A 51113-nucleotide genomic window follows, 5' to 3' on the forward strand; every position below is an offset into this window, starting at 1 on the left:
CCCGGCGTCAAATAATCCGGGGGGGGCGGGGGCCCCCCCCCCCCCGCCACGCCTGATTTCGCCTTGATCGGCGAGCCGATGTCACCTTCGCCGATGACATCGGCTGGGGATGGCGCGTTTACGTCGCTGAGGTTCGTTCAAGATCTGATTCGATCGAGTCGTCCTCGCGGCCCGGGGTACGCAGATTGAACTTGGTGATGACGAATCGGAACACCACGTAGTAGATCAGTGCGTAGATGATTCCGATCGGGATCAGCCACCAGGCCCTCGATGCGGCTGCCGCGCTGGAGTTCAAGGCGAAGTCGGTTGCTCCCGCCGAGAAGAAGAAGCTCAGGTGGATATCCAGTGCGTTGCAGATCGCCAAGGACAGGCCGGTCATGACGGCGTGGAAGATGTAGAGCGGCCAGGCCACGTACATGAAGGCGAACTCGATCGGCTCCGTGATGCCGGTGAGGAATGACGTCAGCGCTGCGGCGATCATCACGCCGCCCACGACCTTCTTTTGCGACGGCCTGGCACACTGCCAGATCGCCAGAGCCGCGGCGGGCAGCGCGAACATGAAGATCGGGAAGAACCCGGTGGTGAACCCGCCCGAGTTCACGTCGTTGAGTTTGAAGAAGTTGTTGATGTCACCGCCGTCGAAGATGAACCACACCGGCACGTTGATCAGCTGGTGGAGGCCGATCGGGATGAGCAGGCGGTTCAACAGGCCGTAGACGCCGCCGCCGATGACAGTGTTCTGGGTGACCGCGTCGCCGACGGACTGGATGCCGTTGTTGACGTACTTGAACAGCAGGCCGAAGATCACGCCCAGTGCGAGCAGGACGACGGCGTTGATGATGGGGACGAACCGGCGGCCGCCGAAGAACGCCAGGTAAGCGGGCAGCTTGATGCGGTGATAGCGCTGCCACAGCAGGGCGGTCACGAGACCGACGATTACGCCGGCGAGCACGCTGTACGGCCAGTTGATGGGGTTCAGCTCGGTCGCGCCGGCTTTGTAACCGGGCACGCCCGTCAGCGGGAAGATCACCTGGATGACGCTGGTGAACACGAAGAAGCCGACTACTGCCGCGACGGCGGTCGAGCCGTCGCCCTTTCGGGCGAAGCCGACCGCGATACCGACAGCGAACAGCAGCGGCAGCCAGTTGAACAGGGCGCCGCCCGCTCCACCGAGTACCGCAGCGACCTTGTTCCAGCCCAGGCCCTTCGGCCCGAGCAGGTCGTCCTGGCCTAGCCGGAGCAGGATGCCGGCGGCCGGGAGGGTGGAGATGGGGAGCATGAGGCTGCGGCCGAAGCGCTGCAGGCCGGCGATTCCTCCGCCGCCCTTCTTCGCCCCCGTCGCGGTAGTGGAGCTCATAAGGAACCTCCGTAGTGGGAATGGTGACCGGAATCCGGGGTGTTCCGGTCCAACTGCATCGTCACCTGGTAGTGATCGCCCCGGTACCAGGAAGTCATGTCCTCCACCGGCTCGCCGTGCGAGCTGGAGACGCGGCGGAAGACCAACAAGGGGCTGCCGGTCCGCAGGCCGAGCAGGCGTGCGGTTTCGCGGTCAGCCGATTCCGCCCACACCGTCTGCCAGGCGTGGTCTGGGCGGACACCGTATGCCTGCTCGAGCTGGGAATACAGCGACTGGGTGAGATCGAGATCGAAGAACCCCGGCAGCCTGCCGGCGTGATACCAGCCGCGCTCGACGGCCAGCGGCAGCCCGTCCGCGCGGCGCAGCCGCATCAGCCGGTGCGCGGGGGTGTCCGCGCCGATGCCGAGCGCGCTGGCCGCGGGCGCCGGCGGCACCTCGGTGCTGGTGCGCAGCACCTCGGTGGTCGGCGCCATGCCACGGCGTCGCATGTCGTCGGTGAACGACATCAGGTAAAGCTGCAGCTCCATGCGCCGGGCCGCGGTGAAGGTGCCTTTGCCACGAACGCGCGACAAGAGGCCTTCCTCCACCAATTTCCCGATCGCGGAGCGTACGGTCAGGCGCGACACCTGATAGCGCTCGGCCAGCTCGCGCTCGGACGGGATCGCCGCGCCTGGCGGCAGCTCCCGCTCGACCGTGCGGCGCAGGATCTCGCGAAGCTGGGCGTGCTTCGGGGTGGGTCCTTCGATGACCCGGTCGGCCCCTGGGCTGCCGTGCGCTGCCGTGCTGATCGCCCTCACCGTCCTTTCGGGTCGGCCCGCCCGGTGGTACGTTCCGGTCTAGACCAATGTCTGATGGGGCAGGATGCTCCGCTGAGCGGACGGGTGTCAACCACCGTTATGGGTTCGTGGCCCACGGTGGCGGGCATGCGGGCAATCGGCGTAGTAATGACGCGCAAGACCTGTGTGAAAAGGAGACCGCGATGGCGGACGAACGGCCGGAAAAGATTCTCGCGGCGCTCGGTGGTGCCGGAAACATCATCGAGATCGAGGGCTGCATCACGCGCCTGCGCTGTGAGCTCCATGACGGCTCGATCATCGACGAGCCCGCGCTGAAGGCGGCGGGCGCGATGGGTGTGGTGAAACTGGGCGCGGTGGTCCAGGTGATCGTCGGGCCGGAGGCGGACACCATCGCCAGCGACATCGAGGACCTGCTGTGAGCTTGGAGATCTTGAGCCCGGTGAACGGCACCACGGTCGCGATGACCGAGGTGCCCGACCCGGTTTTCGCCGAGTCGATGGTCGGACCCGGCGTCGCCGTGCTGCCTTCCGGCGGGCGGCAGGACGCGGTCGCGCCGATCGACGGCACGGTGGTGACGCTGCACCCGCACGCGTATGTCGTCGCGGCGGCCGATGGCAAGCACGCCGTTCTGGTGCACCTCGGCATCGACACCGTCAAGCAAAAGGGTGAAGGATTCACCCTTCATGTCGTCAAAGGGGAAACGGTTCGCGCCGGCCAGCCGGTCGTCGGCTGGGACCCCGAGGCCGTGACCGCGGCGGGCTATTCCCCGGTGGTCCCGGTCGTCGCGCTCGACGCGACGGCTGACGCGCTGTCCGGGGTGGCCGCGGGCGCCGAGGTCACCGCGGGCGACCCCGTGTTCAGCTGGGGCTCCTGACCCGCACCTGGAAAGACGACTGAAGCCCCTTTGGCCGGAAAACGGCCAAAGGGGCTTCAGTCATACCGGGGATCAGGCGGTGACGACCTTGCCGCCGTCGACCTTCACTTGGACCGCCGGGAGCGGCTGATCGGCTGGGCCCTTCTTGACCGCGCCGGTGAGCGCGTCGAACAGCGAGCCGTGACAGGGGCACTTGAGTTCCGAGCCGGACGGCGCGACCGAGCAACCCTGGTGTGTGCAAATGGCGCTGAAGGCGGCGGCGGTGGTCTCGGTCGGCCGCGCGACGATGACCTGCTGGCCATCGGGCGTTTTCGCGGCGATGGCCTGGCCGACGGGGATGTCGGCGAGCGTGGCCAGCTGGCTGCCACTCGCGGCAGGTGCGGACGGGTTGCCCCCGGCGGGTGTCTTGGTGTCGGAGCCGGAACCGCAGGCGGCCAGCGCGGCCATGCCCGCGACAGTGGCTCCAGTGGACAGGACCGTACGGCGGGTGGGTAGTTCGGCAGTCATGTGTGGAGAAACGACGCTGGACACGTTTTGGTTCAATCTCGACCGGTTTTGAACCGGATCGGTGAACCTCTCGTGGGTAGAGGCGTACGGTTTCCGACGTGGCTTCGAGGAGCGGACCATGATCGCCTGGACAATGCGGATTCTGGTGGCCGCGGGGTTGCTGGGCTCCGCCTGGGTGCACTGGGTGGTGTGGGCGGACTTCATGCGCGACATCGACGTCGTCGGGCCGTTGTTCCTGGTCAACGTCGTCGCCGGGGTGGTCATCGCGATCGCCGTGCTGGCTTGGCACCACTGGCTGCCCGCGCTCGCGGCCATCGGGTTCGGCGTGGCGACGCTGGGCGCCTATGTCCTTTCGGTGACCGTTGGGTTCTTCGACGTGCAAGAACGGTTCACCACCCAGGCCGAGGTCTGGGGTGTGATCACCGAAGCGGTGTGCGTCGTGTTCGGGATCGCGCTGCTGATGGTGCGGCCTGGTCGGCGGGCGTGACCGGAGGCGCCGAAGACCAGTTGATGCGCGCCCTGCACGACGACCACGCGGGCGCGTTGTGGTCCTACGCGCTGCATTTGACCGGTGGCGACCGGACCAGGGCCGAGGACGTGGTGCAGGAGACATTGCTGCGGGCGTGGCGGCATCCTCGCGTGCTCGACCAATCGCAGGGTTCGGCGCGGGCCTGGCTGTTCACGGTGGCCAGGCGGATCGCCATCGACGGCTGGCGGGCGGCCGCGGCCCGCTCGGAGGTCAGCACGGACACTCCGCCCGAACTGTCCATCTCGGACGGTACGGAACGTGCTGTGCAAGGCTGGCTGGTCGCCGAGGCGTTGAACGAGCTTTCGTCGCGGCATCGGGAAGTGCTGGTCCTTTGCTTCTTCCAGGGCGCGTCGGTGGCGGACGCCGCCGCGCGGCTGGGAATCGCAGAGGGAACCGTCAAATCGCGCACGCACTACGCGCTGCGCGCGCTGCGGCTGGTCCTGGAAGAGAAGGGGGTGACTCAGTGACCGCGGAAGAAGACCCGTTCTTGAGTTTCGACGCCGCGTACGTGCTGGGCGCTCTGTCCCCAGAGGATCGGCAGGCTTTCGAACAACATCTGCGGACTTGTGACGATTGCGCCCGTTCGGTGCGTGAACTCGCCGGTTTGCCGGGGCTTTTGTCTCAGATCATGACACCCGAACTGACCGAAGCCGAGCCGCCACCGCCCGAATTGCTTTCTTCGGTGCTTAAGAAGACGAAACGCAGCAGGCGTCGAAGGCTGCTTGTTACGGCGGGCGCGCTTGTTACGGCTGTCGCCGCTTGTCTCGCTTTGGTCGTGGTGGTGACAACAGCATCGCCGGAGGAGCCGGTGCCCGGCGTCGCGATGACGGCGCTCGGGGCGTTCCCGGTGCAGGCGAACGTGATCGTGACCGACCAAGCGTGGGGCATGGAGCTGGAAATGACCTGCAGCTACCGCGGTGGCCGTACCAATGGCGATTACGTGCTGGTCGCCGTGCAGCGGGACGGCAAGACGGCGGAACTCGCGACCTGGCAGGCCGTACCGCAATACACGGCGAAGATCGTAATGGGTACGCCATTGCACCGTGCGGATGTGCGGGCGTTGGAAATCCGGACGAAATCGGGGCTCGCGCTGTTACGGCTGACCACCTGATCGAGCGAATTTCCGGCCGGGAATGGCTGGATTCGCCGGTTTTCGGCGGTATTCCGTCCAAACGCGGCAGACCTTCGTTGCCGTGCTCGTGAAAACGGCGGACTCTGGATCACGTGTTCTGGTTGACGATCGTCTTGTTCGCGGTCGCCGGTGGATTCGCCGGCGCCGCGGGCAGGCGTGCGCTCATCGCGGCCCGCGTGGACGTTTCGGCGTTCTTCTGCGCACTGGCCGCCGCCGTTTGCTGGGCGGTGACCGGGTGGCGGTGGTCGGCCGGGGCATGGCCTTCGTGGTGGCTGCCGGTCGCGCTGGTGGTCACGGCGTTCGCGGTTCCGCTGGCCTACGCGGACCTGGTGTCCTCGCGGCTGCCGTCGGTGCTGACGATGCCCGCGTATCCGGCGGTCACAGTCGCCGTCGGTGTCGCGGCGGCCTACGACGGCCCGCCGATCGCGGTGCGGGCCTTCGTCGGCGCGGTGATGTTCGGGGGTGCGCATTTGGCGGTGCACCTCTGCGCGCCGCGGTCGCTCGGCGCCGGTGACGTCCGGCTCGCCGGGAGTGTCGGCGGAGTGCTGGGCGCGGCGGGCTGGGCCGCGCTCGTGCTCGGCGCGCTGTGCGCGGCGGTCGTCACCGCCGCCCTGTCCTTGGCGGGGCGAAGGTGGCGCGACGGGGTCCCGTATGGCCCCGGACTGCTGCTGGGCGCCTGGCTGATCGCGGAATTCCCAGCTTGTGGAACGGGGGTGGCCATGGCCGGATGAGGGCGGACGCGGGCGAACTCGCGGGCTGTTTGTCGTCGCCATCCAGGTCGTGACAGGATCTGTCAGGTGTTGCGATGGATAACCGCAGGTGAATCGCACGGCCCCGCACTTGCCGCCGTGCTGGAGGGCATGGTGGCCGGCGTAGCGGTCACCACCGCCGACGTGACCGAACAACTGGAGCGGCGACGCCTGGGGTTCGGACGCAGTCCGCGAATGCAGTGGGAGACCGACCACATCGAGTTCACCGGTGGGGTCCGGCATGGTCTCACGCAGGGCGGACCCGTGGCGGTGCACATCGAGAACGCCGAATGGCCGAAGTGGGAAAAGGTCATGGCGGCGGACCCGGTGGATCCGGCCGAGCTGGAAGGCTTGGCGCGCAACGAGAAACTGACGCGGCCGCGGCCAGGTCACGCCGACCTGCCAGGGATGCAGAAGTACGGCTTTGACGACGCTCGCCCAGTGCTCGAGCGCGCCAGCGCCCGCGAGACCGCGTCGCGCACGGCGCTCGGCACGGTCGCCAGGGCGTACCTGCGCCAGCTTCTCGGTGTCGAGATCATCAGCCACGTCGTGTCGATCGGTGCCGCCGAAGCGCCCGAAGGGCCGCTGCCGGTGGCCTCGGACCTCGCCGCGATCGACGAGAGCCCGGTGCGCGCGTTCGGCCAGGAAGGCACCGACCTGATGGTCGCCGAGGTCGACGCCGTGCGGAAGGCGGGTGACACCGTCGGCGGCGTGATCGAGGTGATCGCCTACGGGCTGCCGCCGGGCCTCGGCTCGCATGTGCACTGGGACCGCAGGCTCGACGCCAGGCTCGCCGGCGCGCTCATGGGCGTGCAGGCGATGAAGGGTGTCGAGGTCGGCGACGGCTTCACCACCGCGCGGCGGTGGGGGAGCAAGGCGCACGACGAGATCGACCGCGGCACCGGCCCGGTCGGTGTCACGCGCCGGTCCAACCGCGCCGGTGGGCTCGAAGGCGGCATCACCAACGGCGAGCCGCTGCGCGTGCGCGTCGCGATGAAGCCGATCTCGACCGTGCCCAAGGCTCTGTCCACTGTGGATACCGCGACGGGTGAGCCCGCCGTGGCCATCCACCAGCGGTCGGACGTGTGCGCGGTGCCGCGTGCGGGTGTCGTGCTGGAGTCGGTGGTCGCGCTGATCCTCGCGGACGCCGCGCTGGAGAAGTTCGGCGGCGACTCGCTCGAGGAGAGCAAGCGCAACGCGCAGGGCTACCTGAAGGCGCTCGAGGAGCGCTGGTGAGCCCACGCGCGGTGGTCGTCGGGCCGCCGGGATCTGGCAAGAGCACCGTCGGGCCGCTGCTCGCGGCCGAGCTCGGTGTCGGGTTCCGTGACGTCGACGAAGACATCGTCACCACGGCGGGGAAGTCCATTTCGGACATTTTCGCCGAGGACGGCGAGCCGGTTTTCCGTGCGATGGAAGCCGAAGCGATCGCCGTCGCGCTCGACGAGCATGACGGTGTGCTCTCGCTCGGCGGTGGCGCGGTGCTCGCGGAAGTCACGCGGGAGCGGCTGAGCGGGCATGTCGTCGTTTTTTTGAACGTCGGCATGGCGGAGGGCGTCCAGCGCTGCGGTTTGTCCACCGCGCGGCCACTGCTGGCCGGGGTGAACCCGCGTGCGACGTACAAGGCGTTGCTCGACGCGCGGCTGCCGGTTTACCGCGAGGTGGCCACGATCGAGGTCGACACCGACCACCGCACGCCCGAGGAGATCGTCGCCGAAGTCGGGCGGCGCCTGGCGGAATCCGTTACCGAAGGAGCGCAATGACCGACCCGGTCCGTATCGAGGTCAAGACCGGTCAGCCCTATGAAGTCGTGATCGGCCGTGGTCTGCTCGGTGAGCTGACCCAGGTGCTCGGCGGCGCGTCGAAGGTGGCGCTGATCCACCCGCCGACGCTGACCGCGACCGCCGAGGCCGTCCGCGACGAGCTCATCGCCGCGGGGCTGGACGCGCATCGTGTCGAAATTCCCGACGCCGAGGACGGCAAGGCGCTGTCCGTCGCCGCTTTCTGCTGGGAAGTGCTGGGGCGCATCGGCCTCGACCGGCAGGGTGTCGTCGTCGGACTCGGCGGTGGCGCGGTGACCGACCTGGCGGGATTCGTGGCGGCGACCTGGATGCGCGGCGTGCGTTTGGTCAATGTTCCGACAACACTGCTCGGCATGGTCGACGCGGCCGTCGGCGGCAAGACCGGGATCAACACCGACGCCGGCAAGAACCTCGTCGGCGCGTTCCACGAGCCGACCGCCGTTGTGGTCGATCTGGCGACATTGGAGACCTTGCCCGCCAACGAACTCGTCGCCGGGATGGCCGAGGTCGTCAAGACCGGGTTCATCGCCGACCCGCGGATCCTCGAACTCGTCGAGGCCGACCCGAAGGCGGCTGTCGACCCGGCGGGCGACGTGTTCGCGGAGCTGGTGCGGCGGTCGATCCAGGTCAAGGCCGATGTCGTCGGCGCGGACCTGCGTGAGTCGGATCTGCGCGAAATCCTGAACTACGGGCACACGCTCGGCCACGCCATCGAACGGCGCGAAAAGTACCGGTGGCGTCATGGCGCCGCGGTCAGCGTCGGGCTGGTGTTCGCCGCCGAGCTTGCCCGTCTGGCCGGGCGGCTCGACGACGCGACCGCCGAACGGCATGCCGCGGTGCTCGAATTGCTCGGTTTGCCGACGAAATACGACGCGGACGCGCTGCCGCACCTGATCGAGACCATGAAGGGCGACAAGAAGTCGCGCTCCGGGATGCTGCGGTTCGTCGTGCTCGACGGACTCGCCAGGCCGGGCAGGCTCGAAGGCCCCGACCCGGCGCTGCTCGCCGCCGCCTACTCCGCGGTCGCCGCCGACGCCAAGCCAGGCGGGACGGTGCTGCTGTGAAGGTTTTGGTACTCAACGGACCGAATCTCGGCAGGCTCGGCAAGCGCGAGCCGTCGGTGTACGGCTCGACCACGTACGAGGATCTGGTCGCGTTGTGCGTCAAAGCGGGGGTCGACCTCGGCATCGAGGCCGATGTCCGGCAAACCGACAACGAAGCCGAAATGGTCGGCTGGCTGCACGAAGCCAGCGACAACGGAAATCCTGTCGTGCTCAACGCCGCGGCGTGGACGCACTACTCGATCGCGGTTCGCGACGCCGCTGCCCAGCTGACCGCGCCGTTGCTGGAGGTGCACATCTCGAATGTGCACAAACGTGAGGAATTCCGTCGGCACAGCGTGCTTTCCGACATCGCGACGGGCGTGATCGTCGGACTGGGCGTCGACGGATATCCGCTTGCACTGAAATGGCTGGCCGATAACGTCGCCGGATGAACGTTCCCGACCTGAAGACCGAGCGGCTCCGGCTGCGGATGATGGCCGACTCCGACACCGAGGCGCTGATCAGGGTCTTCAGTGATCCGGCGATGAGCACGTTCTTCCCTTCCGACCTGAGTGAACCCGCGAACGTGCTGGCCACGATCGCCAAGCGGCTGGCCTTCGACGGGCCGGATGGCATGGGGCACTGGGTGATCGAGCTGCTCGACGATCAGCGCACGGGGCTCGACGATCAGCGCACCGGGCTCGACGACCCGGGTGCCGGGGTCGACGAGCGGGACACGGGGCTCGAAGACCCGAGTGCCAGGGGCGACGAGCAGGACATCGGACCGGGCGATCAGAACGCCGGCCTTGACGATCCGGGTGCCGAGGGGCGCATGGGTGGCGTGGATGCCGGGGGTGGCGTGATCATCGGGATCGCGCATTTGCGGCCGTCGTGGGAACTTCCCGGCGATGTGGCGGAAATCGGCTACTCGCTCGACAGCTCGTACGGCGGGAAAGGGTTCGCCACCGAGGCGGCCGCGGCCGTGCTCGACTACGGGCTCAACGGGCTCGGGCTGCCCGCGGTGTGGGCGCTCGTGCACGAGTCCAATGTGGCCAGCCTGAATTTGGCGAAGCGTGTCGGTTTTCTGAACGTCGGGGTCGACGAGTACTACGGTGCGCCGCATCGGGTTTTGGTCGCTTTGCCGTCAAAACATGGGCGGGCGCATCACATCGAGCTGTGGACCGCCGATCTTTCAAGGGCCGAGGCGAGCTTCGGGTGGTTGCTCGGGGAACTCGGGTGGCGGGAATTCCAGCGGTGGCCCGCCGGGATCAGCTGGAAGCGGGGACACACCTACCTCGTTGTCGAACAATCGTCCGCGTTGTCGGCAGGCGAGCACGACCGGACTCGTCCCGGGCTGAACCATTTGGCCTTCCACGTCGACGCGCGGGAGCGGGTCGACGAGCTGGTGGCCGAGGCGGGGCGGCACGGGTGGCGGCCGTTGTTCACTGAGCGGTACCCCCACGCCGGTGGGCGGGATCACTTTGCCGCATACCTGGAAAACGAAGACTCGTTCGAGATTGAGCTCGTCGCAAACGATCACCCGAAAGCTGGGGGTAGCTTCCCCCAAGTGGGTTAGTCAGCCGCTACACTCGGCGATCATGAGGTTGTTTCGTCGTGGGGGACGGCGAGTCACGGTCGTGCCGGTGATCGTTCTGACCGCGGCCGCTTTGGTCGCGGGCTGTAGCGGCGAGACGGCTCAGCCGCTCGCCGAGGGCGGCAGGCAGGGTGCGATCGGCGGCGGGAAGCCAGGGCGCGCCGCCGACGTCGAACTCGCCACCGATGCTGCTCGATCGACCGGCGTGGTGGCGGCCGGTGGGGCCGACGCGGTCTACAACTACGGGCCCGCCGTCATGGCCGAGGGCGGCCGCGTCCGCATGTGGTGGTGCAGCCAGCTGGGCTCCGCGGCACCCGCGGGCGACGACATCCTGTACGCCGAGGCGCCGACGGCCGACGGGCCGTTCGCCGAACCCAAGGCCGTCTTGTCCGGCAATCCCGGGGCGTTCGACGGGGTGCACACCTGCGATCCGTCGGTGCTGCGCGTCGGCGGGACCTACTACCTCTACTACACCGGCGCCGCTGGTGATCACGCGTTCGGCAACGCGATCGGGCTCGCCACCAGCACGGATGGCGTCACTTGGACGCGCGCGAACGGCGGTGGAGCGATACTCGGCCCCGCGCGTGACGTGCATCGCGACAACGTCTACGGCGCTGGTCAGCCGTCCGTCGTCTTCCTCGACGGCTGGTACTACCTGATGTTCACCGACACGACGGGCCGCGCGGCCGGGTGGAACGGCGCAGGCCAATTCGTCATCCGCTCCCAGGATCCGGCGTTCACCAAGGGCGTCGAGGCGCTCGGCGAGCGCGGGTTCGAGCACGCGTCGGGCACCAACGCGCCACGCACCCGCTCGGTCGTCGACGGGTTCAGCGCAGACCTGATGTGGGTCGAGGCGCTCGACGCCTTCGCCATCGCGCACGAGACCTTCGAGGGCACCACGGTCACCTTCTTCGACCGCGACTTCAAGATGAGCCCGTTCCGCCCGGTGGTCATCCAGGGGCCATGGCAGGAGGGGCCCGGTCTCGTCCGCCGCCCTGACGGCCACGCGCCCTTGTCGTCGGAGAACCCGTGTGACCGGGTGCCGCTCGATGTGGTCCGCGCGACGGTCATCGGCGGCGCGAAGGCGCCGACCGACCTCAAGCACTTCGGGATCGACGTCAAGGGGATCCGCGCCTGCGCCGACCAGAAACGGGCCATGACCGTCCTCGACGGGCTGGCCGTGCCGTCGCCTTCACGGACGATGGACCTGCTGATCGGCGGGAAACTCGTGCGCGTGGATCGCCGGTCCGTCGCCGGTGCGCTGGCCACGCGGGTGCTCGACCGGCGCCCGCCGGAATTCGACAAACTGCCGGTCGCGGCGAGGCTCACGGCCTCGGCCAAGGCCGTTCAGGCGCCGGACCGGGGGATTGGTCTCGTGCTCGACGACGGCAAGCTCTGGCCGGTCGGCTCGGCCGATGTCGCCGGGATGAACGATTCGTCGGTCGAGGAGATCACCACGGCGCAGTGGGACGCCTATCCGGCGGGCTCGCGGCTCGCACGCTGAGACGACCGGCGCCGATCAGTCGGCGGAGTCGCCTTTTTCTTCCACAGTCGACGCTTTTTCGGCGGTTTTGGCCGTTTTCCTGCCGGGGGCGTCCATCCGGCCGCCGACGAACATGCCCAAACCCGCCGGGATCAGGACCATGAGCGCGGTGAACGCGGCCCCGCCCGTGAGCGCCTCACCGAGCGCGGACATGCCGGTCTGGTCGACGAACACCGCCTTGCCGATGACGGTGAGCGGTGCGGACACGACACCCGCGACCAGCGCCGCGATGAACCAGGTCCGGCCGAGGTCGGGGTGCCGCAGCCACGCGTCGACCGCGCTCCACAGCGCCGCTGCCCCGATGAGCAGCGCGACGACGATCGAGGAGCTGACCGTGCTGTCGGTCGGATGCAGCACGGCGATCTTGGCGAGAACGGTCGCGGCGGCGCCGTGCAGGACGGCCATCCCGAGTCCGCGGAGCAACCAGGCTGGCATCGTCGCAGTGTAGGCGGTGCGCACCGGCGCCGTCGGATGGTGTGGAGATCACACGGCGCCCGTCGAGCCGACGGCCGGTCCGGCCGTACTCGGCGGTCTAAGGTGGAGGTCGTGCCTGAAACCCATGCTCACCGCCGCGCCGCCCTGGGTGCCTTGATCCAAGAAGCCGGGCTCGACGCGCTGCTGGTCACCGATCTGCTGAACATCCGCTATCTGACCGGGTTCACCGGCTCGAACGCGGCGCTGCTGGTGCACGGCGCCGGCGACGAGCACACCGTGTTCTGCACCGATGGCCGCTACACCACCCAGTCCGCCGCCCAGGTCCCCGACCTCGAGCGGGTGTTGGAACGTGCCAGCGCTCTCGCGCTCGCCGCGCGTGCGGGCGAGCAGAGCCGGTACGGCCGCTCCGGGTTCGAGAGCCAGCACGTCAGCGTCGAGATGTACGACACGCTCAACGCCAAGTTCGGCGGCGAGCTCAAGCGCACGCCCGGCCTCGTCGAGCAGCTGCGGCTGGTCAAGGACGAGCAGGAGATCGACGCGCTGCGCCAGGCCTGCTCGGCGGCCGACCGCGCGCTGTCCGACCTGATCATGCACGGCGGCCTGCGCCCCGGCCGCACCGAGCAGGAGGTCGCCAGGGACCTCGAGAACCGCATGCTCGACCACGGCTCCGAGATCCGGTCCTTCGAGTCGATCGTCGCGGCCGGCGCCAATTCGGCCATCCCGCACCACCGCCCGACCGGCGCCGTGCTCGCCAAGGGTGATTTCGTGAAACTCGACTTCGGCGCGACCGTCGACGGCTACCACTCGGACATGACCCGCATGGTCGTGCTCGGCGAGCCTGCGGACTGGCAGCGGGAGATCTATGACCTCGTGTTCCGCTCGCAGGCGGCCGGTGTCGACGCCGTACTGCCCGGCGCGGAGGTCGCCGCGGTGGACAAGGCCTCGCGTGACGTGATCGCCGACGCGGGCCACGCCGAGCACTTCGCGCACGGCCTCGGCCACGGCGTCGGACTCGAGGTGCACGAGGCACCGAGCCTGGCCACGACGGGCGTCGGTACACTGTCCGCCGGTATGGCGGTCACCGTCGAGCCCGGTGTCTATCTGGCCGGCCGCGGTGGCGTGCGCATCGAGGACACGCTGGTCGTGCGGGACGGCAGGCCCGAACTCCTCACCCTGAGCACCAAAGAACTCGTGGTCGTCTAACGCGGCCCGGAACTACACACAGGAGCATCAACCCGTGGCCACCACCAACGACCTGAAGAACGGTCTGGTCCTCAAGCTCGACAACCAGCTGTGGAGCGTCATCGCGTTCCAGCACGTCAAGCCCGGCAAGGGCGGCGCATTCGTGCGCACCACCCTCAAGCACGTGCTGACCGGCAAGGTCGTCGACAAGACGTTCAACGCCGGCACCAAGGTGGAGACCGCGACCGTCGACCGCCGCAACATGTCCTACCTCTACAAGGAGGGTGAGGACTTCGTCTTCATGGACCTGGAGACCTACGACCAGATCACCGTGCTCAAGGAGGTCGTCGGCGACAACGCCAACTACCTGCTGGAGAACACCGAGGTCCAGGTCGCGGTGCACGAGGGTGCCCCGCTCTACATCGAGCTGCCGACCTCCATCGAGATCGAGGTCAAGCACACCGACCCCGGCCTGCAGGGCGACCGCTCCACCGGCGGCACCAAGCCGGCCACGCTGGTCACCGGCGCCGAGATCCAGGTACCGCTGTTCCTGACCACCGGCGAGATCATCAAGGTCGACACCCGTGACGGGCGCTACCTCGGCCGCGTTTCCAGCTGATGGCCGATTCGAAGCCGGCCAAGCACCCCCAGCGCGGTGGCCCGATCAGCCGCCGCCAGGCCCGTAAACGCGCGGTCGAGATGCTGTACGAGGCCGCTCAGCGCGACGCCGACGCGGTGACGCTGCTCGCGGGCCGGGTCGGTTCGACCGACGTCGACCCGATCGCGGACTACACGATCGCGCTGGTCGAGGGGGTCACCGCCCGGCGCGAGGCGATCGACGAGCTGCTCGCCGAGCACGCGCAGGGCTGGACGATCGACCGCATGCCGCCGGTGGACCTGGCGGTGCTGCGCGTCGGCGTCTGGGAACTGCTGTGGGCCGAGGACGTGCCGGACCCGGTGGCCATCGACGAGGCCGTCGGGCTGGCGAAGGAACTGTCCACGGACGACTCGCCGCGGTTCGTCAACGGCGTGCTCGGCCGCATCGGCACGATCGCCGACCGGCTGCGAGCAGTGCTTTAAGAAGCTTTGAGAAGCGGTTGTTTCGTGAGCGTTTTCGGTCCCCAAACCGAAAACGCTCACGAACCACCTACCTGGTACTGCAGGGGAGCGGTTCAGTCCTCTTTGGACGGGCGAGCCTCTGGCGGCAGCACACCCCAGTCGATCAGCTGCTCGGTCAGTTCCCCAGGGGTCATGTCATAGATGATCGCCAGCGAGCGCAGGTCCTCGGTGCGGATCGAGAGCACCTTGCCGTTGTAGTCGCCGCGCTGGCTCTGGATGGTGGCCGCGTACCGCGCGAGCGGACCGACCTTTTCGGCCGGGAGCTGCTGGAGCCGCTCCAGGTTGATGACGATCTTGGTGGCGGGCTCGGCACCGGACGGAACGCGGCCCTCCGGCAGCAGCTCCACCACGGGGACCCCGTAGAAGTCGGCCAGCTCGGCCAGCTTCTGGACGGTCACGGCGCGGTCGCCGCGCTCGTACGAGCCCACGACGACGGCCTTCCAGCGCCCGCCGGACTTCTGCTCGACCCCGTGCAGGGACAGGCCCTGCTGCTGGCGGATCCCGCGGAGCTTGGCCCCGAGCGCCTTGGCGTAATCGCCCATGTGGTTGTTCTCCGTTTCCTCACAACCCCCCGGGCGGCGGACGACCGCTCAGGGGACTCCTTGAGTCGAATACTCAGAGTAATGGTTACGCATTGTTGTCATCAGGTCAAGCAGATCATCGTCCGACCTTTGGCAGATGCAAGTGACACCACCCGTAAGGCTGAGTGTCCGCTGCTGCTAGTGTCGTCTCGATTTCCTAGCCAAGCAGGGAATCGACGTCCTTTAAGGACCCGTCCAGAGAGGCGGGGAAGGAGGTCCGCCTTGGCGCCACGTACCCGTGGCGCGGCGGAACCGGTCGGTGAGCGGGAGCTGCTCTCCTCCGGCGATGTCGCGCGCACGATCGCCCGAATGGCCCATCAGGTCATCGAGAAGACCGCACTCGGTGCGGCTTCCGCCTCGGTGCCCGTTCTGCTCGGTATCCCCACCAGGGGGACACCGCTGGCCGAACGGCTCGCCGAGCGCATCGAAGAATTTTCCGGCGTCCGCCCGCCCACCGGGGCGCTCGACGTGACGCTGTATCGCGACGATCTCCGTCGCAAACCCACCAGGGCTCTCGAACATTCTCAGCTGCCGCCCACCGGCATCGAGGACCGTGTCGTCGTGCTCGTCGACGACGTGCTGTTCTCCGGCCGGACCATTCGCGCCGCGCTCGACGCGCTGCGGGACATCGGCAGGCCACGCTCGGTCCAGCTCGCGGTCCTCGTCGACCGCGGGCACCGCGAGCTGCCCATCAGGGCGGACTATGTCGGCAAGAACGTGCCCACCTCGCGCGCCGAGGACGTCGCCGTGCTGCTGTCCGAAGTGGACGGCCGGGACGCCGTGCTGCTGCGCAGTAATCCCCAGAGCGATCCCCAGGGAGAAACCGAATGAAGCACCTGCTCGCCACCGACGGGCTGGACCCGGCGTTCGCGACAGCCGTGCTCGACACCGCCGACGAGTTGAAGCACACCCTGCTCGGGCGTGAGGTACGCAAGCTCCCGACGCTGCGCGGGCGCACGGTCATCTCGATGTTCTACGAGAACTCCACCCGCACCAGGGTTTCCTTCGAAATCGCCGGCAAGTGGATGAGCGCCGACGTGATCAACGTCTCGGCGTCCAGCTCCTCGGTGAACAAGGGCGAGTCCCTGCGCGACACCGCGTTGACGCTGGCCGCGGCGGGCGCGGACTGCCTGATCGTGCGGCACCCGGCCTCCGGCGCCGCCCAGCGCCTGGCCGGCTGGCTCTCCCATGTCGGCACGGCCGTGGTCAACGCGGGCGACGGCACGCACGAGCACCCCACCCAGGCGCTGCTCGACGCCGCCACCCTGCGCGAACGGCTCGGCTCGGTCGAGGGCCGCCGGATCGCGATCGTCGGCGACGTCCTGCACAGCCGGGTCGCCCGCTCGAACATCCACCTGCTGGCCGCGCTCGGCGCCGAAGTGGTGCTCGTCGCACCGCCGACGCTGCTGCCGGTCGGTGTCGAAAGCCTGCCCGTCACCGTTTCGCACGAACTCGACGCGGAACTGCCCACAGTCGACGCGGTGATGATGCTTCGCGTCCAAGCCGAGCGGATGGTTGGCGGGGGCCCTGGGCAGAGTTTCTTCCCGTCGGCGCGCGAGTACTCGATCTCTTACGGGCTCAACGAGAAACGCCTCAACCTGCTGCCGGAGCACGCCGTCGTGCTCCACCCCGGGCCCATGCTGCGCGGGATGGAAATCGCCTCGGCCGTCGCCGATTCACCGGCTTCGGCCATCACAGAACAGGTCCGCAACGGGGTGCACGTCCGGATGGCCGTGCTCTACCACCTGCTGGCCGGAGAAGGAGTCGCCGCGTGACCGCCGTGTTGATCAAGGGAGCCAAGCTCTACGGAGAAGGCGACCCGGTCGACGTGCTCATCGAAGACGGCGTCATCGCGCGGATCGGCACGATCGAAGCCGCCGGAGCCGAAGTGATCGAGGCCGGCGGCCAGGTGCTGCTGCCCGGTTTCGTCGACCTGCACACCCACCTGCGTGAACCCGGCCGCGAGGACACCGAGACGATCGCGTCCGGCTCCGCGGCGGCCGCGCTCGGCGGGTACACCGCCGTGTTCGCCATGGCCAACACCGATCCGGTCGCCGACAACGCGGTGATCGTCGAACACGTCCACCAGCGTGGCCGCGAGGTCGGTCTGGTCGATGTGCACCCGGTCGGCGCGGTCACCGTCGGGCTCAAGGGCGAGAAACTCGCCGAATTGGGCACGATGGCCAAATCCAAGGCGAACGTCCGCGTCTTTTCCGACGACGGCCTCTGCGTCGCGGACCCGCTGCTGATGCGCCGCGCGCTGGAGTACACCAACGCGCTCGGCGCGGTCATCGCCCAGCACGCCGAGGAACCCCGGCTGACCGTCGGCGCGCAGGCGCACGAGGGGGAGCGGGCGTCGCGGCTGGGTTACACCGGCTGGCCCGCTTCGGCCGAAGAGTCCATTGTGGCCAGGGACTGCCTGCTCGCCGAGCACGCCAAGGCGCGCCTGCACGTCTGTCACGTGTCCACTTCGGGCACCACCGACGTGCTGCGCTGGGCGAAGGCGCGCGGCACCAAGGTCTCGGCCGAGGTGACGCCGCACCACCTGCTGCTCACCGACTCCCGGCTGGCGACCTACGACCCGATCAACAAGGTCAACCCGCCGCTGCGCACCGAGTCCGATGTGGAGAAGCTGCGCGCCGCGCTGGCCGACGGCACCATCGACTGCGTCGCCACCGACCACGCCCCGCACGCCGTGCAGGACAAGGACTGCGAGTGGTCCGCCGCCCGCCCCGGCATGCTCGGCCTGCAGACCGCGCTGTCCATCGTGGCCGAGACCATGGTCCGCACCGGGCTGCTCGACTGGCGCGGCGTCGCCCGCGTGATGAGCGAACGGCCGGCCGAGATCGGCGGGCTGACCGACCACGGCCGCCCGATCGCGGTCGGCGAGCCCGCGAACCTGACGCTGGTCGACCCGGACGCCGAGTGGACGGTCAGCGGCCGTGAGCTCGCCAGCATCGCCGCGAACACCCCGTACGAGGGAATGCGGCTGCCCGGCGTGGTGACCGTCACCCTGCTGCGCGGGCGGATCACCGCGCGGGAAGGGAAAATCGGCTGATGGACCGTTTACTCCTGACGCTGGCGATCGCCGTCTTCTTCCTGCTGTGCTGCTGGGCGATGTGGCGCGGCTGGAAGCGCAAGGCGCGTACCCAGAGCGTCCAGGTGCCGGTCTTCGCCGACATCCCCGACGATCTCGGCGAGCCGAAGCTCGAAGACTCAGGCCTCTACGTCAGCACCACCACCGCCGGGAACTGGCAGGACCGCATCGTCACCCGCGGCGCGGGCGTCCGGTCCAACGCCACCTGGCGCCTGTACGACTCGGGTGTCGCGATCGAACGTGATGGCGCCCAGGACTTCTGGATCCCCGCCGAGGCGATCACCGGAGCCAAGCTGTCGGGCGCCATCGCCGGGAAGGTGATGGGCATGGACGGCCTCCTCGTCCTCACCTGGCTGGCAGGCGACGTGCCGCTCGACACCGGCTTCCGCGGCGACCCCGACGTCTATCCACAGTGGATCGAAGCGATCCACGCGAAGAGTGAAGGAAGTGCCCAGTGACAACCAGGACCCCTGCCGCGCTCGTTCTCGAAGACGGCCGGGTCTTCCGCGGCGCGGCCTACGGCGCACGCGGCACGACACTCGGCGAGGCGGTGTTCTGCACCGGGATGACCGGCTACCAGGAGACGCTGACCGACCCGTCGTACCACCGCCAGATCGTGGTGCAGACCGCGCCGCAGATCGGCAACACCGGCTGGAACGACGAGGACGACGAGTCCGACCGCATCTGGGTCGCCGGGTACGTCGTCCGCGACCCCGCGCGCACCCCGTCGAACTGGCGCTCGCTGCGCTCACTCGACGACGAGCTCGCCAACCAGGGCATCGTCGGTATCTCCGAAGTGGACACTCGCACGCTCACCCGCCATCTGCGTGAGCACGGCGCCATGCGCGCCGGCGTGTTCTCCGGCGACGCGCTGCGCGAAGACCAGGCGATGCTCGACGAGGTGCTCGCCAGCCCACAGATGAAGGGCGCAGACCTCGCGGGCCAGGTCACCGCCAAACAGCCCTATGTCGTGGCCGCGCAAGGCGAACGCCTCTACCGCGTCGCCGCGCTGGATCTGGGCATCAAGGCGAACACGCCGCGGATGATGAGCCAGCGGGGCATCGAGGTCCACGTGCTGCCGTCCACGAGCACCATCGAGGACGTCCTCGCGATCGAGGCCGACGGGGTGTTCCTGTCCAACGGCCCCGGCGACCCGGCGACCACCGCGCACGCGACCGAGCTCACGAAAGCCGTGCTGCAGCGGGAAATCCCGCTGTTCGGCATCTGCTTCGGCAACCAGATCCTCGGCCGCGCGCTGGGGATGGGGACGTACAAGATGCGGTACGGCCACCGCGGCATCAACATCCCGGTGATCGACGTGGCCACCGGCCGCGTCGCGATCACCGCGCAGAACCACGGGTTCGCGCTCGAAGGCGAGCCCGGCAAGCCGTTCGAAACCCCGTTCGGCTCGGCCCAGGTCAGCCACTACTGCCCGAACGACGGCTGCGTCGAAGGCCTGCGCCTCGCCGACGTGCCCGCGTTCTCGGTGCAGTACCACCCCGAAGCGGCGGCGGGCCCGCACGACGCGGCGCCGCTGTTCGACGAGTTCACCAGCTTGATGGAGAAGGCCAAGTAAATGCCAAAAAGGACTGACATCGAGCACGTGCTCGTCATCGGCTCCGGCCCGATCGTGATCGGGCAGGCCGCCGAGTTCGACTACTCCGGCACCCAGGCCTGCCGCGTGCTGCGCGAAGAGGGCCTGCGGGTCAGCCTGGTCAACTCCAACCCGGCCACGATCATGACCGACCCGGAGTTCGCCGACGCCACCTACATCGAGCCGGTCACCCCGGACTTCGTCGAGAAGGTCATCGCCGAGGAGCGTCCCGACGCGATCCTCGCGACGCTCGGCGGGCAGACCGCGCTGAACTGCGCCGTCGCGCTGCACGAGCGTGGCGTGCTCGACAAGTACGGCGTCGAGCTGATCGGCGCCGACATCGACGCGATCCAGCGCGGCGAGGACCGGCAGAAGTTCAAGAACATCGTCGCCGACATCGGTGCCGAGACCCCGCGCAGCCGCGTCTGCAACACGATGGACGAGGTCCGCGCGACCGTCGCCGAGCTCGGCCTGCCGGTGGTCATCCGGCCGTCGTTCACCATGGGCGGCCTCGGCTCCGGCCTGGCGTACACGCACGAGGAGCTCGAGCGGCTCGCGTCGACCGGGCTCACCGAGTCCCCGGTCACCGAGGTGCTCATCGAGGAGAGCGTGCTCGGCTGGAAGGAGTACGAGCTCGAGCTGATGCGCGACAAGCACGACAACGTGGTCGTCGTCTGCTCGATCGAGAACATCGACGCGATGGGCGTGCACACCGGCGACTCGGTCACCGTCGCGCCGACCATGACGCTCACCGACCGCGAGTACCAGGTCATGCGGGACGTCGGCATCGACGTGCTGCGCGCGGTCGGCGTCGACACCGGTGGCTGCAACATCCAGTTCGCCATCAACCCGCGTGACGGCCGGATGGTCGTCATCGAGATGAACCCGCGCGTGTCCAGGTCCAGTGCGCTGGCTTCGAAGGCGACCGGTTTCCCGATCGCCAAGATCGCCGCGAAGCTCGCCATCGGCTACACGCTCGACGAGATCACCAACGACATCACCGGCGAGACCCCGGCGGCCTTCGAACCGACGCTGGACTACGTGGTCGTCAAGGTGCCGCGGTTCGCCTTCGAGAAGTTCCCCGGCGCGGACCCGACGCTGACCACGACCATGAAGAGCGTCGGCGAGGCGATGTCGTTCGGCCGCAGCTTCCCCGAGGCGCTCGGCAAGGCGATGCGGTCGATCGACACCAAGGCCACCGGCTTCTGGACGCAGCCGGACCCGGAAGGCGCGACGCGCGAGAACACGCTCGAAGCACTGCGCGTGCCGCACGAAGGCCGCCTGTACGAGGTCGAGCGCGCGCTCCGGCTCGGCGCGACCGTCGAAGAGGTCCACCAGGCCAGCGGCATCGACCCGTGGTTCATCGACCAGATCGGCCTGATCCTCGAGGTCGGCACCGAGGTCCGCGACGCGCCCGTGCTGGACGAGCCGCTGTTGCGGCGCGCCAAGCGCACCGGCCTGTCCGACCGGCAGATCGCCTCGCTGCGCCCGGAGCTGGCCGGCGAGGACGGCGTCCGCGCGCTGCGGCACCGGCTCGGCGTCCGGCCGGTCTTCAAGACCGTCGACACCTGCGCGGCCGAGTTCGCGGCCACCACGCCGTACCACTACTCGGCCTACGAGACCGACCCCGCGGCCGAGTCCGAGGTCGCGAAGCAGACGGTGAAGCCCAAGGTCCTCATCCTCGGTTCGGGCCCGAACCGGATCGGGCAGGGCATCGAATTCGACTACTCGTGCGTGCACGCCGCACTCGCGCTGCGCGAGGCCGGGTTCGAAGCCGTGATGGTCAACTGCAACCCCGAAACCGTATCGACCGACTACGACACTTCTGACCGTCTCTACTTCGAGCCGCTCTCGTTCGAGGACGTTCTCGAGGTCGTGCACGCCGAGCAGGAGTCCGGCACGGTCGCCGGTGTCATCGTCCAGCTCGGCGGCCAGACCCCGCTGAGCCTGGCCCAGCGGCTCGCCGACGCGGGCGTCCCGGTGGTCGGCACCCCGCCGGAGGCCATCCACCTGGCCGAGGACCGCGGCGCGTTCGGCGAGGTCCTCACCGACGCCGGGCTGCCCGCGCCGAAGTACGGCACCGCGACCTCGTTCGACGGCGCCAAGCGCATCGCCGACCGCATCGGCTACCCGGTGCTCGTGCGGCCTTCGTACGTGCTCGGCGGCCGCGGCATGGAGATCGTGTACGACGAGGAGTCGCTCGCCGGCTACATCAAGCGCGCGACCGACGTCTCGCCGGAGCACCCGGTGCTGGTCGACCGGTTCCTCGACGACGCCATCGAGATCGACGTCGACGCGCTGTTCGACGGCGAAGAGCTGTTCCTCGGCGGCGTGATGGAGCACATCGAGGAGGCCGGCATCCACTCCGGCGACTCTTCCTGTGCCCTTCCGCCGATCACGCTCGGCCGCACGGACCTGGACGCGGTCCGCCGCTCCACCGAGGCGATCGCGCGCGGCGTCGGCGTGCGCGGGCTGCTGAACGTGCAGTACGCGCTCAAGGACGACATCCTCTACGTGCTCGAAGCCAACCCGCGCGCGTCGCGGACGGTGCCGTTCGTGTCCAAGGCGACGGCCGTGCCGCTCGCCAAGGCCGCGGCGCTGATCATGACCGGCACCAGCATCAAGGACCTGCGCACGTCCGGGGTGCTGCCCGCCGAGGGGGACGGCGGCCACATGCCCGCCGACTCGCCGGTCGCGGTCAAGGAGGCCGTGCTGCCGTTCCACCGGTTCCGCACACCGGAAGGCCACGGCGTCGACTCGCTGCTCAGCCCGGAGATGAAGTCCACGGGCGAGGTCATGGGCGTCGACGTGTCCTTCGGCAAGGCGTTCGCCAAGTCGCAGGCCGCCGCGTACGGATCGTTGCCGCTGAGCGGAAAGGTCTTCGTCTCGGTGGCGAACCGCGACAAGCGCTCGCTGGTGTTCCCGGTGAAGCGCCTCGCCGACCTCGGGTTTGAGATCCTCGCCACGTCCGGCACCGGGGAAGTGCTGCGCCGCAACGGAATCCCGTGCACCGTGGTGCGCAAGCACTCCGAGGGCAGCACCGAGACCGAGCCCAACATCGTGGAGATGATCCGCGACGGCGGCGTCGACATGGTCATCAACACCCCGTACGGCAACAGCGGCCCGCGCATCGACGGCTACGAGATCCGCACCGCCGCCGTCGCCCGCGACATCCCCTGCATCACCACGATCCAGGGCGCCGCGGCCGCCGTGCACGGCATCGAGGCGCTGATCCGGGGCGACATCGGGGTCCGGTCACTGCAGAACCTGCAGGCCGCGCTGCGCGCGAAGTCGTGAAACACCTCCGAGAGGGCTGGGCCAAGTGAGTGAAAAGTTCGGGAAACGGCTGGCCGACGCGGTGGCCGCGCGGGGGCCGTTGTGCGCCGGGATCGACCCGCATCCGGGGCTGATCGAGGCGTGGGGACTCCCGGTTGATCCATCCGGCCTAGAGCGTTTCGCACTGGGAGCGACCGAAATACTGGCCGCGGAGGCCGCGATCATCAAGCCCCAGTCGGCGTTTTTCGAGGCATTCGGTGCCCAGGGGATCGCCGTGCTGGAGCGGGTGATCGAGACCGCTCAGGCGGCGGGCGCGCTCGTGCTGCTGGACGTCAAACGGGGCGACATCGGGTCGACCATGGGTGCCTACACGACCGCTTACGTGGCCGGCCGGACAGCGCTCACGGCCGACGCGATCACCGTCTCGCCGTACCTCGGATTCGGCTCGCTGAAGCCGGCGATCGACACCGCGCGGGCGAATGGGCGCGGCGTGTTCGTGCTCGCGCGAACGTCCAATCCGGAGGCTCACGCGTTGCAGAACGCGTTGCTGCCCAACGGAAAGACCGTCGCTCAGGGAATCGTCGACGCGGCCGCTGAGTGCAACGAGGGCGCGTCGCCGTACGGGGATGTGGGTGTTGTCGTCGGCGCGACCATCGGGGCCGGAGAACTCGATCTGGGGGCGTTGAACGGCCCGATCCTCGCGCCCGGTTTCGGCGCGCAGGGCGCGACCGCCGACGACCTCCGCAAGCTCTTCGGGGACGACCTGAAAGGCGTGCTCGCGGCCTCGTCACGGGACATCCTCAAGCACGGTCCCGACCCGGCCGGACTGCGCGACGCGGTGCGCCGCACCCGTGACTCCCTGCGGCCACCGGGGTGAACGGCGGCTGACCCCGTTCTTGGCTCGGGGTGAACAACCCCTGGAAAACAGCCAATAGCAGGTCCGCGAATCGGCTGTTACCAGCCACCCCCACATTGTGGCGGAAGGTCGCGGGTGGGTACCGTCGCGTCACCCACCCAGATTTGAGAACTACCGGAGGAAAACGTGGCACTTCCCCAGCTGACAGAGGAACAGCGTGCTGCGGCACTGGAGAAGGCCGCTGCCGCTCGGAAGATCCGTGCGGAGCTGAAGGAGCGCCTGAAGCGAGGCGGCACCACTCTGGTCAAGGTGCTGGAAGACGCTGCCGAGAACGAGGTTCTCGGCAAGATGAAGGTCTCCGCTCTGCTCGAGGCTCTTCCCGGTGTCGGCAAGGTCCGCGCACAGCAGACCATGGAACGCCTGGAGATCGCACCCAGCCGTCGTCTCCGCGGCCTCGGCGACCGGCAGCGCAAGGCGCTGCTGGCCGAGTTCAGCGGCGAGTGAACAGCCGGGCAAACGGCAGCGGTGAGCCGGTGACGGGGGAAGTTCCCCGGCACCGGCTCACGGTCGTATCAGGGCCGTCGGGTGTCGGGAAGTCGAGCGTCGTCGGTGAACTGCGGCGGCTGCGGCCGGACATCTTCTACAGCGTCTCGGTGACCACCAGGAAGCCGAGGCCGGGTGAAGTGGACGGCGAGCACTACCACTTCATCGACAGAGCCGCCTTCGACGCGATGGTGGCGAAGGGTGAACTGCTCGAACACGCCGAGTTCACCGGCAACTGCTACGGCACCCCGCGTGCCGCGGTGGAACGGGCGTTGGCCGAGGGCCGCCCGGCCGTGCTGGAGATCGAACTCCAGGGCGCCAGGCAGGTCAGGGCCGCTATGCCCCAGGCCAGGCTGGTGATGCTGATGCCGCCGTCCTGGGAAGAACTGGTCGGCAGGCTGACCGGCCGCGGCACCGAAGCGGAGGCCGCCGTGCAGGCGCGACTGGCCGAGGCGGAGCGGGAACTGGCCGCCGCGGGCGAGTTCGACGAGCGTGTCGTGAACGCCGAGGTGAGGGCCGCCGCCGAGCAGTTGCTAGACTTGATTGTCGGTAAAGATTCTTGACACAGATTTCAGGAGCTGCGCGAGTGACCACGACGCTGGGTGCCTACGGCGAGGAACTTGAAGGCATCACCAACCCGCCGATCGACGACCTGCTCGAGAAGGTCAGCTCCAAGTACGCGCTGGCGATCTACGCCGCCAAGCGCGCCCGTCAGATCAACGACTACTACGCCCAGCTCGGCGAAGGCCTGCTGGAGTACGTCGGTCCGCTGGTCGAGCCGGGCCCGCGCGAGAAGCCGCTGTCGATCGCGCTGCGCGAGATCCACGCCGGACTGCTCGAGCACACCGAGGGTGAGTAAGCCCCGAGTCGTACTCGGTGTAGGTGGCGGTATCGCCGCCTACAAAGCGTGTGAGGTGCTGCGCGGGCTGACCGAATCCGGTCATGACGTCCGCGTGGTCCCCACCGAAGCCGCGCTGAACTTCGTCGGCGCGGCGACCTTCGAAGCGCTCTCCGGGCACCCGGTGCACACCGGCGTGTTCACCGAGGTGCCCGAAGTGCAGCACGTGCGGGTCGGCAAGGAAGCCGACCTCGTGCTCATCGTGCCCGCCACGGCCAATCTGCTGGCGAAGGCGGCACACGGCATCGCCGACGACCTGCTGACCAACACCCTGCTCACCGCGCGGTGCCCGGTCGCCTTCTTCCCGGCGATGCACACCGAGATGTGGGAACACCCCGCCACCCAGGACAACGTCGCGCTGCTGCGGAAGCGTGGCGCCGTCGTCACCGAGCCCGCCGCCGGTCGCCTGACCGGCAAGGACACGGGCAAGGGCAGGCTGGCGGATCCCCAGGAGATCATCGACCTGGCCAAGCTGCTGCTGGCCGAGCCGCACGCGCTGCCCCGCGACCTCGAAGGCGTCCGGGTGGCGATTTCGGCCGGTGGCACGCGTGAGCCGCTCGACCCGGTCCGCTATCTGGGCAACCGGTCTTCCGGCAAGCAGGGTTACGCGCTGGCCCGCGTGGCCGCCCAGCGTGGCGCCGAGGTCACCCTCGTCGCCGCGCACACGGTCGAACTGCCCGAGCCCGCCGGCGTCACCGTCGTCAAGGTTTCGACGGCCGAAGAGCTGCGCGTCGCCATGCACGAGGCCGCCAAGCCCGCCGAAATCGTCGTGATGGCCGCCGCGGTGGCCGATTTCCGGCCTGCCAGCGTCTCCGGTGCCAAGATCAAGAAGTCCGATGACCAGCCGGATCCGGTCATCACGCTGGACCGCAACGCCGACATCCTCGCCGAGCTGGTGACGGACAGGGCGCCGGGCCGGATCGTGGTCGGATTCGCCGCCGAAACCGGCGACGAGCACGGCTCCGTGCTCGACCACGCGCGGGCGAAACTCCGCCGCAAGGGCTGTGACCTGCTGGTCGTCAACGCCGTCGGCGACGGCAAGGCGTTCGAGGTCGAGGACAACGCCGGCTGGCTGCTCGCCTCGGACGGAACGGAACGACCTATCCCATTCGGGTCGAAATCGCAACTGGGTGTCGCAGTGTGGGACGCCGTTGTGGGCTTGCTCAAGCGTTGAGTGTGGCTTTAGCCGCGGTAAGTACCCTGATGGGGTTAAGAAGACGACGAAGAGGGATGTGACGAACGCCGTGACCGCGTCCAACAGCAGGTTGTTCACCTCGGAGTCGGTGACCGAGGGCCACCCCGACAAGATCTGTGACGCGATCAGCGACTCGATCCTCGACGGACTGCTCGCGAAGGACCCGCGCAGCCGCGTCGCGGTGGAAACGCTGATCACCACGGGCCAGGTCCACGTCGCCGGTGAGGTGACGACGGAGGCCTACGCCGACATCCCCACGATCGTGCGCGATGTCATCCTCAAGATCGGCTACGACTCGTCGGCCAAGGGCTTCGACGGGAACTCCTGCGGGGTCAACGTCGCGATCGGCTCGCAGTCGCCGGACATCGCGCAGGGCGTCGACACCGCGTACGAGTCGCGGGTCGAATCCGACGAAGACGAGATCAACCGCCAGGGCGCGGGCGACCAGGGCCTGATGTTCGGCTACGCCTGCTCCGACACGCCTGAGCTGATGCCGCTGCCGATCGCGCTGGCGCACCGCCTGTCGCAGCGGCTGACCCGCGTGCGCAAGGACGGCGTGCTGCCGTACCTGCGCCCGGACGGCAAGACCCAGGTGACCATCGAATACGCCGGTGACCAGCCGGTCCGCCTCGACACCGTGGTCGTTTCGACGCAGCACGCCGACGGGATCGACCTCGAGTCGATGCTCGGCGTCGACGTCCGCGAGCACGTCGTGCAGCCGGAGATCGACGGGCTGGACATCGACACCTCGAACGTGCGGCTGCTGGTGAACCCGACCGGCCGCTTCGTCATCGGCGGGCCGATGGGTGACGCCGGGCTGACCGGACGCAAGATCATCGTCGACACCTACGGCGGCATGGCCCGCCACGGTGGTGGCGCGTTCTCGGGCAAGGACCCGTCCAAGGTCGACCGCTCCGCCGCGTACGCGATGCGCTGGGTCGCGAAGAACGTCGTCGCCGCGGGGCTCGCCTCGCGCGTCGAGGTGCAGGTCGCGTACGCGATCGGCAAGGCTTCGCCGGTCGGCCTGTTCGTCGAGACCTTCGGTACCGAGACCGTCGACCCGACGAAGATCCAGCAGGCGATCTCGGAGGTGTTCGATCTCCGTCCGGCCGCGATCATCCGCGACCTCGACCTGTTGCGCCCGATCTACGCCCCGACCGCCGCGTACGGTCACTTCGGCCGCCCGGAGCTGCACCTCCCGTGGGAGAGCACCGCGCGCGCCGAGGCACTGAAGGCCGCCGCGGGCGCCTGACCTCCGCTTGCCCGAAAGCCCCGCCCGGAACCTCCGGGCGGGGCTTTTTGGGTCAGGCTGGCTCCGGGACTGTCGGGGCGTGCTGGTAAAGATCAGGGGGTGACCAGTCCGGAGACGCCGCCGCTGTGGGACCTCCCCGTACCCTCGCGCGCCCGGACGAAGCCGGTCGACAAGGCGAAGGCGGCCAAGGCCGCGGCCGCGGAACGCCGTGGCCAGCTCAAACCCGCCCCGGAGAACCCGGTGGCGCGGATCGTCGTCGACATCCCGCTGACCCATCTCGACCGGACCTTCGACTACCACATCCCCGAGAAGTTCCACGAGACCGCGGTCGTCGGCTGCCGCGTACGGGTGAGGTTCGCCGGGCAGCTCGTCGACGGCTACATCGCCGAGCGCGCCGACACGACGGCTCACGAGAAGAGACTCGCGTTCATCGAGCGGGTGACGTCGAGCGAGCCGGTGCTGACGCCCGCCTTGTACGCGCTCACCCGATCCGTCGCCGACCGGTACGGCGGCACGCTGGTCGACGTGCTGCGGCTCGCGCTCCCGCCCCGGCACGGAAAAGTCGAATCCGAGCCGCCGGGGGAGCCCGCGCCGGTTCCGCCCGCGCCGGATGTGTCCGCATGGTCGCGGTATCAGCGTGGGCCCGCGTTCCTTGAGGCCTTGGCCGAGTCGAAGCCCGCGAACGCCGTCTGGCAGGCGTTGCCGGGGGAGGACTGGCCCGCGCGGCTCGCCGAGGCCGCCGCGGTCGCGGCCGCCTCGGGCAGGGGCGCGGTGCTGGTCGTGCCGGACCATCGCGATCTCAAGCGCGTGCATGAGGCGTGTGTCGGTCTGCTGGGCGACGAAAGGGTCGTCGCGCTGATCGCCGGGCTCGGGCCGGCCGCCCGGTACCGGCGCTGGCTTTCGGTGCTGCGCGGGCAGGTCAAGGTCGTGGTCGGCACGCGGGCCGCGATGTTCGCGCCGGTCGCCGATCCGGGGTTGTTCGTCGTCTGGGACGACGGCGACGACATCCACTCCGAGCCGCACGCGCCGTATCCGCATGTCCGTGACGTGCTGATGGACCGCGCGCACACGGCCAAGGCTTCGCTGATGGTCGCCGGGTTCGCGCGGACGGCGGAGGCGCAGTTCCTGGTCGAGTCGGGCTGGGCGCAGGCCGTCGCCGGTGATCGGCCGGAGCTGCGCGCGGCCGCCCCGAGGGTGACCCCGGTCGGTGAGGATTTCGACGTCGCGCGCGACGAAGCCGCGAAGGCCGCGCGGTTGCCGTCGGTCGCTTTCGAGGCGGCTCGGCAGTCTTTGGCCGCGGGAGCGCCGGTTCTGGTCCAGGTGCCGAGGCGTGGCTATGTGCCGGGGCTCGCGTGCGGGCAATGCCGGACGCCCGCGCATTGCCGCCGCTGCGCCGGTCCGCTGTCGCTGCCGGGCGGGTCGGAGGGCGGTGTGCCGAAGCCGCCCGCGTGCAAGTGGTGTGGCGTCCCGGAGACCGGGTTCCGTTGTCCCGCTTGTGGTTCCGCGCGGCTGCGGGCGGTCGTCGTCGGCTCGAAGCGGACCGCGGAAGAGCTGGGCCGGGCGTTTCCGGGCGTGCCGGTGCGGACGTCGGGGGCGCAGGAAGTGCTGGAGTCGGTGCCGGGTAAGCCCGCGCTCGTCGTGTGCACGCCGGGTGCCGAACCGTGGGCCGAAGGCGGGTACGGCGCGGCGCTTTTGCTTGACGCGTGGGCCTTGCTGGGGCGGCAGGACCTGCGCGCCGGTGAGGAGACGTTGCGCCGCTGGATGACGGCCGCGTCGATGGTGCGGCCCGCGTCCTCGGGCGGGCGCGTGATCGTCGGCGCCGAAGCCGGGCTGACGGTCGTGCAGGCGCTGGTGCGCTGGGATCCGGCTTGGCACGCCGGCCTGGAATTGGCCGAACGCAGGGAACTCGGGTTCCCGCCCGCGATGCGGATGGCGAGCATCGAGGGCACCCCGGACGCGGTCGCGGCCGTGCTCGACGACCTGGCGTTGCCGGAATCCGGCGAAATACTGGGCCCGGTGCCGCTCGGCGAGATCGACGACGACGGCCGTTCGGAACGCGAGCGCGCGCTGGTGCGCGTCGCGCGCGTCCACGGCAAGGCGCTGGCGGCGTCGATCCACGCCGCCAGCGCCCGCCGGGACGCTCGCAAGGAACCCGAGCCGATCCGTATCCAGCTGGACCCGCTCGCCTTGATCTAGTTCAGCACGGTGCCGAGCACGTCGCGGACGGACGTGGTCGCGTCGGTCAGCTGGGGCAGGGTGTTCGTGGCCGCCGTCGAGCCGGTCGCGCCGGCGGCCGTGGTCACCAGAGCGACGACCTGGTCGGCGATCGCCTTGCGGCGGGCGACGAACGCGTCGTCGGTGATGTCGCCAGGGGCGGTCGCCGTGCCGAGCACCGGGGTGTGCAGGTGCCCGCCCGGCAGGTCGATGCCCAGGCCGACGCGGACGCGGTTGGACCGGTACATGGACTCGTTGGACAGATAGTTGCCGCCACCGCCCGAAGCCGCGATCTCACCCGGTTTGGGCGCGTCGGTGCGGCAGACGGCCGTGCCCGTGCCCGGTTTCGTGCTGTCCGGCCACACACAGAACGACTGGTTGAACTGCACCGGATAGGCGCCCGTGGTGCCGACCATCTGCTGGTACGGCAACGTCGTCTCGATGAACTGGTCGGCCGGTTGCGGCCAGCCGGGCGCCGGCGGGACCTGGCCGACGACGCTCACGTTGTTGTTGTCGGGGAAACCGCCACGCCAGGCGCCCGCCCAGCGTTCGACGTCGAACCGGCCGGGGCGGCCCTGGCTCACGGTCATGATCAGGTCGGGGCGGCGACGGGTGTCGGCGAGCGCCGTGCCGAACGCCTTTTCGACGATCCCGGTGTCGAAATAGCCCCAGACGACCGGGAACGACACGGTCTGCACGATCGCGGGCCCGTCGGCGGTCTGCAGCAGCTTGCCGTCGAGCTGCAGTGCCGAGGCGCCGGACGGGTTGCCGATCCGGATGCCGGCGCCGTCGAGGGTGAACGGGTCGAACCCGCTCATCAGCACCCGCTTGACCTTCCCGCCGATCGGGAACTTGACGTCGTCGAGCCCGCGCGCGCCCAGGTCGAACCTGGTCATGATGTCCGCGCGGGCGGCCGCGTCGAGCTTGAACGACGGCGTCCACTGGCGCAGCGCCTTGCTCATCTGCAGGCGGGCCCAGTACAGCGGCCGGTCGTCATAGCGGTCGAGGGTGCCCAGTTCGGGGCGGCGGCCCTGCGCGCGGTCCACCGCGGTACGCCACAGGTCGTTTCCGGCGGTTTCGGCGAGGTGCCGCGCGTTCCAGCGCGAATGAGTGGCACAAAGACGACGGCCGAAGTCCGCGACGAGCCGGTCGAAACCCGCCTGGCGGACGAGTTCGGGTCCGACGGCCGGTCCACCGGCCGGAAGTGACGCGGTCAGGCGGAGTTCTTCGACGGTCAGCCCGGCCGCCGGGTCTGAGCAGGACTTGGCCTGCGCGACCCCGGGCACCGCGAGCAGCGGCACCGCGATGAGCAGGGGAACCAGTGCTTTCAAAGCTCTGCGTGGCGTGATCACGGCGAGAGTTTGGCGGAAAAGCCGGCAGCCTTGTTAGGGCCACTCGTCTGCTTAGCCGCTTGAAGGGGCTCGTCTACAGGGGCAGACTGCCCCGCATGCCTGCGAACAGCTTCCGGCTAGTGGGTTCTGCCGCCGCCGTGCTCGTCCTGTCCGCCGCCTTCGCCATGCCCGCGTCGGCCGCGCCGCCAACCCCGCCCAAGTCGCCGGAGGCCATCGGCTACTTCGGCGCCGTGTCCAGCATCGACGCCGACGCCAGCGCGATCGGCACCCGGGTGCTGCGCGAAGGCGGCAACGCCGTCGACGCCGCGGTGGCCACGGCCGCCGCGCTGGGTGTCACCGACCCGTTCTCCGCCGGAATCGGCGGCGGCGGGTTCCTCGTGTTCTACGACGCGCGCGCCGGCAAGGTGCACACCCTCGACGGCCGCGAGACCGCGCCGTCGACGGCCGACGCGAACCTCTTCGTCGAAAACGGGACGCCGATCCCGTTCGCCGACGCCGTGACCAGCGGTTTGTCCGTCGGAGTTCCGGGAACGCCGGGTACCTGGCAGGACGCGCTGCGCAAGTGGGGCACCCGCTCGCTGTCGAAGATGCTGCGCCCGGCCACCGACCTCGCGCGCCGCGGCTTCACCGTCGACAAGACCTTCCACGACCAGGTCGCCAACAACGCGGCCCGGTTCGCCGCTTTCCCGTCGACGAAGTCGCTGTACCTGCCCGGCGGGCAGCCGCCGGTCGAGGGCACGACCTTCCGCAACCCCGACCTCGCCGACACCTACGCGACCGTCGGCGCCCGTGGCACCGACGCGCTGTACCGGGGCCAGATCGGCGCGGACATCGTCAAGACGATCCAGCAGCCGCCGGTCGACCCGGCGTCGACGCTCAAGGTCCGTCCCGGCAAGGTCACCGCCGCCGATTTGGCCAACTACCGGACGATCGAGCGCGAGCCGACGCACACGCGCTACCGCGGTCTCGACGTCTATGGCATGCCCGCGCCGTCGTCCGGCGGTCTCACGGTCGCCGAATCGCTGAACATCCTGGAGAACTTCGACCTCAAGAACGCCTCCAAGACCGACTACTACCACTACTTCCTCGAGTCGACGCGGCTCGCGTTCGCCGACCGCAACCGGTGGATCGGCGACCCGGCGTTCAACGACGTCCCGTCGAAGGAACTGCTGAGCCAGTCGTTCGCCGACACCAGGGCCTGCCTGATCAATCCGGCGAAGGCGAACACCAGCCCGGTCGCGCCCGCGGACCCGCGCAACCCGACCCCCTGCAAAGCGGGCACGACCGGCGCGCCGACGCCGTACGAGGGTGAGAACACCACGCACCTGACCGTGGCCGACCGGTGGGGCAACGTCGTCGCCTACACGCTGACCATCGAGCAGGAGGGCGGCAGCGGCATCGTGGTGCCCGGCCGTGGCTTCCTGCTCAACAACGAGCTCACCGACTTCTCGTTCACCCCGGTGACGCCCGGCGTGCCCGACCCGAACCTGCCTGGCCCCGGCAAGCGGCCGCGCTCGTCGATGGCACCGACCATCGTGCTCGACCACGGCAAGCCGTTCTTCGCGACCGGTTCGCCCGGCGGCGCGTCGATCATCACGACCGCGCTGGAGGTGCTGCTCGGCCGGATCGACCGCGGCCTGTCGCTGAAGGACGCCATCGCCGCGCCACGCGCGTCGCAGCGGAACTCGGCGGCCGCCCAGGTCGAGCAGGCGTTCCTGGACCAGACGGTCGAGGTCGCGGCGCTCGTCGCCCGCGGCCAGGGCTTCTCGGCCGCGCCTGCCGAGATCGGCGCCGCCACCGGCGTCGAATACCTCGGCCACGGCAAATGGCTGGCCGCCGCCGAACCGGTGCGCCGGGGCGCGGGCGCGGCCAGGGTGGTCCTCCCCGCCCGCTGAGGCAAAGGTCGTGAGTGTTGCCGACGGTTAGAACCGTCGGCAACACTCACGAGGTGGCCTAGCGGACCGCGACGTCGGGGCGGCCCTAGACTGGCCTGGATGTTCACCGATTCAGTGGTAGTCGCGGCGGGGGTGCGTGGGTAGTGCGCCTTGTGTTCGCCGGGACGCCCGAACCCGCCGTCCCTTCCCTGCGCGCGCTCATCGAGTCGCCGCGCCATGAGGTCGTCGCCGTCGTCACCCGGCCGGACGCCCGGTCCGGCCGTGGCCGTTCGGTGAGCCGTTCGCCGATCGGCACGCTGGCCGACGAGCACGGCATCGAGGTCCTCACCCCGGAAAAAGCCGGTGACCCCGCCTTCCTCGCCCGCCTGGCCGAGATCGCCCCGGACGCCTGCCCGGTCGTCGCGTACGGCGCGCTCCTACCGCAGCGCGCCTTGGACATTCCCGCGCACGGCTGGGTCAATCTGCACTTCTCGCTGCTGCCCGCTTGGCGTGGCGCGGCCCCGGTTCAGGCGGCCGTGCGCGCGGGTGACGAGATCGTCGGCGCCGCGACCTTCCAGATCGTGAAGGCGCTCGACGCCGGGCCGGTGTTCGGCGTGGTGACCGAACAGGTCATGCCGACGGACACGTCCGGCGACCTGCTGGAGCGGCTTTCGGTGTCCGGCGCGGCGCTGCTCAAGTCCACAATGGACGGTATCGAGGACGGCACGCTGCGCGCGGTGCCGCAGCCGGACGAGGGCGTCAGCTACGCGCCCAAACTGAGCGTCGAGGACGCGCACATCTCGTTCAAGCTGCCGTGGGCGGCGGTCGACCGGCACATCCGCTCGGTCACCCCCGACCCCGGCGCGTGGGCGGAGTTCCGCGGCGAGCGGCTGAAGATCGGCCCGGTCAGCTACGCGGACGAACTCGGCATCGGGCCGGGTGAGCTGCGGGTCGAGCGCAAGCGGGTGCTGGTCGGTACCGCGACCAAACCGCTGCAGCTCGGCGAAGTACAGGCTCAGGGCAAAAAACGCATGGCGGCCACGGACTGGGCGCGTGGATCACGGATCGAGCAAGGAGAGCGCCTCCAGTGAGTTATCAGGACCGCAGGCCGGGACGGCCGAGCAGGGGCAAACCGGCCCCGCGCAAGGACGGCCCGCGCCGCCCGCCAGCCGAGGACCCGGCCCGCCGCGCCGCGCTGGACGTGCTCTACGCCGTCCGCGAGCGTGACGCGTACGCCAACCTCGTGCTGCCCGAGCTGCTGCGCGAACGCCGGATCACCGGCCGCGACGCCGCGCTGGCCACCGAACTCGCCTATGGCGCGTCGCGTGCGCAGGGCCTGCTCGACGACGTGATCGCCGCCTGCCTCGACCGCCCGCTGTCCAAAGTGGACGGCAAGGTGCTCGACGGGCTCCGGCTCGGCGCCTACCAGCTGCTGCGCACCCGCATCCCGACGCACGCGGCCGTCGGGTCCACTGTGGACCTGGTGCGCGAGGACGTCGGTTCGCACATCGCCGGTTTCGTCAACGCGGTGCTGCGCACGGTGTCCGAAAAGGACGAAGCGGCCTGGGTCGAGCAGCTCGCGCCCGACCCGGAGAAGGACCCGATCGCCAGCTACGCGTTCCACACCGCGCACCCGCGCTGGATCGCGCGGTCGTTCGCGGAAGCGCTGGGGGACAAGGGACCCGAGCTGAAGGCGGCGCTCGAAGCCGACGACGCCCGTCCCGAGGTCCACCTGGTCGCCAGGCCGGGCGAGATCAGCGCCGACGAGCTCGCCGCCATCACCGGCGGCGAGGTCGCGCCGTACTCGCCCTACGGCGTCCACCTGCCGACCGGCAGCGGCGACCTCGCCGAGTCGGAGCCGATCCGCGAGAAGCTCGCCGCCGTGCAGGACGAGGGCAGCCAGCTCTGCGCGATCGCCGCGGCCAACGCGCCGCTCGAAGGGGCCGACGAGCGCTGGCTCGACCTCTGCGCCGGCCCCGGCGGCAAGGCGGCGCTGATGGGCGCGCTCGCCGCGTTGCAGGGCGCCCGCGTCGACGCCGTCGAGGTCGCACCGCACCGCGCGCGGCTCATCGAGCACGCGGTCAAGGGCCTGCCGGTGACGGTGCACGTCGCCGACGGCCGCGAGTCCGGCCTGGAGCCCGGCTACGACCGGGTACTGGTCGACGCGCCGTGCAGCGGCCTCGGCGCGCTGCGCAGGCGTCCCGAAGCGCGGTGGCGCCGTCAGCCGTCCGACGTCTCGGAACTGACCAAACTGCAGGCCGAGCTGATCACCGCGGCCATCGGACTGCTCCGCTCCGGCGGCGTGCTGACCTACGTCGTCTGCTCACCGCACCTCGCCGAGACCGAAGGCGTCGTCGGCGAGACCGCGCGGCGCAACAAGCTGGAGATCCTCGACGCGCGCGAGCTGTTCCCCGGCGTCCCGCAGCTCGGCGACGGCCCGTACGTCCAGCTGTGGCCGCACCGCCACGGCACGGACGCGATGTTCTGCGCGGTACTGCGCAAGCCGTGAGCCGCGTACTCGGCCTGATCGGCAGCTCGTGCGGCGGACTGGACACCCGGTTCGCCGCCGAGCTGGCGAAACCCGCCGCCGCGCTCGGCTGGCGGCTCGCGATCACGCTCACCCCGACCGCTTATCGGTGGCTCGAGGTCACGGGCGGCCTCGCGGAGCTCGAGGCTTTGACGGATCTGCCGGTGCGGAGCGTGTCCCGGCTGCCTGGGGAGGCCCGGCCGCATCCGGATCCCGAGGTGTTCCTTTTCGCGCCCGCGACGGCCAATTCGGTCGCGAAACTCGCGTTGGGCATCGCGGACAACCAGGCGTTGACCGTCGTCGGCGATGTGCTCGGCTCGCCGCGGGTGTCCATCGTGGTCGCCTACTCGATCCAGGACACCCGTGAGCTGCACCCCGCCTGGCAGTCTCATGTGGACACCTTGGTCCGTGCCGGCGTCCGTGTGCACCGCCTCGGCGAAGCCTGGACGGACGCGGTCACCCTGTTGCCCGCGTTGTAGCGGCTGCCCAATCGGACGAAAAGTCCCGTGCGTCCGGAGTGTCCACCTTAGACTGGCCGCACTGTGACATCGATCTATGTTCCGTCACAGGTGTGGGCAAGGGGAGGACAAAGTCATGAAAACGAGCAAGGTGCTCGTCGCCGTCATCGGGCTCGCGCTGTTCTGCGCGGGCTGTAGCGATAAGTCCAGTGTCAAGCCGGGGTCCACCAGGGAATCGTCCGCGCCGAGCGAAAGCGCCGCCCCGCCGGCTTCCCGCTATCAGAGTTTCGACCAGGTGCCCGGCCCGGTGCTGACCTTCGACCCGGTAACCGACGACACCGGGCTCAAGCTGAAGGTGAAGGCGATGAAAGCCGAGTGGCTGCCGGAGTTCAACGCCGTGCCGGCGCCCGCCGGGCACCATTTCCTGGTGGTGTACGTCGCGGCGACTCCGGAGGCCAAGGATCGCGGCTTCGCCGGCCTCAGGTTGCGTGAACTGAACGTCCGCTATGTCGATCCCTCGTTGCCCGGAGGAAGCAGCAAGAGCTGCCCGTTCGAGGTCGGCGCCCCGGTCGCGGAAAACAAGTACTGCTACCGGCCGAGTAAGCAGCTCGACACCGAGTCGGTCCCGCTCACGAGCGACTGGGAACACAAGGCGCGGTGGATCGAGCGGCGGGCGGGCATGCCGTTCGCCGCGGGCGAGGCCTATGCGAGCGTCGGTATGTACGCGGTCCCGGACAGCGTCACCGGACTGGACACTTTCGAGCTGTGCGGAACGGGTGGGAAGCCAGCCCTTGTCGGCGCGGAGCCACCCGGCCCCTGCGTCAAGCTCGAGGTGCCGCCGCGGACCTGAAGTCCTCATAAAGCCCGAAAGGTGCTTTCGCCAGATTAAGATTTGACGCGAAAGCGCCTATCGGACTGACGAGATCAGCGGAGGCGAAGGGCCCGTTTCAGGATGCCGAACACGTCGGTCTGATTGGACCGACGCTGTTCGCCGCCCGCGGGCCGTCACCCGCGACGCGGACCTGGGTGCGCCCACGGCCGGCCATGTGCGGCGGCCGGCGAACAGCGAGGCCATCGAATCTGCGCTGAGGAAGCCCGCGGGTGGTCAACTCATGGCCCTGAGAAGATCTCCGGGCGTTCGTTCTGTGTCCAACCGCACTTCAGCCGGTTAGCGAGCGTTAGCGGCTGGCTCCTACACTGCGTAGTCGTGGCACATCGACCGCTGATCGCTCCGAGCATCCTGTCCGCCGACTTCGCCAGGCTCGGCGAAGAGATCCACGCCGCCGAAGGCGCCGACTGGGTGCACGTCGACGTGATGGACGCGCATTTCGTCCCGAACCTGACGCTCGGCCTGCCGGTCGTCGAGTCGCTGCGGAAGGTCACCGAGACCCCGCTCGACTGCCACCTGATGATCGACGATCCCGACCGCTGGGCGATCGGGTACGCCGAGGCGGGCGCGTACAACGTCACCGTGCACGTCGAGGCCGCGAAGAACCCGGTCAAGATCGCCAAGGACCTGCGTGCGGCCGGCGCCAAGGCCGGGCTGTCGGTCAAGCCGGGCACCAGGCTCGAGGACCACCTCGACACGCTCAAGCACTACGACACGCTGCTGGTCATGTCCGTCGAACCCGGCTTCGGCGGCCAGTCGTTCATCGCCGAGGTGCTGGACAAGGTCCGCACGGCACGGCGGCTGGTCGACACCGGTCACCTGAAGCTGATCGTGGAGATCGACGGCGGCATCAACGCGGACACGATCGAACAGGCCGCCGAAGCGGGCGTGGACTGTTTCGTCGCGGGCTCGGCCGTCTACGGCGCCGCCGATCCCGCCAAGGCGATCGCCGCCTTGCGCGAGCAGGCCGCCCGAGCCGCGGGTCGGTGAACCCCGAGCCGATGCGGCGGGCGATCGCGCTGAGCGAGACCGCCCGCGGCACCACGAGCCCCAATCCGCCGGTCGGCGCGGTCATCCTCGACGCGCGCGGCGACTTCGCCGGCGAAGGCGTCACCCAGCCGCCCGGCGGTCCGCACGCCGAGGTCATGGCGCTGCGGCAAGCAGGGGAGAAGGCGCGTGGCGCCACTGCGTACGTCACGCTCGAACCATGCGTTCATCACGGCCGGACCCCGCCTTGTGCACAGGCGCTGCTCGACGCGGGCGTGACCACCGTGTACTACGCGGTGCCGGATCCGAACCCCGTGGCGGCTGGCGGGGCGAAGACGCTCGAAGCCGCCGGGGTCGACACGCACGAGGGCCTGCTGCGCGAGGACGTGGAGCGCGGGCCGTTGCGCGCGTGGCTGCATTACGCGCGCACCGGGCGTCCGCACGTGACGTGGAAGTACGCGGCGACACTCGACGGCAGGGTGGCCGCGGCGGATGGCACCAGCCGCTGGATCTCGTCGCCGCAGTCGCGGGCCGAGGTGCACGCGATCCGGGCGACGCTGGACGCGATCGTGGTCGGCAGGGGCACCGTGCTCGCCGACGATCCCGCGCTCACCGCCCGTGCCGCCGACGGTTCACTCCTGTCACACCAGCCACTTCGGGTGGTCGTGGGCACTGGGGAAATTCCGGCGGGCGCGCGGGTGTTGGATGGCAGTGCGGAGACCGTGCACGTGCGGTCGCACGACCCGGACGAGGTGCTCGCGCTGCTGGCCGGGCGTGGTGCCGTGGACGTGCTGCTCGAAGGCGGTCCCCGCCTGGCGGGCGCGTTCGCGGGCGCCAAGCGGATAGACCGGATTCTGGCTTATCTCGCGCCGGCGCTGCTGGGTTCCGGCCCGGTCGCGCTGGGTGACGCGGGCGTGGCGACGATCACCGGGATGCACCGGTGGGCCGTCGAGGGGGTCACCATGAGTGGAAGCGATGTGCGGGTGTCGGCGACACCCGTGCGCTAAGGAGGCTTGAGTGTTCACCGGCATAGTCGAGGAGCTCGGCGAGATCACCGCGGTCGAGCAGCTGCCGAACGCGGCGCGGATCACCGTGCGCGGGCCGCTGGTCACCAGCGACGCGGGCCACGGCGACTCGATCGCGGTGAACGGCGTCTGCCTGACCGTGGTCGAGGTCTCCGGTGGTGAGTTCACCGTCGACGTCGTGCACGAGACGCTGCTGCGGTCGAGCATCGCGAAGATCGCCGTCGGTGACCGGGTCAACCTGGAGCGCGCGATGGCGGCGGGCGGACGGCTCGGCGGGCACATCATGCAGGGCCACGTGGACGGGACCGGCGTCTTCCTCTCGCGTGACGAGCAGGGACTGACCAAGTTCGCGCTGCCGGGCCAGCTGGCCAGGTACGTGGTCGAAAAGGGCTCCATCGCCGTCGACGGCGTTTCGCTGACGGTCGCCGCGATCGGCGGCGGCGAGTTCGCGATCGCGCTGATCCCGACGACGCTCGAACTGACCACCTTGGGCCGCAAACAGCCCGGTGACCTGGTGAACCTCGAGGTCGACGTGGTCGCGAAGTATGTCGAAAAGCTGACGTTGCCCTATTTGGGGGACAATGGCGGTCTGGCTGGAACTGAGGAGCGGGCGTGAGCGAGAAAACTGCTGAATGGACGCCGTGCGGCGCCGGGGCGAAGTTCGACGCCGACGCCATCGACGCGGCCATCGCCGACATCGCGGCCGGGCGGCCCGTTGTCGTCGTCGATGACGAGGACCGCGAGAACGAGGGCGACCTGATCTTCGCCGCCGAGAAGGCCACACCCGAGCTGCTGGCGTTCATGGTGCGCTACACCTCGGGCTACGTGTGCGTCTCGCTGACGGAGAGCGAGGCCGACCGCCTCGACCTGCCGCCGATGTACCACACGAACCAGGACCAGCGCGGCACCGCGTACAGCGTGACGGTCGACGCGTCCGAGGGCATCACCACGGGCATCTCGGCCGCGGACCGCGCGCACACGATCCGGCTGCTGGCCGACCCGGAGGCGGGCCCGAAGGACTTCCGCCGTCCTGGCCACGTCGTCCCGTTGCGTGCCAAGGAGGGTGGCGTGCTGCGCCGTCCCGGGCACACCGAGGCGGCCGTCGACCTGTCCAGGCTCGCCGGTCTGCACCCGGCGGGCGTGCTCTGCGAGATCGTCTCGCAGAAGGACGAAGGCGAGATGGCGCGCCGCGACGAGCTCGAGGTGTTCGCCGCCGAGCACGACCTCAAGGTGATCTCCATCGCCGACCTCATCGCCTACCGCAGGCGCACCGAGAAGCAGGTCGAGCGGGTCGCCGAGGCCCGGATCCCGTTGGCGGCCGGCACTTTCCGCGCCGTCGGCTACGACAGCCTGCTCGACGGGATCGAGCACATCGCGTTCGTCTTCGGCGAGATCGGCAACGGCGAGGACATCCTCGTCCGCGTCCACTCCGAGTGCCTGACCGGCGACGTCTTCGGTTCGCTGCGCTGTGACTGCGGCCCGCAGCTCGACGCGGCACTGCAGGCCGTCGCCGACGAAGGCCGCGGCGTCGTGCTCTACATCCGCGGCCACGAGGGCCGTGGCATCGGCCTGCTGCACAAGCTGCAGGCGTACCAGCTGCAGGACGCGGGCGCGGACACCGTCGACGCGAACCTGGCGCTCGGCGTGCCTGCCGACGCGCGTGACTACGGCACCGGCGCGCAGATCCTCTGCGACCTCGGCGTCCGGTCGATGCGGCTGCTGACCAACAACCCGACCAAGCGCGTCGGCCTCGAGGGCTACGGGCTGCGGGTGTCGGGCCGCGTCTCGCTGCCGATCTCGCCGAACCCGGAGAACCTGCGGTACCTGCGCACCAAGCGGGACCGGATGGGCCACGACCTCGCGCAGCTGGAACACTTCGACCAGGTCGGCGCGACCGAATTCGACGAGACGCGCAGTGGCGGAGGAAACCTGTGAGTGGTGAAGGACGTCCCGAGGTCGGGCTCGACCTCAGCGACTGCCGCAACTTGAAGCTCGCCATCGTGTGCACGCGCTGGCACGCGAAGATCACCGACGCGTTGCTGGACAACGCGCTGGCCGCGGCCCGCGAGGCGAAGCTCGAAGAGGAGCCGACCGTGGTCCGCTGCGCCGGCGCCGTCGAGCTGCCGGTGGTCGCGCAGGCGCTCGCCCGCGACCACGACGCGGTCGTCGCGCTCGGCGTGGTCATCCGTGGTGGCACGCCGCACTTCGAGTACGTGTGCGACGCGGTGACCGCCGGGCTGACCAGGGTCGCGCTCGACGAGAGCACCCCCGTCGGCAACGGTGTGCTCACCTGCGACACCGAGGAGCAGGCGCTGGACCGGTCCGGGCTGCCGGGTTCCAAGGAGAACAAGGGCCACGAGGCGACCGTGGCCGCGCTGGACACGGCGCACGTGCTGCGCGGCCTGCGTCAGCCGTGGACCGAAAAGGGTTTCGTGTGAGTGTGATGGCCGTCGACGAGAACGCCACCGAGGTAGTGTTCCGGCCGCGCAAGGCGCTGGTGCTCTGCAGCGTGCTCGCGGTGCTGCTGCTGGCGGCGTTCACCACGGTCGGCGTGCTGCTGCGCAGCTCGAAGACCGGCGCGATCTTCCAGGCGTCCGACCAGGCCGCGATGATCGGCATCGGGATACTGCTGGCGGCGGGCACGATGCTGTTCGCGATGCCGCGTGTGCGTGCCGACGCCGAGGGCATCGAGGTCCGCAATGTGTTGCTGACCAAGCGTTTCCACTGGCACGAGGTGCTTTCGGTCAGTTTCCCCGATGGCGCTTCGTGGGCCAGGCTGGAACTGCCCGATGACGAGTACTACTCGGTCATGGCGGTGCAGTCCGTGGACCGGTTGCGCGCGGTCGAGGCCGTGCGTGCGCTGCGGAAGCTGCACAGGGCGGCGTGGGAAGGCCACACCGGCAGGATGTAGCGGTCGTACTTTGGACCGATCTGCGCCGGTCCGGCTTCTCGTACCATCAGCGCGTGAACGACCTGCTCCGCTCGACCTGGCACGAGCCGCGTCCGCCCGATCCGCCCATATGGCCGCGGCGTGACCGGGTACTCGTGGCCGTGCTCGTGGCGGCCACCGTGCTCGAAGGCCTGCTCCGGCCAGGCCTGCCGTGGCGGGTGCTTTCCGTGGTCGTCGTCGCCGGGCTGGTGCCGACTTTGCTGTGGCGGCGGACCAGGCCGCTGCTGATGGTCGTGATCGCGTTCGGCACCGGGGCGGTCATGCTGGTGGTGACCGATGGCGCCGCGCCAGTGTCCTACGCGATGGTGTATTTTCTGATCCTGCCGTACTCGCTGGTCAGATGGGGTTCGGGCCGTGAGGCCGTGCTCGGTGCGGCGGTCGTGTTCGGCAAGGTCGCCCTGCTGGCCCTCCTCGGCCAGGCCAGCGTCGGCGACACCTTCGGCGGAGTGGTCGTGCTGTTCGCGACCTTCGCGCTCGGCGCCGCGTTCCGGTATCGGGCGGGCGCACGGCGGCGGGAATTCGACCAGGTCAAGCTGCTCGAGCGAGAACGGCTGGCGCGGGATCTGCACGACACGGTCGCCCATCACGTCTCGGCGATGGCGATCCGCGCGCAGGCGGGCCTCGCGACCATGGAGTCGCGGCCGGAAGCCGCGGCCGAGGCGCTGCGCCTGATCGAGGCCGAGGCGGCGGCCGCGCTCGACGAGATGCGCGCCATGGTCCACGTGCTGCGCCGCGACCAGCCCGCGCAGCTGACGCCGGGCCAGGGCATCGCGGATCTTTCGAAGCTCGCGAGCGTGAGCAAGCCGACGGTCGAGGTGGTCATCTCGGGTGAGGTCGGCGACGTGTCACCGTCGATCGGAAGCGCGATCTACCGTCTGGCACAGGAATCGGTCACCAACGCGCGCAAGCACGCCCGGCACGCCACGCGGATCGAAGTCCAGGTCGCCGCCGATGACGCGTCGGTCCATTTGCGCGTCAGTGACGACGGCGACGGCGGCCCGGTCCGGACGGCGCCAGGTTTCGGGCTGCTCGGCATGATCGAACGCGCGGACCTGCTCGGCGGTTCTTGTGAAGCGGGCCCGGATCCCGGGCGCGGCTGGACCGTGCGCGCGAGGCTGCCGCGTGCCGGTGCGTCGGCATGAGCGTCCGGGTGATCGTCGCCGACGATCAGGAGATCGTGCGCACCGGGCTGACGATGATGCTCGACGCCCAGCCGGGGATCGAGGTCGTCGGCGAGGCCGAGGACGGGCGCCAGGCCGTCGAACTGGCCGGACGCTTGCGGCCCGACGTGTGCTTGTTCGACATCCGGATGCCGGTACTGGACGGCATCGAAGCGACCCGCCTGCTGGCCGGCCCTGAGGTCGCCGACCCGCTCGCCGTCGTCATCATCACGACCTTCGACCTCGACGAGTACGTCTACGCGGCACTCAGAGCGGGTGCTCGCGGTTTCCTTCTCAAGAACGCTGGAACGCAACTGCTTTCGCAAGCCGTCCATGCCGCGGCCGCCGGCGATGCGCTGATCGCGCCGAGCGTCACCGCACGGCTGTTAAACGCTTTCGCGAGCACTGGGCGGGCTAAGCCGAGACAGCCGATCGAGCCGCTCACCGACCGGGAGGAGCAGGTGCTCCGCACGGTCGCCCGCGGGCGGACCAACGCGGAGATCGCCGCCGAGCTCTACATCACGCTCAGCACCGTCAAGACGCACGTCGCGAGCCTGATGGCGAAGATCGGCGTGCGCAACCGCGTCGAGATCGTCATGTGGGCCTACGAGACCGGCCGCGCGGGGTCGTGAGTGGTATGGCCGGTTAGAACCGGCCGTACCCCTCACGAGTCCTTCAGCCGAAAGTACGAGGCGCCTACCATGCTTCCGGCCTGCTCGGCCGGGGCCCTTTCGCCCGATGAGTCAAGGTCGCCGCGTCGCCAGGATTGAGCCCAAGACGCACGACGGACGAAGGGCTCACCCGGTGGCAACGAAAACCGCGGCATCGCGAAAGAGATCGGATTGGCGCATCCTCACGGGCTTGCTGTTGCTCAGTGCCGTTCCGATCGTGGCAGGCTCCATGCGCCTGGCGGAACTGTCAGGCGGCGCACGGATCACGCCGGAGAACGCCCGCTTCTTCGCGGTGCCGGTGCCCGTGATCGTGCACATCGTGGCGGCCAGTTTTTATTGCGTGCTGGGGGCTTTCCAGTTCGCGCCAGGGTTGCGCCGCCGCAGGCTGGGCCTGCATCGCGTTTCCGGGCGCGCGCTGGTTCCGTTGGGGCTGGCGGCGGCTTTCTCCGGGCTGTGGATGACCGTCTTCTATCCGTCGCCGCCGGGGGACGGCGAACTGCTCTTCGTGTTCCGGCTCGTCTTCGGTTCGGCCATGGTCGCCGCGATCGTCCTCGGGACCGCCGCGGTGCTGCGGCGTGACATCCGGCGCCACCGTGCCTGGATGATCCGCGGTTACGCGATCGGCATGGGCGCGGGCACGCAGGTGTTCACCCACCTGCCGTGGGCCGCGGCCTTCGGAGCGCCGGGCGAGTTCACCCACGCGCTTCTCATGGCCGCGGGCTGGGTGATCAACCTCGCCGTGGCCGAGTGGGTCATCGGCCGTCAGATCGCCAGGCCGTCGGCCCTATCGGGCTTCTCCCACGGGTGATCGTGCCTGGCCGCGGTCGAAGAACACGTCGGTCCACGGCTCGCAGAGCGCGCGATACCGTTCGGCTTCGGACTCGCCGCGGAGCCGTCCGAGCAACGCGACGATCAGCGCGTCGAGGTGCCTGCCCGCCGGGTCGACAGCGCTGATGGCGACCAGTTTCTCGTCGCCGCGCAGACGTACCGCGCCCAGCAGGTCCCGGTTGGTGAGCACGCCGGTCCGCAGTTCAGCCATCAGGCGGAAGTACGTTCCGTCCGGGCTGCCCAGCCGGTCCAGTTCGTCGCAGTAGCGGTAAAGCGTTTGCCAGTCCCGCAGCGCGGCGAGGCCCTGGCAGGCGGTGCTCAGCGCGAGCCGGTACAGCTTCTCTGTGCTGAGCAGTTCGCCTGTCCGCGCGCTGTCGCTGGGCAGGTCTCGCAGCGTCTCGCAGAGCGCGACGATCTGGTCGCGATCGAGCACCGGCAGGCCGTCGCGAAGCGTGTAGTACCACCAGCGTGGGTTGTCCGGGTCCTGTGCACGAGCGGTCTCCAGCAAACGCAGGTTGCGTTGCAGCTTTTCCTTGTCTCGCGCGACCGCTGGATGGTAGCCGTCGTGCTGGAATTCGACACCCAGCCGGCCGAGTTCGACGCGGACGTCGCCGTCGCACTCGACGACGGGGTATTCGTGGACCGGGCCCCGATAACGGATCGAGCTGTCGGCGCGGAAGACGCGAGGAACTCCTTCTTCGGCGACGGCGCGGTCGACGTCATAGATCGTCGGAGTGAGCACGAGGCGGGCGAGGTTCGGTGCGCCGGACCATTCGGACAACCGTGCGCCCAATTCCCCGGCTGCTCGCTCGCTGAGCCATTCGTCCGCGTCGAGAAAGACGATCCATCCGGTCGAGACCTGGTCGACGGCGAAATTGCGGGCGGCGCTGAAGGAATCGGACCACGGGAAATGGACAAGCCGGACATCCTGGTGGTTCGCCGCGATATCTGCGGTTTTATCCGTGGATCCGGTGTCCACGACCAGTATCTCGTAGTCATGACCGGTGATGCTGGCCAGGCAGCGCGCGATGCAGCGCTGTTCGTCCTTGGCCAGTACGACGATCGAAATCTTGTCACGCATGGTGCTTCCCGATCCGCCGTGCGGATGCCCGCCGGGAAGGCGGGCACCCGCGTCCGGTCAGTGTCCGCAGGCCTCCGGCTGGTTGACGTAGTACCAGTTGTTGCAGGTCCAGGAATAGTGGTTGAACACGTGGCAGCGGATGGTGCCGTTGTTGGCGGTGTAGGAACGCAGGTAGTCGAACCGCTGGATGTCCCCGCCGATCCACGAGCAGTGCTTGACCTGGTTCTCCGCCCGGTAGTCGGGTGACATGCAGTCGTCCTGCGCGGTGACCGGGCTCGCCGGGCTGGCGCTCGCCGCACCCGCCGAAAGCGCGAAGAACGAGCCCGCGGCGAAAAGTGTGGCGCCCAGTGCGCCTACCTTTTCCCGAATTCGGCGACTGCCTCCGACAGTACCAATGTTCGCGGTGGTCTTTCCTTCAGAAGTGGTGAGATCTGCCTCGAGTCCTTCAAGAAAGGCGGCGCGTTGTGAGTCCATGGCGAATTCCTCCCAGATGGCTTGGAATTGATTTCGACTGGCTCAAATTAAGGTCGAAAAAGAAGGATTGGCAAGGTGTTTCAAGGCAGGGTGAAACCGGTCAGGATTCCCCGCTTGGAAATTTCTGCCGGTTTATGTGCATTGTCGGGATCGGGCACGACTGAAACCGCCTCACTCGGGTCAGAGGCGGACCGGCAAGGACGTCAAGCCGCGGAGCGTCGCGTCCGGCCGGTACACGGGTGCGGGCGCTTCGTCGTCCAGCCGGATGCCGGGGAACCTGCGCAGCAGCGACGTCAGCGCGATCCGTACCTCGGTCCTGGCCAGCTGCGCGCCGAAACAGACGTGAATGCCGCCGCCGAAGCTCAGCACGCCGCCCAGCGGCCTTCGCAGGTACAGCACGTCGGGGTTGGTGAAGCGCCGCGGATCGCGGTTGGCCGCGCCGAGCACCGGGTAGACGAGTGAACCCTTCTTGATCTGCTGCCCGCCGATCTCGACGTCGGCCGCGGTCAGCTGAGGAGTCGAGAGCGGCACCGGCCCTTCGAAGCGCAGCAATTCCTCGGTGGCGGTCTCGATCAAGGACGGGTCTTCGCGCAGCAGCGCGAGCTGGTGCGGGTTCCGCAGCAGGGTGTGCACGGCGTTGCTGATGTAGTGGACCGTGGTCTCGGTGCCCGCGATCAGCAGGATCAGGATTTGCAGGGTGAGTTCATCGTTGGTCAGTCCTCCCGTGACGTCGGTGACCGACAGCAGGTTGGACAGCAGGTCCGGGCGTGGCTCCTTGCGCCGCCGCGCGATCAGCTCGTCGAGGTATTCGCTGAACGCAGCTGTCGCGGCCGCCGCTTTGCGCGCGATGCCGACCGGGTCCGCGCTCGGCAGCGAATTGCCGATGATCGGCGTGATGTCGACAACCCACTCGTGCAGGGTTTCCCTCGCCGAGGCGGGCACCCCGACCAGTTCCATGATCACGGCGGTCGGGATGGGGTAGCAGAAGTCGGTGAGCAGATCGGCGCGCGGCGTCAGCCGGTCCAGCCGAGCGTCGACCAGCGACTGGATTCGCGGCCTGAGCGCCTCGATGGTCGGCTGCGTGAAGGCCTTGCCGACCAAGGCGCGCAGCCGGGTGTGGTCCGGTGGGTTGGCAAACGGCAAAGAGGTGGCTAGCTTCCTTTCGAATGTCGCCAGCTGGGAGCGAACGTCGTCGGGCAGCTGTCCCAGTAGGACGCTGCCGACCGGGGGCCGGATCAGCCGAGGATCGCGCAGGATCGCCTGGACGTCGGCGTGCCGGGTGCACACCCAGCCGCCCAGTGACGCTTCGAAATGCACCGGTGAGTTTTCGCGCAGCTCGCGGTAGAAGGGGTAGGGGTCTTGGACGAAGGCGGGATCCGTCGGATCGAAGCGAATGGGCATAAGGGATGGTGACCAGCGGACCGGGCGGTGGTCAGTCGGTAGATCCCGCACTGTTACGACGTACTTGCCCGGTGTGTGACGGCCCGGTGCGCCCGGGCCGTCGCTATTGCGCGAATGCCTGCCGTCAGCTCGCGTACCGGCGCCGCAAGGAAGTGGCCGGTGCGGGCAACATCGTGCCCTATCCGGACACATTCATCGGACGACAGGACGAAATCGCGGCCATCGGCCGGTTGCTCGGTGGCTCCCGGCTGGTCACCGTCACCGGGCCCGCCGGGAGCGGGAAGACGCGGCTCGCCACGGAAGTCGCCTGCCGCCGGCGCGGGCACGCCGACGGAGTGTGGCTGATCGACCTCGCCGCGGTCTCGCGCGGTGCGCTGGTCGTACTGGCGATCGCGAGCACGCTCGGCATCCGGGCGGAGAACCCGGCGGCACTCGCGGAGGCCTTGACCGGGCGAAAAGTCCTGCTGGTACTGGACAACTGCGAGCACCTGCTCCCGGAGTGCGCCGCGGTCGCCGAGGAACTGCTCGCGCGCTGCGGCGGGCTGGCGATGCTGGCGACCAGCCGGGAAGCTTTGCGAGCGCGGGGTGAACGCGTCTTCCCGCTCGGAGAACTCACCTTGCCCGTCGGGGCCGTCACGCGGCATCAAGCGGCTCGATCGGACGCCGTCCGGCTGTTCGTCGATCGGGCGTCCGCTGTGGACCCCGGGTTCCGCCTGACCGACGCCAACACGGGCGCGGTCGTCGCGCTGTGCGAGCGGCTGGACGGCATGCCGCTGGCGATCGAGCTGGCCGCGAGGCGGGTCCGTGTGCTCGGGCTGACCGATCTGCTGTCGTGCCTGGCGGACCGGCTGGACGTGCTGAGCGTCGGCGGCCGGACCTCGGCCTCGCGGCACCGCAGCTTGAACGCCGCGATCGGCTGGGACTATGACTCACTGACCGCGGGCGAACAGGCCTTGTGGCGGCGTCTTTCCGTACTGGCAGGCCCGTTTCCGCTCGAGCTGGCCAAGGTGGTGAGCGGGCTCGACGACGTGGTGGATCCGTTGGCGGGCCTGGAGGCCAAGTCGTTGCTGACGCCGGTGGACGTGGACGGGTCGGTGTGGTTTCGCCAGCTGGAGTCGATTCGCGTTTTCGGGCGAGAACGGCTTGCCGCGGCTGAACTCGCGTCGGCGGGCGACCGGCTCGCCGAGTGGATGCTCGCTCGCTTCGGGGCCCACCTGATCGAGTTCTCCGTTCCGCCATCGGTACTGCGGGAGCTCGGCACGCACTGGCACAACCTGGTCGTCACGGTCGAATGGACCGCCAGTACCGGTGACCCTCGGCACGCGCCGCTGGCCTGTGTGCTGGCCGCGCACTGGCTGGATCGCGGGATCAACGCGGCGGACACCCAGGAAATGCTGGTCACCGCCTTGCGTGGAGTGCCGGCGGCCCGGCCTGACTACGCCGGCCTGCTGTTGAGCGCGTTGTCCACGGTCACGACCGTCCGCGGTGAACTCGACGAGGCGCGGAGTTACGCGGATCGGGCGGTCGAGCTGGAGCGCACCCTGAATCGGCCTGCGAGGCTGGCGAGGGCGCTCGACGAGCAGGGCCATACGCGGTCCTGCGCCGGTGACCACAGTGGAGCGAAGCCGTGTTACCTGGAAAGCCTGGAACTGCTCCGCGCGCTAGGCGATCCGGTGGCGCTGCTCGGTTCGCTGAACAACCTCGCGTGGGCCGCGTTGAGCTGGGGCGAGCGGGCGCTGGCAGCTGAACTGCTCAGTGAGGCTCTTCCCTTGGCCGGTCGGCTGGGCTCGCCCAGCACGGTCACCGCTGTCGTCCACACCGCCGGAGTGCTCGCGCTGTTCGAGGGCGACGCTGAGACCGCCGGAGCGCGGTTCGCGGACTCGCTGGCCGTCGACAGCGAAAATCCGCAGCATGTGGCCTATACGGTCGACGGACTCGGCATCGTCGCGGTGGAGCGCGGCGACGACAGGCGTGGATTGCGTCTTATCGCCTGTGCGGCGGCCATCAGGGAGCGGGCACGCACGCCGAGCGAGCCGTTCTGGCAGGAGCGGGTGGACGCGGCCGTCGCCACCGCGTCCACCAGGCTGCGCCCCCGAGACGTCGCGGCGGCGCACACCGCAGGCCGGAAGGTGACCTTGGAGCGCGCCGCGGAGGTCGCGCTGCACGGGATCGCTCAGCCGCCATCCGGTGGACGGCGGCTGAGCGCTCAGGAGCACACGATCGCCACACTGGTCGCCGAAGGTTTCACCAACGACCGGATCGCTCGCAGGCTGCGGGTTTCCGAGCGGACCGTGACCACCCACCTGGAGCGGATCCGGGAAAAACTCGATGTCCGGTCTCGCGCGGAAGTGGCTGCCTGGGTCGCTCGAGAGGGTCAAACGGTCAGATCGACGACTACGGGCGCGTGATCGGAAGCGCCCTTGCCCTTGCGCTCGTTGCGGTCCACGTAGGAATCGGTGACCGCGCCCGCGAACTTCCCGTTGCCGTAGACCAGATCGATGCGCATGCCGTTGTTGTTCGGGAACGCGAGCGCCCGGTAGTCCCAGTAGGTGAACGGCCGGTCGTACTTCAGCGGGCGGGGCACCACGTCGGTGAGTCCCGCGTCGCGCAGCATCGCGAGCGCCTTGCGTTCGAGGTCGGTCACATGGGTCGACTCGGCGAACTTGGCGATGTCCCAGACGTCTTCGTCGGTCGGCGCGATGTTGAAGTCGCCGAGCACGGCGAACGCCTCGTCGTGTGACTCCGCGACGACCGTGCCGCGCAGCGCTTCGAGCCAGCGCAGCTTGTAGGCGTAGTGGTCGTGGCCGACATCGCGGCCGTTCGGCACGTAGACCGACCAGACGCGGACTCCGCCGCAGGTCGCCCCGATGGCGCGTGATTCGACGGCGTCCTCGTAGGTGGGCTCATCGGTCAGGCCGCGCTGGACGTTCTCGACGCCGACCTTGGACAGGATCGCGACGCCGTTCCAGCGGCCGAGGCCGTACGCGGCGACCTCGTAGCCGAGTGCCGAGACCTCGGCGAGCGGGAAGGCTTCGGTCGTGCATTTGAGCTCCTGCAGGCAAAGCACGTCCGGCGCCGCCGATTCGAGCCAGGCGAGCAGCCGGGGAAGCCTGGCCCCGACGGAGTTCACGTTCCAGGTCGCGATACGCATGGGAGCGAGCCTCCCACACGGGGTCGTGAGTGTTGCCGACGGCTAGAACCCTCGGCCTAACTAATAATGTGGTTGGGGGGTTGGTTTGTATCCAGGGGTTGGCGGTGTTTGGGGTGTGG

Annotated in this window: 53 protein-coding genes; 43 read left to right on the forward strand and 10 right to left on the reverse strand. The window is 69.3% G+C overall.

Going from position 1 to position 51113, the window contains the following annotated elements; genetic code table 11:
* Positions 1–118 precede the first annotated feature (118 nt).
* Together ACFV15_RS02630 and ACFV15_RS02635 are read right to left on the reverse strand one after the other, a co-directional pair.
* Complete coding sequence (locus ACFV15_RS02630; RefSeq protein WP_378348373.1) at positions 119–1357, reverse strand: PTS transporter subunit EIIC; 1239 nt, start codon at positions 1355–1357, stop codon at positions 119–121.
* Complete coding sequence (locus ACFV15_RS02635; protein ID WP_378348448.1) at positions 1354–2145, reverse strand: GntR family transcriptional regulator; 792 nt, start codon at positions 2143–2145, stop codon at positions 1354–1356. Before ACFV15_RS02635 ends, ACFV15_RS02630 begins: the two co-directional genes overlap by 4 nt.
* 56 nt (positions 2146–2201) lie before the next feature.
* On the opposite strand from ACFV15_RS02635, the gene ACFV15_RS02640 reads away from it, so the two are divergent.
* Together ACFV15_RS02640 and ACFV15_RS02645 are read left to right on the forward strand one after the other, a co-directional pair.
* Positions 2202–2573: a glucose PTS transporter subunit EIIB gene (locus tag ACFV15_RS02640; RefSeq protein ID WP_378348374.1), complete on the forward strand. Its 372-nt coding sequence runs from the start codon at positions 2202–2204 to the stop codon at positions 2571–2573.
* On the forward strand, positions 2570–3028 hold the full coding sequence (locus tag ACFV15_RS02645; protein ID WP_378348375.1) for a PTS glucose transporter subunit IIA: 459 nt from the start codon (positions 2570–2572) through the stop codon (positions 3026–3028). The genes ACFV15_RS02640 and ACFV15_RS02645 overlap by 4 nt, the downstream gene beginning before the upstream one ends.
* A 72-nt stretch (positions 3029–3100) precedes the next feature.
* Here the strand turns inward: ACFV15_RS02645 and ACFV15_RS02650 are convergent, their stop codons facing one another.
* Entirely contained in the window at positions 3101–3535 is a 435-nt protein-coding gene (locus ACFV15_RS02650; protein WP_378348376.1) for a Rieske (2Fe-2S) protein, read from the reverse strand.
* 118 nt (positions 3536–3653) lie between these two features.
* Here ACFV15_RS02650 and ACFV15_RS02655 point away from each other — a divergent pair, with 118 nt between their 5' ends.
* From ACFV15_RS02655 to ACFV15_RS02700, 10 genes are all read left to right on the forward strand, one after another.
* The gene (locus ACFV15_RS02655; protein ID WP_378348377.1) at positions 3654–4022 is read left to right on the forward strand and encodes a hypothetical protein; all 369 of its coding nucleotides are present in this window, start codon (positions 3654–3656) and stop codon (positions 4020–4022) included.
* On the forward strand, positions 4019–4531 hold the full coding sequence (locus ACFV15_RS02660; protein WP_378348378.1) for a sigma-70 family RNA polymerase sigma factor: 513 nt from the start codon (positions 4019–4021) through the stop codon (positions 4529–4531). The genes ACFV15_RS02655 and ACFV15_RS02660 overlap by 4 nt, the downstream gene beginning before the upstream one ends.
* Positions 4528–5175, forward strand: coding sequence for an anti-sigma factor family protein (locus tag ACFV15_RS02665; protein WP_378348379.1), 648 nt, complete (start codon positions 4528–4530; stop codon positions 5173–5175). Before ACFV15_RS02660 ends, ACFV15_RS02665 begins: the two co-directional genes overlap by 4 nt.
* A 113-nt stretch (positions 5176–5288) precedes the next feature.
* Positions 5289–5927 (forward strand): prepilin peptidase, encoded by a 639-nt coding sequence (locus ACFV15_RS02670; RefSeq protein ID WP_378348380.1) that lies wholly within the window; start codon positions 5289–5291, stop codon positions 5925–5927.
* A 66-nt stretch (positions 5928–5993) separates the two neighbouring features.
* Entirely contained in the window at positions 5994–7181 is a 1188-nt protein-coding gene (aroC, locus tag ACFV15_RS02675) for a chorismate synthase (protein WP_370942646.1), read from the forward strand.
* On the forward strand, positions 7178–7705 hold the full coding sequence (locus ACFV15_RS02680) for a shikimate kinase (RefSeq protein WP_378348381.1): 528 nt from the start codon (positions 7178–7180) through the stop codon (positions 7703–7705). The genes aroC and ACFV15_RS02680 overlap by 4 nt, the downstream gene beginning before the upstream one ends.
* Complete coding sequence (gene aroB / locus ACFV15_RS02685; protein ID WP_378348382.1) at positions 7702–8808, forward strand: 3-dehydroquinate synthase; 1107 nt, start codon at positions 7702–7704, stop codon at positions 8806–8808. The genes ACFV15_RS02680 and aroB overlap by 4 nt, the downstream gene beginning before the upstream one ends.
* Entirely contained in the window at positions 8805–9239 is a 435-nt protein-coding gene (gene aroQ, locus ACFV15_RS02690) for a type II 3-dehydroquinate dehydratase (RefSeq protein WP_378348383.1), read from the forward strand. The genes aroB and aroQ overlap by 4 nt, the downstream gene beginning before the upstream one ends.
* Complete coding sequence (locus ACFV15_RS02695; RefSeq protein WP_378348384.1) at positions 9236–10363, forward strand: GNAT family N-acetyltransferase; 1128 nt, start codon at positions 9236–9238, stop codon at positions 10361–10363. The genes aroQ and ACFV15_RS02695 overlap by 4 nt, the downstream gene beginning before the upstream one ends.
* A gap of 22 nt (positions 10364–10385) precedes the next feature.
* Entirely contained in the window at positions 10386–11885 is a 1500-nt protein-coding gene (locus ACFV15_RS02700; RefSeq protein WP_378348385.1) for a beta-xylosidase, read from the forward strand.
* 15 nt (positions 11886–11900) lie between these two features.
* Here the strand turns inward: ACFV15_RS02700 and ACFV15_RS02705 are convergent, their stop codons facing one another.
* Positions 11901–12329 (reverse strand): hypothetical protein, encoded by a 429-nt coding sequence (locus tag ACFV15_RS02705; protein WP_378348449.1) that lies wholly within the window; start codon positions 12327–12329, stop codon positions 11901–11903.
* 141 nt (positions 12330–12470) lie between these two features.
* On the opposite strand from ACFV15_RS02705, the gene ACFV15_RS02710 reads away from it, so the two are divergent.
* From ACFV15_RS02710 to nusB, 3 genes are read left to right on the forward strand one after another with little or no spacing between them, the layout of a single operon-like run.
* Complete coding sequence (locus tag ACFV15_RS02710; protein WP_378348386.1) at positions 12471–13562, forward strand: M24 family metallopeptidase; 1092 nt, start codon at positions 12471–12473, stop codon at positions 13560–13562.
* Between the two features lie 34 nt (positions 13563–13596).
* Complete coding sequence (gene efp / locus ACFV15_RS02715) at positions 13597–14160, forward strand: elongation factor P (RefSeq protein ID WP_091292448.1); 564 nt, start codon at positions 13597–13599, stop codon at positions 14158–14160.
* Positions 14160–14621, forward strand: coding sequence for a transcription antitermination factor NusB (gene nusB / locus ACFV15_RS02720; RefSeq protein ID WP_378348387.1), 462 nt, complete (start codon positions 14160–14162; stop codon positions 14619–14621). Before efp ends, nusB begins: the two co-directional genes overlap by 1 nt.
* A gap of 92 nt (positions 14622–14713) precedes the next feature.
* On the opposite strand, the gene ACFV15_RS02725 is transcribed toward nusB, so the two are convergent.
* A complete protein-coding gene (locus ACFV15_RS02725; RefSeq protein WP_003096372.1) occupies positions 14714–15202 on the reverse strand; it encodes a transcriptional regulator in 489 nt (162 codons plus the stop codon).
* Positions 15203–15463: 261 nt separating this feature from the next.
* Here ACFV15_RS02725 and pyrR point away from each other — a divergent pair, with 261 nt between their 5' ends.
* From pyrR to ACFV15_RS02790, 13 genes are all read left to right on the forward strand, one after another.
* Positions 15464–16072 carry a bifunctional pyr operon transcriptional regulator/uracil phosphoribosyltransferase PyrR gene (gene pyrR, locus ACFV15_RS02730; protein ID WP_378348388.1) on the forward strand — a complete coding sequence of 203 codons (609 nt, stop codon included), beginning with the start codon at positions 15464–15466 and terminating at the stop codon, positions 16070–16072.
* Complete coding sequence (locus ACFV15_RS02735; RefSeq protein WP_378348389.1) at positions 16069–17016, forward strand: aspartate carbamoyltransferase catalytic subunit; 948 nt, start codon at positions 16069–16071, stop codon at positions 17014–17016. The genes pyrR and ACFV15_RS02735 overlap by 4 nt, the downstream gene beginning before the upstream one ends.
* Positions 17013–18299: a dihydroorotase gene (locus tag ACFV15_RS02740; protein ID WP_378348390.1), complete on the forward strand. Its 1287-nt coding sequence runs from the start codon at positions 17013–17015 to the stop codon at positions 18297–18299. Before ACFV15_RS02735 ends, ACFV15_RS02740 begins: the two co-directional genes overlap by 4 nt.
* Positions 18299–18796, forward strand: coding sequence for a transporter (locus ACFV15_RS02745; RefSeq protein WP_378348391.1), 498 nt, complete (start codon positions 18299–18301; stop codon positions 18794–18796). The genes ACFV15_RS02740 and ACFV15_RS02745 overlap by 1 nt, the downstream gene beginning before the upstream one ends.
* Complete coding sequence (gene carA / locus ACFV15_RS02750; RefSeq protein ID WP_378348392.1) at positions 18793–19914, forward strand: glutamine-hydrolyzing carbamoyl-phosphate synthase small subunit; 1122 nt, start codon at positions 18793–18795, stop codon at positions 19912–19914. Before ACFV15_RS02745 ends, carA begins: the two co-directional genes overlap by 4 nt.
* Positions 19915–23229 carry a carbamoyl-phosphate synthase large subunit gene (gene carB, locus ACFV15_RS02755; RefSeq protein WP_378348393.1) on the forward strand — a complete coding sequence of 1105 codons (3315 nt, stop codon included), beginning with the start codon at positions 19915–19917 and terminating at the stop codon, positions 23227–23229.
* A 25-nt stretch (positions 23230–23254) separates the two neighbouring features.
* Positions 23255–24085, forward strand: coding sequence for an orotidine-5'-phosphate decarboxylase (pyrF, locus tag ACFV15_RS02760; protein WP_378348394.1), 831 nt, complete (start codon positions 23255–23257; stop codon positions 24083–24085).
* Positions 24086–24250: 165 nt separating this feature from the next.
* Positions 24251–24568 (forward strand): integration host factor, actinobacterial type, encoded by a 318-nt coding sequence (gene mihF / locus ACFV15_RS02765; RefSeq protein WP_091292463.1) that lies wholly within the window; start codon positions 24251–24253, stop codon positions 24566–24568.
* Entirely contained in the window at positions 24565–25170 is a 606-nt protein-coding gene (gmk, locus tag ACFV15_RS02770) for a guanylate kinase (RefSeq protein WP_378348395.1), read from the forward strand. Before mihF ends, gmk begins: the two co-directional genes overlap by 4 nt.
* Before the next feature lie 23 nt (positions 25171–25193).
* Positions 25194–25466 carry a DNA-directed RNA polymerase subunit omega gene (gene rpoZ / locus ACFV15_RS02775; protein ID WP_370942625.1) on the forward strand — a complete coding sequence of 91 codons (273 nt, stop codon included), beginning with the start codon at positions 25194–25196 and terminating at the stop codon, positions 25464–25466.
* The gene (gene coaBC, locus ACFV15_RS02780) at positions 25459–26679 is read left to right on the forward strand and encodes a bifunctional phosphopantothenoylcysteine decarboxylase/phosphopantothenate--cysteine ligase CoaBC (protein WP_378348396.1); all 1221 of its coding nucleotides are present in this window, start codon (positions 25459–25461) and stop codon (positions 26677–26679) included. Before rpoZ ends, coaBC begins: the two co-directional genes overlap by 8 nt.
* A gap of 70 nt (positions 26680–26749) precedes the next feature.
* Positions 26750–27952, forward strand: coding sequence for a methionine adenosyltransferase (metK, locus tag ACFV15_RS02785; protein ID WP_378348450.1), 1203 nt, complete (start codon positions 26750–26752; stop codon positions 27950–27952).
* Positions 27953–28051: 99 nt separating this feature from the next.
* Complete coding sequence (locus ACFV15_RS02790) at positions 28052–30148, forward strand: primosomal protein N' (protein ID WP_378348397.1); 2097 nt, start codon at positions 28052–28054, stop codon at positions 30146–30148.
* Here ACFV15_RS02790 and ACFV15_RS02795 read toward each other — a convergent pair.
* Positions 30145–31518 carry a hypothetical protein gene (locus ACFV15_RS02795; RefSeq protein WP_378348398.1) on the reverse strand — a complete coding sequence of 458 codons (1374 nt, stop codon included), beginning with the start codon at positions 31516–31518 and terminating at the stop codon, positions 30145–30147. The two genes, ACFV15_RS02790 and ACFV15_RS02795, sit on opposite strands and share 4 nt — an antisense overlap.
* Positions 31519–31613: 95 nt before the next feature.
* Between ACFV15_RS02795 and ggt the strand changes: the two genes are divergently transcribed.
* From ggt to ACFV15_RS02865, 14 genes are all read left to right on the forward strand, one after another.
* Positions 31614–33413 (forward strand): gamma-glutamyltransferase, encoded by a 1800-nt coding sequence (gene ggt / locus ACFV15_RS02800; protein ID WP_378348399.1) that lies wholly within the window; start codon positions 31614–31616, stop codon positions 33411–33413.
* 143 nt (positions 33414–33556) lie between these two features.
* A complete protein-coding gene (gene fmt / locus ACFV15_RS02805) occupies positions 33557–34483 on the forward strand; it encodes a methionyl-tRNA formyltransferase (protein ID WP_378348400.1) in 927 nt (308 codons plus the stop codon).
* A complete protein-coding gene (locus ACFV15_RS02810; RefSeq protein ID WP_378348401.1) occupies positions 34480–35901 on the forward strand; it encodes an RsmB/NOP family class I SAM-dependent RNA methyltransferase in 1422 nt (473 codons plus the stop codon). The genes fmt and ACFV15_RS02810 overlap by 4 nt, the downstream gene beginning before the upstream one ends.
* On the forward strand, positions 35898–36398 hold the full coding sequence (locus ACFV15_RS02815; protein WP_378348402.1) for a flavoprotein: 501 nt from the start codon (positions 35898–35900) through the stop codon (positions 36396–36398). The genes ACFV15_RS02810 and ACFV15_RS02815 overlap by 4 nt, the downstream gene beginning before the upstream one ends.
* A 115-nt stretch (positions 36399–36513) precedes the next feature.
* Entirely contained in the window at positions 36514–37227 is a 714-nt protein-coding gene (locus ACFV15_RS02820) for a hypothetical protein (RefSeq protein ID WP_378348403.1), read from the forward strand.
* 357 nt (positions 37228–37584) lie between these two features.
* Complete coding sequence (gene rpe, locus ACFV15_RS02825) at positions 37585–38256, forward strand: ribulose-phosphate 3-epimerase (RefSeq protein WP_378348404.1); 672 nt, start codon at positions 37585–37587, stop codon at positions 38254–38256.
* Between the two features lie 11 nt (positions 38257–38267).
* Entirely contained in the window at positions 38268–39260 is a 993-nt protein-coding gene (gene ribD / locus ACFV15_RS02830; RefSeq protein ID WP_378348405.1) for a bifunctional diaminohydroxyphosphoribosylaminopyrimidine deaminase/5-amino-6-(5-phosphoribosylamino)uracil reductase RibD, read from the forward strand.
* 10 nt (positions 39261–39270) lie between these two features.
* Positions 39271–39894, forward strand: coding sequence for a riboflavin synthase (locus tag ACFV15_RS02835; RefSeq protein ID WP_378348406.1), 624 nt, complete (start codon positions 39271–39273; stop codon positions 39892–39894).
* Positions 39895–39953: 59 nt separating this feature from the next.
* Positions 39954–41213 (forward strand): bifunctional 3,4-dihydroxy-2-butanone-4-phosphate synthase/GTP cyclohydrolase II, encoded by a 1260-nt coding sequence (locus ACFV15_RS02840; RefSeq protein WP_378348451.1) that lies wholly within the window; start codon positions 39954–39956, stop codon positions 41211–41213.
* Positions 41210–41716, forward strand: a complete 507-nt coding sequence (gene ribH / locus ACFV15_RS02845; protein ID WP_378348407.1) for a 6,7-dimethyl-8-ribityllumazine synthase — start codon at positions 41210–41212, stop codon at positions 41714–41716. The genes ACFV15_RS02840 and ribH overlap by 4 nt, the downstream gene beginning before the upstream one ends.
* A 5-nt stretch (positions 41717–41721) precedes the next feature.
* The gene (locus ACFV15_RS02850) at positions 41722–42189 is read left to right on the forward strand and encodes a PH domain-containing protein (protein WP_378348452.1); all 468 of its coding nucleotides are present in this window, start codon (positions 41722–41724) and stop codon (positions 42187–42189) included.
* Between the two features lie 53 nt (positions 42190–42242).
* Positions 42243–43370: a sensor histidine kinase gene (locus ACFV15_RS02855; protein ID WP_378348408.1), complete on the forward strand. Its 1128-nt coding sequence runs from the start codon at positions 42243–42245 to the stop codon at positions 43368–43370.
* Positions 43367–44020 carry a response regulator transcription factor gene (locus ACFV15_RS02860; protein ID WP_378348409.1) on the forward strand — a complete coding sequence of 218 codons (654 nt, stop codon included), beginning with the start codon at positions 43367–43369 and terminating at the stop codon, positions 44018–44020. The genes ACFV15_RS02855 and ACFV15_RS02860 overlap by 4 nt, the downstream gene beginning before the upstream one ends.
* 229 nt (positions 44021–44249) lie before the next feature.
* On the forward strand, positions 44250–44867 hold the full coding sequence (locus ACFV15_RS02865; RefSeq protein WP_378348410.1) for a DUF2306 domain-containing protein: 618 nt from the start codon (positions 44250–44252) through the stop codon (positions 44865–44867).
* Here the strand turns inward: ACFV15_RS02865 and ACFV15_RS02870 are convergent.
* The 3 genes from ACFV15_RS02870 to ACFV15_RS02880 all read right to left on the reverse strand — a co-directional run bounded on the left by ACFV15_RS02870 (position 44844) and on the right by ACFV15_RS02880 (position 47843).
* Positions 44844–45968: a glycosyltransferase family 2 protein gene (locus ACFV15_RS02870; protein ID WP_378348411.1), complete on the reverse strand. Its 1125-nt coding sequence runs from the start codon at positions 45966–45968 to the stop codon at positions 44844–44846. The two genes, ACFV15_RS02865 and ACFV15_RS02870, sit on opposite strands and share 24 nt — an antisense overlap.
* Before the next feature lie 57 nt (positions 45969–46025).
* Positions 46026–46442: a hypothetical protein gene (locus ACFV15_RS02875; RefSeq protein WP_378348412.1), complete on the reverse strand. Its 417-nt coding sequence runs from the start codon at positions 46440–46442 to the stop codon at positions 46026–46028.
* Positions 46443–46622: 180 nt separating this feature from the next.
* Positions 46623–47843: a cytochrome P450 gene (locus tag ACFV15_RS02880; protein ID WP_378348413.1), complete on the reverse strand. Its 1221-nt coding sequence runs from the start codon at positions 47841–47843 to the stop codon at positions 46623–46625.
* A gap of 71 nt (positions 47844–47914) precedes the next feature.
* Here ACFV15_RS02880 and ACFV15_RS02885 point away from each other — a divergent pair, with 71 nt between their 5' ends.
* Positions 47915–50251 carry an ATP-binding protein gene (locus ACFV15_RS02885; protein WP_378348414.1) on the forward strand — a complete coding sequence of 779 codons (2337 nt, stop codon included), beginning with the start codon at positions 47915–47917 and terminating at the stop codon, positions 50249–50251.
* Here the strand turns inward: ACFV15_RS02885 and ACFV15_RS02890 are convergent.
* Positions 50218–50994, reverse strand: a complete 777-nt coding sequence (locus ACFV15_RS02890) for an exodeoxyribonuclease III (protein ID WP_378348415.1) — start codon at positions 50992–50994, stop codon at positions 50218–50220. The two genes, ACFV15_RS02885 and ACFV15_RS02890, sit on opposite strands and share 34 nt — an antisense overlap.
* Between the last annotated feature and the right edge of the window lie 119 nt (positions 50995–51113).

Origin of the sequence: Amycolatopsis sp. NPDC059657, assembly GCF_042734395.1 — a bacterium.
Classification (GTDB): domain Bacteria; phylum Actinomycetota; class Actinomycetes; order Mycobacteriales; family Pseudonocardiaceae; genus Amycolatopsis.

Coding starts and splice junctions, on each gene's coding strand:
- ACFV15_RS02700 (WP_378348385.1), top strand. CDS start 10,386: ATGAGGTTGTTTCGTCGTGGGGGACGGCGAGTCACGGTCGTGCCGGTG.
- ACFV15_RS02695 (WP_378348384.1), top strand. CDS start 9,236: ATGAACGTTCCCGACCTGAAGACCGAGCGGCTCCGGCTGCGGATGATG.
- ACFV15_RS02640 (WP_378348374.1), top strand. CDS start 2,202: ATGTCTGATGGGGCAGGATGCTCCGCTGAGCGGACGGGTGTCAACCAC.
- ggt (WP_378348399.1), top strand. CDS start 31,614: ATGCCTGCGAACAGCTTCCGGCTAGTGGGTTCTGCCGCCGCCGTGCTC.
- ACFV15_RS02735 (WP_378348389.1), top strand. CDS start 16,069: ATGAAGCACCTGCTCGCCACCGACGGGCTGGACCCGGCGTTCGCGACA.
- ACFV15_RS02725 (WP_003096372.1), bottom strand. CDS start 15,202: ATGGGCGATTACGCCAAGGCGCTCGGGGCCAAGCTCCGCGGGATCCGC.
- ACFV15_RS02820 (WP_378348403.1), top strand. CDS start 36,514: ATGAAAACGAGCAAGGTGCTCGTCGCCGTCATCGGGCTCGCGCTGTTC.
- ACFV15_RS02745 (WP_378348391.1), top strand. CDS start 18,299: ATGGACCGTTTACTCCTGACGCTGGCGATCGCCGTCTTCTTCCTGCTG.
- aroB (WP_378348382.1), top strand. CDS start 7,702: ATGACCGACCCGGTCCGTATCGAGGTCAAGACCGGTCAGCCCTATGAA.
- ACFV15_RS02655 (WP_378348377.1), top strand. CDS start 3,654: ATGATCGCCTGGACAATGCGGATTCTGGTGGCCGCGGGGTTGCTGGGC.
- ACFV15_RS02890 (WP_378348415.1), bottom strand. CDS start 50,994: ATGCGTATCGCGACCTGGAACGTGAACTCCGTCGGGGCCAGGCTTCCC.
- ACFV15_RS02875 (WP_378348412.1), bottom strand. CDS start 46,442: ATGGACTCACAACGCGCCGCCTTTCTTGAAGGACTCGAGGCAGATCTC.
- ACFV15_RS02870 (WP_378348411.1), bottom strand. CDS start 45,968: ATGCGTGACAAGATTTCGATCGTCGTACTGGCCAAGGACGAACAGCGC.
- carB (WP_378348393.1), top strand. CDS start 19,915: ATGCCAAAAAGGACTGACATCGAGCACGTGCTCGTCATCGGCTCCGGC.
- ACFV15_RS02630 (WP_378348373.1), bottom strand. CDS start 1,357: ATGAGCTCCACTACCGCGACGGGGGCGAAGAAGGGCGGCGGAGGAATC.
- ACFV15_RS02860 (WP_378348409.1), top strand. CDS start 43,367: ATGAGCGTCCGGGTGATCGTCGCCGACGATCAGGAGATCGTGCGCACC.
- ACFV15_RS02705 (WP_378348449.1), bottom strand. CDS start 12,329: ATGGCCGTCCTGCACGGCGCCGCCGCGACCGTTCTCGCCAAGATCGCC.
- ribD (WP_378348405.1), top strand. CDS start 38,268: ATGCGGCGGGCGATCGCGCTGAGCGAGACCGCCCGCGGCACCACGAGC.
- ACFV15_RS02650 (WP_378348376.1), bottom strand. CDS start 3,535: ATGACTGCCGAACTACCCACCCGCCGTACGGTCCTGTCCACTGGAGCC.
- ACFV15_RS02880 (WP_378348413.1), bottom strand. CDS start 47,843: ATGCCCATTCGCTTCGATCCGACGGATCCCGCCTTCGTCCAAGACCCC.
- ACFV15_RS02850 (WP_378348452.1), top strand. CDS start 41,722: ATGGCCGTCGACGAGAACGCCACCGAGGTAGTGTTCCGGCCGCGCAAG.
- nusB (WP_378348387.1), top strand. CDS start 14,160: ATGGCCGATTCGAAGCCGGCCAAGCACCCCCAGCGCGGTGGCCCGATC.